The sequence below is a fragment of the Pseudomonas serboccidentalis genome (genome assembly GCF_028830055.1).
Lineage (GTDB): Bacteria > Pseudomonadota > Gammaproteobacteria > Pseudomonadales > Pseudomonadaceae > Aquipseudomonas > Aquipseudomonas serboccidentalis.
Map to the genome: position 1 here is coordinate 3346571 of NZ_CP101655.1, position 57671 is coordinate 3404241.

Below are 57671 nucleotides of genomic sequence, written 5' to 3' on the forward strand. Positions count from 1 at the left end.
ACAAAGAGGGCCATGCCAGTACACAACTCTGTATGTCAGCCGATATTGCTGACTTTCAGAGATAACGCCGTCGTCCATTGTGAGTAAGCTGCACCCATGTACACCCTTGCGACCATTGAAAAACTTCCCAGCGGCATGGCATCGGTCACAACCTCCCAGTGCCCTTGTCCATCAACAACGCCGCTGCCCCACACTCGGCTGGAATTACCCGATTTGTATAGCCGGACTTCACCTCCCGGCAATGCCGTACCGCGAATCACCGCATGAGGCGAAACATCCGAATTCTGCGGCGGGTAGGTGAACACCGGTTTGTCCAGTTTCTCTTCTACGTTGAAACTGACGACAGACGACAGGACCGATTCTCGACCGTCCATGAACTGCCGGGCCGAGACCTGATGGGCGGCCGTTTGCACCGAAAGTTCAACCTCACAGCGCACCGACCAATTGCCTTGCGCATCCACTCTCGTCGAGGCCAGAACCTGTGAGCTGCCATGTCGGTACACTTTGAGTTCTGCCCCGGGCACACCCTGACCGGCGAACAAAGGCAACCGTTCGAGTGACTGCGAGGCATCGTTCACGGGCTTGAGGATGGTCGGACTTTCAAATGCCTCAGCCACCTGTTTCACGATAAAACCGGGGTGGGGCAACAACCACGCCGAGATAGCGCCATCACGCGACTGCCGTACCGAATAGCGGTAGGTAGTGTTCGCCACCGGTAACTCGATCTGCGAACGCAACGCCCATCGTCCATCACGATCCACCCGCGTCCTGCCCAACTCGGTAGACATCGAATTTTCTTTGACTATGAGCACCTCGGCGCCCGGTTCCCCCGTACCGGAAAACATCGGCCACCGCCCGACCTCCTGGCCCACATGCGGGAAATGTACAACGGGCGCATCAAATCCGGCGGTCTTGCGTTCCACCATGAAGCGCCCGCTCTCAAACCACTCCGAAGGCGTACCGTCCACCGTTTGACGCGCCATCACCCGCATGGCGCCTTCCGGCAAATCCTTGTTGCCCGTCACCGTCCAACGACCAGAGTCATCGGCTATTGTCGCAGGGGCCAGCACGTCGTCGGCGTTGACCCCTGAGGCAACGGTGATGCTCGCCCCGGGCGTGGCCAGGCCACTGAACAGCGGCCGGATCCCGACCCAATCGCCCGCCTGGGGTTCGGTGATTTTCGGGGCGAGTTTGAGCAACAGGAAACTGATGGTGGGCGAATGGCTCGAATCCAGGCCTACACCGGCTGAAGCATGCACACTGATTCCGTCACCGGCCATCATGGCGTGAGTAACTCTCTTCGACCATGTACCTTCGGCCGATACAGTGGTGTTACCCAAATGCAGATAACGATTACGTCTAAAGATACGGATAGTGTCCCCCGGATACCCGAATCCGGAAATGCTCAACAAGGTGCCCAACGCGTCTCCGTTTCGCGGTGTATCGAGCACGGGTATAGCCGGCACCACGGTGATGACTCGTTCGACAGGATCACTGAGGTAGGTCATTTGCCGCGACCTCGCCTCCAGGGTGAAGCCGCCCACCGCCAATGTCACCTTCACCGCCCAGGTGCCATCCTGTTTCACTTCAATGTCTTTTAGAATGGGCTGGCTTTGCCCCTTGATCGACAACTCGACAGTACCGGGATACTTCGCCGAGCCGGAGAACATCGACTCACGCGCCGGCTTGCCGTTTTGTGCAGGCACCGTGATTACAGGTTTGGGGACACGTACCTTCACCGTCCGCTCAATGGTTCGGTCGGATACATTGCTACTGGTTTGAGATTCCTGCTGGATGGCGTAGAGAGTCAAATTGCCCGGTATCTGTTCAACCAGTGTCACCGCCCATTGATTGTCCTGCCCTACCGGTCCGGCCCCTATTGGCTGGTTAGTAACGTTTGAATAAATGACCACCCAGCAGTTCTTGAAGCCTGTGCCTCTGATGACCGGAGAAAGATCTACTTCGGCATTGGCCGCGGTGGTGATCACAGGCTTCGGTGCCTTGACCACGAACGTCCGGCTCGCGGCCGTAGAGGTCTGCCCCCCGAACGCCGCCGTAGCCCTCAGGGTGTACGTGGCCGGCGCCCAGTCTTCGCTGGCGTTGAGGACAAACGAACCGTTTGTTGCCGTCAACGGCACGTCGGGTTTGCCCGGGATCTGCAAGAGGATTGCGGAACCGGGCCACGCGGTGCCGGAAATCTGCGGACGTTGTCCAGTGGGAGTATCCGATGGAGGTTCGGTGAAAACCGGAGCAGGCGAACCGACGCTCATTGACATTACGGCACTGTCGCCGGACCACTGATCGTTCACCCATTGCCGAGCCGTCAGCGCCGTGTAGTTACCCGGCGCAAGGTTGGCATTTGCCGTGGTCTCCCAGTTGAGATTTGACTGCACATTCGCCTGTGGTACCCCTACCAACGCAACACCGTTGTTGTAAATGGTGATTCTGACCGTGCTCGTGCCCCACTGACGTCCCCGACCTTTGAAGGTTGCGCGTTGTCCATTGACCGTAACGCCGACCCCGGTCGGGACAGGTGTCGGGACGTTGACCGACACTTCAACAGCCCAGCCATCGTTATAAATACGCCCGTTACCGCCGTCGGAAACACTTTGTCGACCGCCGAATCGCCGCCCGCCCGGTAACAAATCTGGCGGAAGAACCTTGCTCCAGCGCCCCGAAGAAACTGCCGCGTCAAGATAAGGTGAACTGACACCGCCGAAATGGATGTCCATTCGGGCACCGTCATACCCAGTACCCGACAGGGTGACAGTTTCCCCATTAAGTGCGGAGGTAATCGTGGGTTTGGGTGGCCGCACCAGCAATCGAAGGGGGGCGCGGCGTGATGACGTCACCGACTGATAGACATGACTGGCCGTCACCGTATAGGGCCCCGGAGTCAACGTAATAGAAGCCTCCCATCCCCCTGTAGCAAGAACAATCCCGCTCCCCAACAGCGTGGTTGTGCCGTCCCGGTAGACATTGATCGTCCCGCTCTTGAATGGGCCGGTCACCACCCCGCCAACGGTGATCCGCTGCTCCACTTCCTGGTTGGCAGAATGGGTGGTGAGGGGCGGTGGGCCGAGGAGGCGGAGTTTATGGGGCGGAGACGAATGCAACGTCGTTTTTCCACCGTACACCTGCTGAGAAACAAAGTAGAGTTCCCTGTCCTGCTGCACACCCTCGACAGTGGTCGTCCAATTGCCGTAGTCGTCTACTGGAATATCAATTTTGAACTCCTCGCCCCCCGGATGGTGAAGATGAACACGTGCACCTGGAAACCCACTTCCGCTTATAGTAATTTTTTGTTCAACCACGACCGCATTTTGCGTCGGAGCCGTTATCTGCGGCTCACGCAACACAATAAACCTAAACGTTGATCCATGATATTCAACTTGCCAGTAATCCCCAGTTCCCGCCAAGTAAACTTCGTAACGACCGGTAGCAAGCGAGTTCAATGTCATATTCCACCGATTATTGCTTGGAACAGTTACCCAGCCACTTAATGCAACTCCATCAGAGGCTCGTCGAAGCTGTACCCGAGCGGAATATGCCGCATCCCCAGTCCCCGAAAATACAGGATTACCGGTTGTATAAACGGTGTTATCAGCGGATGGGGACGTCAAAGTCGGTGGATCGGCCACATGAAACCAGCCAGTATCCATCCACCCACTCCACCCATTACTGCTCAAAAAACGATAGTGGATAGCACTTCTGCCCCTGGGCGTTGTACTCGGAGGCGGGATATTAATTTGATTGATATTTCCAAAAAAAGTCGCGTGCTCATACAAATGATTGTTCGCATCGTAAAACTTCAATTCGACTGCGCTCGGCCCGCCCCCGAATGTTTTGGACAGGTACCGAGTACCATAACCAACAACATATCCTTCACCGGGAACAAGGAAGGGCACTTTTGTTAAATTTAACTCCCCTCCCTCTTCAAGTTGATCTGAAGCATCCGAAGACTCAGTCAGCGAGATTGAATACGTGTCTTCGTCCATGATCGGTCGCTCTCTGTGATGGGTTGACGAAAACGATTCAAACTCTAATCAAAACCACTGCCTACCTGTAAAATCTGACAGTCCCGACGAACGGCGTTCCTCCCTCATCGCTTCCCCATGCTTTGAATACCTCAGTCAGCGGTTACACCTCCTCGCTCCTTTGCCTACAGATCCCTCAGAGTCCGCCGGCTTTTGCACTTTGCAAAAGCCCCATAACCTGATCCGCGTCGCTGCCAATCGGCGATCGGGTTTAGTCGTCCGGGCGGGTAGTCCCTATCCCCGCACTCGACGGTGGCTGTGCGCAGGGCGCCCTCGGGCGCGCCGGTAATTCGGATGAGGGAGATAGCCTTGTTGCTGGCGGAGAAGAGGCTGAGCAGTGAACGGGCGATTGCTGCTGCCTAGGCATTAGTGATGGGTTTACTGTACTGCTCGCGAAAGCAATAGCGAGTGCGCCGCAGAGGTCAGGCCGAGGCTGGCAGGGGCTGAAAACTGAAGTACTGACGCAACGCCTCGACCAGTTGCCCGTATTCCGGGGGTGGGCGTTGCAGGCTGAAACCGGCGTCGTAATGCAGCGGGGTTGCGTCTTCATGGCACCACAGGCAGGACGCGGTCAGGTCGATGACCTGCTGGCAGCCGTCGCCAAAGGGGAGTTTGAGACGCAGACTGAAATCCACACCGGTCATCATCGGCAACTGGCTGATCAGCATCAGCCCGTCTTCGGACACATTGCCCAGAAAACCGATGGGTTTGTCGGTGACGCTGTTGAACACCCTGAGGAAGTACGGCAACTGGTGCCGTTCGATTCGTCGGTCGGTAAACATGCGCAGTACGCCATGCAAGGCTCCATCACAGAGCCGCACCTTTGCTTCGGAACACGCCTGTGTCGCAGACGCGCTCTCCCCGCTTCCGGTGGGATGGTCGCCAATCCGCCATCACCTCAACAACGACCAGTCGCAGGTGTTGCCCCGGTCTGAAGTCAGGCTCCAAACCGGATCACTGGACTATAGCTCACCTTGTACAGTCAGCCAGCGTTTGTATGACACCCGGCATCAGAGGCGTTGCGGGCCTGGCACCGCTGCCGCACTGCGCGTCGGGTAATGGCCCAGGCTCTGCAGGGTTTCCAGGCGCGCACGGGCGCGGAAGGCGTATTCGCTATTGGGGTACGAGGCGATGATGAACTGATAGGTCTGCGCCGCGTCGATGTACATCTTTTGCCGTTCCAGGCACTGGCCGCGCATCATCGACACTTCCGGCCACACATACGGCCGGGCCCGGCTGGCGCGTTCGACCTTGGACAGTTCAAGCATCACCTGCTCACAATTGCCGCGATCATAGGCGCTGTAGGCATTGTTCAAATGATGGTTCATCGACCAACGGGTGCAGCCCGTGACGGCAAGGACGCTGAGGGCAAGGGCGGCAATGGGCAACAATCGCATGGGGGTTCTCCTGTCTTGAGCAGTGTATCGACCCATCGTCGGAAATCTTCAGGCGCGTTTGTCCCAAAGTTGCCGCTTTCAATAAAGAAAAGAATAAGTAGTGCAAACGAACAATGACTACACCCCAAGAGCATAGTAGCCTCTGCTAGCGCTTGAACTCAGGAGTCTTTGCATGTCCGTCCGTCGTACCAAAATCGTCGCTACCCTTGGCCCGGCCAGTAACTCGCCGGAAGTTCTCGAACAGCTGATTCTGGCTGGTCTGGACGTCGCCCGTCTGAACTTCTCCCACGGCACCCCCGACGAGCACAAGGCTCGCGCGAAGCTGGTGCGTGACCTGGCGGCCAAGCACGGTCGCTTCGTCGCCCTGCTGGGTGACCTGCAAGGCCCGAAAATCCGTATCGCCAAATTCGCCAACAAGCGCATTGAGCTGAAGATCGGTGACAAGTTCACCTTCTCCACCAGCCATCCGCTGACCGAAGGCAACCAGCAAGTGGTCGGCATCGACTACCCGGATCTGGTCAAGGACTGCGGCGTGGGCGACGAGCTGCTGCTCGACGACGGTCGCGTGGTGATGCGCGTCGAAACCGCCACCGCTACCGAACTGCACTGCGTGGTGACCATCGGCGGCCCGCTGTCCGATCACAAAGGCATCAACCGTCGCGGTGGCGGCCTGACCGCTCCGGCCCTGACTGAAAAAGACAAGGCCGACATCAAGCTCGCTGCGGAAATGGAAGTCGACTACCTCGCCGTGTCCTTCCCGCGTGACGCTGCCGACATGAACTACGCCCGTCAACTGCGTGACGAAGCCGGCGGCACAGCCTGGCTGGTGGCGAAGATCGAACGCGCCGAAGCCGTGGCCGATGACGAAACCCTAGACGGCCTGATCAAGGCGTCCGACGCGGTGATGGTTGCCCGTGGTGACCTCGGTGTGGAAATCGGCGACGCCGAGCTGGTGGGCATTCAGAAGAAAATCATTCTGCACGCACGCCGCCACAACAAGGCTGTGATCGTGGCGACCCAGATGATGGAGTCGATGATCCAGAACCCGATGCCGACCCGCGCCGAAGTGTCCGACGTGGCCAACGCCGTGCTCGACTACACCGACGCCGTGATGCTCTCGGCCGAATCCGCTGCCGGTCTATACCCGCTGGAAGCCGTTCAGGCGATGGCGCGCATCTGCGTCGGCGCTGAAAAGCACCCGACCAGCAAGACCTCCAGCCACCGTATCGGCAAGGAATTCGAGCGCTGCGACGAAAGCATCGCCCTGGCGACCATGTACACCGCCAACCACTTCCCAGGCGTGAAAGCGATCATCGCGCTGACTGAAAGCGGCTACACCCCGCTGATCATGTCGCGTATCCGTTCTTCGGTGCCGATCTATGCCTTCACCCCGCACCGCGAAGCCCAGGCCCGCGCGGCGATGTTCCGTGGCGTGTACACCGTTCCGTTCGACCCGGCGTCGCTGGCACCGAACGAAGTCAGCCAGAAAGCGATCGACGAGCTGGTCAAGCGCGGCGTCGTGGAAAAAGGCGACTGGGTCATCCTGACCAAGGGCGACAGCTACCACACCACCGGTGGCACCAACGGCATGAAAATCCTGCACGTTGGCGATCCACAGGTCTGAGTGATTCGCTGAAAAACAAAAGCCCCGGCATGTGAGTGCCGGGGCTTTTTGCATTCTGATGCCAAGCAAAATCCGAGGAAATCAACTGTCAGACCTGACAGTTGCGCGATCGCCCCAAACACCCTCAACTGGGTTCGCCCAATTCTCATCGACTCAGGCCTGAGCGCTGTGACCTGCCTTTATGGATTTGGAACGGTTGCCCCTCCCATCACTGACTGAGTACGAACAATGAGCACCCCAAAAAACCCGACAGCAGGAACACTTGATCCGACCTTCGGAACTAAAGGCATTATGACCATTGATTACGCCGGTGACGAAGGTGGTGCCATTTACCTGCGGAGCATCACCACAACAGGTTCTGGCCCCGATGAAAAAATCTACTTTTGCGGCGAACGTAGCGATTTCTTTGAGGGAACCCGTTACTTTTCCGGTCGATTGAACCTCGACGGCACACCTGACAAGGCCTTTGGCAGCGACGGCGTGGTCCAGGGATTTTTCCCCGATGCCCGACGCGTTTCAGTGTCATCTCTGGCCATTCAACCCGATGGCAAGCTGGTCATTAGTGCCCACAGCGCAACGCTCGACGACATAGCCTATTTCGCTCGTTTCGATCAATCAGGAAACCTCGACACCCAGTTCGGCAATAACGGATTCACCGTCGTCAAACTGGGGCAACGCTCCAGCCCCCAAAATGCGGAGGCAACGAAACCTGATCGCAGGCCCTTGGCGGAACGTAATAGCGGGAGCCACATGAGCGTGGAGATCCTGCCGGACGGGCGCATTCTGGCAAGCATTTTGGAAGGCTACATCGTTCGGTTGACCTGCCAGGGGCAGTTGGACACTTCGTTCAACCAGACCGGTTATGTCAGGGTTGTACATCCCCAACACCCAAAAGTCCGCCTGCTTTTGCAGGACTTGCTAGTGCAAGACAATAATCACTGCGTCGCCTGCGGCAGTCTGGTGACCGAACCGGTTCAAGCGTTACTCGTACGCTATGACAGTACAGGCAAACCTGACCAGTCGTACGGTTCAAGCGGAAATGGTTTCATCCTCATCAAGGGGCCGACCGACAGTCGCGGACTACGCCTTGAACGCTTGGCCAGACAACCCAATGAACGGCTGCTGGGCATGGGCAACACTCAAGAGTATCCCAACGAAAGCGGGATGTTGACCAGCCGTGAACCGGACGGCAAACCCAGTATCCAGTTCAACGGGGGCGAGCCGCTCTATACGACTCTGGAGGCTGCCAAACGCACCATATGGATGGGCACCGCGATTCAGAAAGACGGAAAAATAGTGGTGGCCGGGGCCTTGGGTGACCGGCCCCGTGATTTCTACGAGCTGGTCATTGCACGCTTTATCAGCGGCAAACCGGATAGCTCCTTTGGTGGCGAACAAGGCTGGATACGTACCAGCTTTTCAGCCAAGGTCGGCGGCTATGCAACCGCCATGACATTGCAAGAAGATGGAAAAATTCTGGCCGCTGCGACGATCATCGACGACGACCATCCGCAAATCCTGCGCTATCTCCCCTGATCTGAAGAGAGGGTGGCTGATCCTGCCTCTTCGTGAGCAGGCTCGCTCCCATAATTGGAATGCATTTCCCTGTAGGAGTGAGCCTGCTCGCGATGAGACCAACCCGGTCAGCGAAGATCTCAATGCCGCTTGATAAACCCGGTCAACGCCGCCAACGCTTCCGGCGAGCGCAACCGCTGGGTGAACAATGCGCCTTCCTCCTCGATCACTTTACGGATCAGCTCGCGGTCCGGCGCCTTCATCAGTTGTTTGCTGATGCGCACCGCTTCCGGCGGCAGCTCATCGAAGCGCAACGCCATTTCCCGCGCCTTGCTCAAGGCGGCTTCGCCACTGCCCAGCGCCTCGCTGGCAATGCCCCACTGCGCCGCCTGTTCACCGGTAAACCCTTCGCCGAGCAACAACAGCTCAGCCGCCTTGGCCTGACCGAGCAAGCGCGGCAGGATCAGGCTGGAGCCGAACTCCGGGCACAGCCCCAGATTGACGAACGGCATGCGCAGCCGGGCATCGCGGGCGACATAAACCAGATCGCAATGCAGCAACAACGTGGTGCCGATGCCCACCGCTGCGCCGGCCACGGCGGCGACTATCGGTTTTCGGCATTCGAGCAGATTGAGCATGAAGTGGAACACCGGGCTGTCGAGGCCGCTCGGCGGTTGCTGGATGAAGTCGGCGATGTCGTTGCCAGCGGTGAAGCATTCGGCGCTGCCGGTGATCAGCACGGCGTTGATCTCAGGATCGTTGTCGGCCTGCTTCAGGGCTTCGGCCAGGTGGCTGTACATCGCACGGGTCAGGGCGTTTTTCTTGTCCGGGCGATTCAGGCGCAGGGTCAACAGGCCGCGTTCGCGTTCCAGCAGGATGGCTTCGGTCATCAGCGTTACTCAGCATTACAGGCCGACAAAGTTCAATTGTGGCGAGCGAGCTTGCTCGCGCTTGAGTGCGCAGCGCTCACACGCTTTTCGGGGCCGCTGCGCAGCCCGGCGGGAGCAAGCTCCCTCGCCACAAAAATAGTTTCAGCGCTCAACCACGGCTCAGAAAGACGTCCGCCAGCAGTTGATTGCGCGGCAATCCGGCCAGGTACAGACGCCGGGCAAAGGCATCGACGCGGGTCGGTGAGCCGCAGACTAAGGCCAGGGTTTGCCGGGAAACAAGGCGCAGTTGCGCCAAAGCGGCGGCTGACTCGGCCGCCGTCCACAGCTCGACGCTGAGGTTTTCGCGCTGCGCGGCAAGCGCCGCAAGGGGTTTGGCCAGATAGTGCTCGCGCGCGTCATGGGCCAGGTGAATGACGCGGATGGCGCCCTGATGATCCTGGCGCAAGGCTTCGCGCAGCACGCCGAACAATGGTCCCAGCCCGGTGCCGGCCGCCAGCAGCCACAGCGGTCGCGTGTGCCAGTCCGGGTCGTAATGCAGCGCGCCGCCACGCAGTTCGCCAAGGCGGATCGGGTCGCCGATCTGCAAGCGCCGTGCTGCATCGCTGAATTCGCCGGGCTGGCGACAGTCGAGGTGGAATTCGAGAAAGCGGTCTTCCTCCGGCAGGCTCGCCAGCGAATACGGCCTGGCGATGTGATTGATCCACAGCACCAGATGTTGCCCGGCACTGTAGCGCAGCGGTCGTTGCGGGGTCAGGCGCAGGCGCAGCACGTTGTCGCTGAGCCAGTCCAGCGCTTCGACCAGCGCCGGCCGACCGTCCGAGACCGGGTCGAAGGTGTGCACCTGCAAGTCTTCAGTCACCTGACACTGACACGCCAGGCGCCAGCCCTGCTGACGCTGCTCGGCACTCAGGGCATCTGGCCGATTGTCCGCAGGCAGGCCGCTCACGCACTGCACCAGACACGCATGGCAACTGCCCGCGCGACAGCTGTAAGGCACCGCGACGCCGTGTTGATTCAGGGCATCGAGCAGGTTGCTGCCCGCTGCCACTGACCATTGTTGTTCACCGACCCGAAGTTCAGGCATCCACATTCTCCCACGCGGCCGCACAGCGATTGCGCCCGTCGCGCTTGGCCCGGTACAGCGCCTGATCGGCACGCTGCAACGCATCGTCCAGATCGTCGTCCAGTTCCAGCAAGGTCATGCCCGCCGAAAGGCTGAGGTCACGCACATTCAGGCCCACCAGTTCGACGTCGGTAAAAGCGATGCGCAAGCGCTCACAACAGGCCGTCAGGCGTTCGGCATCGCAGTCGGGCAGCAACACCACGAATTCCTCGCCACCGTAACGCGCCAGCACGTCGCCGTCACGCAGACAGGCGCCCGCCACCCCGGCGAAGGCCTGCAACACCTGATCGCCGGCAGCATGGCCGTGCAAATCGTTGATGCGTTTGAAGTGATCAAGGTCGATCAGCGCCAGACCATGGACCACGCCGGGGTCCATCGCTTCGAGTTCGCGGGAAGCCAGGCGCAAAAAATGTCGACGGTTGAACAGCCCGGTCAGCTCATCGGTGGCCACCAGGTCTTCGAGCTGGCGCATCATGCCGCGCAGGGTGTCCTGATGCGCCTGCAGGGCGAACCGGCGCTGACGCTGACGCTGTCGCGACACCTGGACAAAACGGGCGTAGATCACCAGCCACGCCAGCACCATCGCCAGAATGCACACCTGCAAGGCGGCCAGCGCCGGATCCGGCAGACGGAAGTAGTAGCCATCCCAGAGGGTGATCGCACAAAAACTGAAGAACACCAGCAGCGCGCAACGAATGAACGCACGCCGGGATAAATGAAACAGGCCGAACAGCAGAATCAGCACGTAGAACACCAGAAACGCGCCGCGGGCCTCCTCCAGATGGGCGACCAGCCAGGTCTGCCAGCCGAGCCCCAGCAGCACTTGCACCTCGGTCAGGCTGGGGTCGGCAAAACGCAGGTTGCGCCCGGACAAGAACAGCGCGAACAACGTGGCCTGACTGATGACCACCAGCGCGCTGCCGATGGCCACACTGTTCAATGATTGCGGGTAATGACCAGTAAAAAACGCCAGCCACAGCAGCAGCAAAGCCAATCCGTAGGTGGCTGCAGCGAGGGCAAAGCGCTTGAGCAGAAGGCGTTGAATGGCGTTATGGGTCAATCGTTGACTCACCGTGCGATAGGAGGCTGACCGAGTGTCCTACTCTACAGACCGGATGCCACTTTAGAGGCGCGGTCGAGAAATGACCACCGATTTTCGGAGCCAAAAATTGACGTCAAATGCATGACCCAATTGCAGGATTGATACCGTCCTCCTGTGGCGAGGGAGCTTGCTCCCGCTCGGCTGTGCAGCAGCCGTAAACCGGTATACGTGGTGGAACTGAAATATTGAGTTGGCTGGATTTGGGCCTGCTGTGCAGGCCTGCGGGAGCAAGCTCCCTCGCCACAGGGGGCCGGCAGTGTTCGGTATGCGACCAACGAATGACTGTCGGCGCGTGTATGCCCTGAAGAGGCGCGGTATACTGCCGCGCCTTTTTAGCGTCGCGCCACAGAGGGACAGCTACGAGCCGCAAGCTTCAAGCGGCAAGCTCAAGCTCAAGCTGTCCGCGTACTGCTTTAACTTGCCGCTCGAAGCTAGAAGCTTGTAGCTGCCCCACCGTTTTTTAGAGGAGCGCGACTCATGACCGTGATCAAGCAAGATGACCTGATTCAGAGCGTTGCCGACGCCCTGCAATTCATTTCCTACTACCACCCCGTGGACTTCATCCAGGCGATGCACGAAGCCTACCTGCGCGAAGAGTCGCCAGCGGCCCGTGACTCGATCGCTCAGATCCTGATCAACTCGCGCATGTGCGCCACCGGCCACCGGCCGATCTGCCAGGACACCGGCATCGTGACCGTGTTCGTGCGCGTGGGCATGGACGTGCGTTGGGATGGCGCGACCATGAGCCTGGACGACATGATCAACGAAGGCGTGCGCCGCGCCTACAACCTGCCGGAAAACGTCCTGCGTGCCTCGATCCTCGCCGACCCGGCGGGCGCTCGTAAAAACACCAAGGACAACACCCCGGCGGTCATCCACTACTCCATCGTCCCGGGCAACACCGTGGAAGTGGACGTGGCGGCCAAGGGCGGCGGCTCCGAGAACAAGTCGAAAATGGCCATGCTCAACCCGTCCGACTCGATCGTTGACTGGGTGCTCAAGACCGTTCCGACCATGGGCGCCGGCTGGTGCCCACCGGGCATGCTGGGCATCGGCATCGGCGGCACCGCCGAGAAAGCCGCAGTGATGGCCAAGGAAGTGTTGATGGAATCCATCGACATCCATGAGCTCAAAGCCCGTGGCCCGCAGAACCGCATCGAAGAGATCCGTCTGGAGCTGTTCGAGAAGGTCAACCAGCTGGGCATCGGCGCCCAGGGCCTCGGTGGCCTGACCACCGTGCTCGACGTGAAGATCATGGACTACCCGACCCACGCCGCCTCCTTGCCGGTGTGCATGATCCCGAACTGCGCCGCCACCCGTCACGCACACTTCGTGCTCGACGGTTCCGGCCCTGCTTCGCTGGAAGCGCCATCGCTGGACGCCTACCCGGAAATCGTCTGGGAAGCCGGCCCGTCGGCCCGTCGCGTCAACCTCGACACCCTGACTCCGGAAGACGTGCAGAGCTGGAAGCCGGGCGAAACCGTCCTGCTCAACGGCAAGATGCTCACCGGTCGCGACGCTGCGCACAAGCGCATGGTCGAGATGCTGAACAGGGGCGAAACCCTGCCGGTGGACCTCAAGGGTCGCTTCATCTACTACGTCGGCCCGGTCGATCCGGTCGGTGACGAAGTGGTAGGTCCGGCTGGCCCGACCACCGCCACGCGGATGGACAAGTTCACCCGTCAGATCCTTGAGCAGACCGGCCTGCTGGGTATGATCGGCAAGTCCGAGCGTGGCCCGACCGCAATCGAAGCGATCAAGGACAACAAGGCCGTGTACCTGATGGCCGTGGGCGGCGCCGCTTACCTGGTGGCCCAGGCCATCAAGAAGTCCAAGGTGTTGGCCTTCGCCGAGCTGGGCATGGAAGCGATCTACGAGTTCGAGGTCAAGGACATGCCGGTCACCGTCGCGGTGGACAGCAACGGTGAGTCGGTACACATCACCGGCCCTGCGATCTGGCAACAGAAGATCGCCGAAAGCCTGGCGGTAGAAGTGCAGTAAGCGTTTCACAGCCGAAAAAAATCAGGCCGGCCCGTCACATGACGGGCCGGCCTTTTTTTTGCCTGAGAGAAAAACTCACACCTTTGGCCTGATCGCACCTGTCAGATCTGACAGGTGTGCGCCGCCGCGATTCTTGCTAGCGTCAATCCACCCACGCCTTCACCTGTGCAATGGATATGACCCATGGCTGATCAAGACCTCAGCATCACCCCACCGTCCATCGCCAAGAGTTCGACGATTGCCACCATCGGCAAAAGCTGGGGAGCGGTGGGAACGACGGGCGCTGCGTCGATTGAGGTGTCATTGCCCCTGTCCGCCGGTCGCGGCTGGGATCCGCAACTGTCGCTGACTTACAGCAGCCAGGCCGGTAACGGACCGTTCGGCGACGGCTGGAGCCTGGGTGTCAGCCTCATCAGCCGTCGCACTAACAAAGGCGTGCCGCACTACACCGCCCATGACGAGATCATCGGCCACGACGGTCAGGTGTGGACGCCGGAGCTTGACGATAACGGCCAGATCCAGTCCCGCCAAGAGAACAGATACAACGGGGTGGAGATCGGCCCGCATGACGTGGTGCGTTACGGGGCGCGGATGGAAAGCGATTTTTCCCTGCGCGAATACTGGCAGCCGCAGACCGGCGAGCAACCCGGGTTCTGGCTGATTCACGGCGCCGACGGCTCTTTGCACCTGTATGGCAAAACCGCCGCTGCACGCCAGGCCGATCCCGATGACCCGCTACGAGTCTTCAGTTGGCTGCTGTGCGAAAGCATGAATACCCACGGCGAACACATCGGGTTCGATTACAAGGCAGACGACCATGACCTCGACCCGGATCGCGACTCGCGCGCGCAGCGCTACTTGCGTGCGGTTTTCTATGGCAATGCCAGCGCCAGTCAGGACCTGTATGGCTGGACCCAGGAAAGTCCAGCCGAGGGCGACTGGCACTTTCATCTGCTGTTCGACTACGGCGAGCGCACCACCTCGCTGACCGAGATGCCCGAGTACGCAGAGAACCCTCTGCACCCCTGGCCAGTACGCCCCGATCCCTTTTCGACTTTCATCCAGGGCTTTGAACTGGGCACCCGACGCCTGTGCCGACAGGTGTTGTTGTTCCATCATTTTGCCGAACAAACCGGCGCCACGCCGGTGCTGGTTCGCCGACTGCTGCTTGAATATTCGCAGGTCACGCCACTATCGCCATTCAGTCAACTCACCGCTGCGCACAAACAGACCCGGGATGCCGACGGTTTCGTGGAAGACCAGCCGCCGACCGAGTTCGAGTACTCCTCCTTCACCCTTGACCCGACACCGCGTCGCTTGCTTGAACTGGAGACACAACCGGGTATCGATGAGCAGCCCTATCACCTGGTCGATCTGTTCGGCGAAGGCTTGCCGGGGTTTCTCTGCCGCTATGACCAGTGCTGGTATTACCGCGAACCTGTGCGCGCCAGCACCGGCCCGGAGGCCATAACCTACGCTGCCTGGACCTCCCTGGAGCAGGTGCCGGTGGCCAACCGCAATCAGGCCGTGCAGCAGTTGTTGACCGACCTGACCGGTGACGGGCGCCTGGACTGGGTCAGCGCGATGCCGGGCATGAGCGGATTTCGCACGCTGAACGCAGATCGCAGCTGGGGACCGTTCATTACCTTTAAAGGGTTTCCCGCAGAGTTTTTCCACGGTCTTTCGCAACTGGGCGACTTCTGCGGCGATGGCCTCGACTCCCTGGCGATGATCGGCCCCCAGGCCGTGCGTCTGTATGCCAACCGCCGTGAAGCTGGATTCGGCCCGGCCACCGAGGTCGAACACCCACTGGACGACCGCTTGCCGCTGTTGAGCAATGCCCGCAACGAACTGGTTTTTCTCGGCAACCTGCTGGGCAGCGACATGACCGAGCTGTGCCGCATCCGGCACGACGAAATCCGCTGCTGGCCGAACCTGGGGCACGGCCGGTTCGGCAAGGGGCGCCGAATCAGCGGCCCGGTGTTTCCTTATGAGCAATTCGATGCCGCACGGGTGCGGATCGCCGACCTCAACGGATCCGGGGCACCGGCGCTGATCTATCTGAATTCGGACGGCTTCGACATTTACCTGAACCGGGGCGGCAACGGCCTGGAGAGCGAGGCCGTGCACGTCCCATGGCCCCCGGGCGTGCGCTACGACCGGTTGTGCCAGGTCACCCTCGCCGACCTGCAGGGATTGGGGTGCGCCAGCCTGATTCTGACGGTGCCACACATGACGCCGCAGCACTGGCGCTACGATTTCGTATCAGCCAAGCCCTATCTGATGACGGCCAGCAACAACAACATGGGCTGCAGCACGCAGGTGTTCTATCGCAGCTCCGCCCAGACATGGCTCGACGAAAAAAGCGAGCAGCTCGCGCATTACCCGGACCGGGTCCCGGCGTGTCATTTGCCGTTCCCCGTGCAGCTTGTCAGTCAGCAGGTGCAACTGGACGAAGTGACCGGCAACCGTCTGACGCAGAGTTTCGAGTATCGCGAAGGCACCTACGATGGCCGGGAGCGTGAGTTTCGCGGCTTCGGCCGACTGCAGCAGATCGACAGTGAATCAGCCACCGGTGACGACGATAGCGGTTTCACCGAGCCCGTGCGGGTATGCACCTGGTTCCACACCGGGCAGGCCATGGACCGCTCGCCCGAGCGCTATTTCAACCGCGATCCAGACGCGGTCCCCTTGGGCAACACGCTGTTCAGCCGTTATCACGCGGGTGACGAATGCGATGAAACGATAACGCCGCCCGATACCACCACCGAGTACGAAATCGCCCGGGCGCTGGCAGGATCCGTCGCCCGCATCGAAACCTGGGCCGCCGCTGACGACCTCGCCACGGGCTATCCCTATGCCGTAGCAGAGCACCGTTATCGGGTACGCGAAGTACGACCGCGCGGCCTTTACCCGGACTCGGTGCTATTGCTCCTGCCACTGGAGCAAATCAGCTACGCCTACGAACGCCTGGCCGACGATCCGATGTGCGCCCACGACGTCGTGTTGTGCACCAATCATTACGGCATGCCTACCCACACGATGACCATCAACTACCCGCGTCGCCGCAAGGTTTCGGAAACACCGCCCTACAGCGATCCGGACGAACAACAATGGTGGCGCGACGCCCACGATGAAGCTCAGCAGTCATGGTATGTAAGCGAGACCCGAAGCCGCTACATTGATCTGGACAATGACCCACAACAATGGCGACTGGGGCTGCCCTGGCAGCAACGCAGCAATGCCCTGAACCTTCCCACGGGTACGTTGCCGAACGGCCTCACCCCCAAGCAGGTGTGCTACGAGCAACTGATGCAGCATCAGGATTCATCCGCGTGGAACACCCTGCGCGTGTTGACCCTGCAATCGGTGCAGCGTTACCTCAAGACTACCGACCAGTCCCCGTTGCCGGATGGCGAGGCCGCTTTCGAAGCGCTGGCCGGGCCGGTGGAAGTGGCGCAACTGGACAAGACCGCGTTGGCGGCCTACGACACCGTGCCGCCACCGTTCGACATCCGCGCAGAGCTGAAAAACATCGGTTATGCACCGATGCCCTTTCTGTTCGAAACCGCGCTCACCGCCGACGATGAACAAAACCTCTGGTCTTCCCGTTACAGCTTTGCCGGATACGCTGGCCCCGACCGTTTCTACAAGGTGCTCAAGTACCAAGAGACGCCCAGTCATGGCGTGACAGAAGCGCAATACGACCCTTACAGCCTGGCGCTGATATGCATCAAACTGCCGGACGGCTGCACGACCCGCTTCGAATACGACTATCACGCCGTGCAACCGCTGTGCATCATCGATGCCAACGACAATGTCCAGGAGGCGATGTACGAACCCTCCGGACAACCACTGACCATCACGTTTCATGGCACTGAAAACGGTCAAATTGCAGGTTTCAGACCGCTGAGCGAATACCAGCGACCGGAGAATCATCACCCGGATGCGGCAATTGCCAACCCGGCGCTGGCTGTGCAAAAAGCCGCCAGCACGCTGCGCAAGGATCTGTTCAGCTGGATGGGGCAACTGCCTCTCGTGCTGCGCGAGACCCCTGAACTTTTTAGCGTGTGGGTCAACGCCGGCCTGGTCCTGCCCAGCGGCCATATTCGCGCCAGCGCCCGTCGGTGCCTGGCGCAAACTGTCGCACCGAGCCCGATGCAACAGGCACTGATTACGGCGATCGCCAGCATCGCGCGCGAGCCGGTGCACAGCGTCATGCTCAGTGCCGACCGCTATCACGATGACCCGATCGCCGCACAGTTTCAAATCGTCAAAAACTGCTTCGATGGCTTCGGGCGGTCATTGCAAACCCAGCAATTGGTCGAGTCCGGAGACGCTTATGTGGTTGATGAAAACGGCGCACTGCTCATCGAGGACGGCAAGCTGGTGATACGCCACGCCGACTCGCGCTGGCGCATCAGCGAACGGGTCGAATACAACAACAAGGGACTGGCGGTGCGGCAGTTCCGACCGTTCTTTGCCGACACTCACCGCTACGTCAACGATGTCTCCCTGCGCGAGCAGGGTTATTTCGATCAACTGTTTTACGACGCACTCGGGCGCCCGATCAAACTGATCAATGCCAAAGGCTATTTTTCTCTCGAGACGCATCACCCTTGGTACAGCACCAGTCAGGACTTCAACGACACCGATGAATCGGAACCACAACCATGAACGTCCATCGGCGCACACCCGCACTCACGGTGCATGACAGCCGCGGCTTGCCGGTGCGCCAGGTCGTTTACCTGCGCACTGTCGCCGAGGACACCCCGGTGCCACTGCTGACCCGCCAACAACATGACGTAGCCGGGCGCAGGGTTGCGCAGTGGGATCCGCGCCTGTCGGTCGCCAGTCGGGTGACGGTGTATGGTCTGGGTGGCGAACCGTTGAAAAGCGACAGTGTCGACGCCGGCATGCGCCTGACCTTGCCGGGCCTTGCCGGCGAAGCGCTCGAGCGTTGGGACGCGCGTGGCAACCATTGGCGCAGCAGCTTCGATGAACAGTTGCGCGTGCTGTCCGTTGACAACAGCCTGCAGCCGGACCGCGAGACCTTCACCTACGCTGACGCCTCGGCCAGCGCCGCCTTCAACCTTCGCGGGCAACTGATCGCCGTGCACGACACGTCGGGGACGTTGCAGTTCAACAGCTTCGGCCTGTACGGCGAGGCACTGCAGGAGACTCGCCGGTTCGACGATGAGCAGGCCTTTGTCACCCGTCGCACTTACAGTCCTTTGGGTGCCCTGCTGGAGCAGATTGATGCCGGCGGACACCATCAGCAGTTGCGCTATGACGCCGCCGGGCAACTGCGATTCAGCCAGCTTCGGCTGAGCCTCAACCCCGACTGGCAACCGGTGTTGCAGGACGCGCAGTACAACGCTGCCGGACAGATCATTGAACAGCGGACCGACAATGGTGTGGTCAGTCGCTGGTACTACGATCCAGCCGATGGTCGTTTGAACCGGCAATCCTCGAACAAGGGGACACAATCTGTTCTTCAAGACTTCGAGTATGTCTTTGACCCCAGCGGCAACATCACGCGCATCATCGACCATGCGTTCAGCGTCAGCCATTTCGCCAACCAGCGGGTCGACGGTGAACGCCGTTTCAGCTACGACTCGCTGTACCGACTGCACAGTGCCAGCGGCTACGACGACGGCCCGCTGACGGACATCCCCGGCTTGCCGCAGCTCACCGACCCGCGCAACCGGCTCAACTACACCCAGACCTATGCCTATGACCGTGGCAATAATCTGATCAGGCTCAGCCATGTGCGTGACGGCGCCAGCCATACCCGCCAGATGTTCATCGACCCGCAGAGCAATCGCGGTGTTCGCTGGCAGGAGGGTGACCCTGCTCCGGACTTCACCAGCCTGTTCGATCGCCACGGCAACCTCCTCGCCCTGCAACCTGGCCAACCCCTGCAATGGAATGCCCGGGACCAATTGGCACAGGTGACACTGGTACAACGCGATGACGGCCTCCATGACCGCGAATATTACCGTTACAGCCAGGGGGGCCGGATCTACAAACGCCATGAGCGATACACCACGAACGTCAGCCATTTCGAGGAAGTGCGCTACCTGTCGGGCCTGGAAATCCGCCGACGCGACAATGGCGAAGAACTGCACATCATCTCCATCAGCGCCGGATCAGGCAGTGTCCGCTGCCTGCACTGGGTCGCCGGCCAGCCAACAGGCGTCGATGCCGATCAACTGCGCTACACCCTCGGCGATCACCTGGGCTCCTGCGTGATGGAACTCGATCAACAGGCGCGCCTGGTCAGTCACGAGGGCTATTACCCGTTCGGCGCAACCGCGTGGATGGTTGGTCGGTCGGCACAGGAAGTCAGTTACAAGACCGTGCGCTATTCGGGCAAGGAAATGGATGTCAGCGGCCTTTACGCCTATGGCGCGCGCTATTACGCGCCATGGTTGCAGCGCTGGGTCAGTACCGATCCGGCGGGGGATGCCGATGGCCTCAACCCGTATGGTTTTGTCGCAAACAACCCGCTGCGCTATGTCGACCCTGACGGCAACACCCGGGCAGAAAGTGTGATCATGCTGTACTCGGCGTTTATCTCAACCGTCCAGGAACACTCCACGCAGGTGGTCGGGCAAATCCACAGCATTCTCCATGATGAAGGTGTCGCGGGGGGGCTGGCCCTGAACATGGCAGGCGAAGTCGTCAGGGGCGTCATCGGCTATGAAGGCGGTGTCATCGGCGCTGGGCTGGTGGACCTGGTGGCGCCCAATGTGCCTTTCACTACGCCGTTCACAACCAGTGGCGGCGTGGTCGGCGGCAATATCGGCGGCGATGCCGCCACCGCCATGGTCGAGCCGCTGGCAAACAGCGCAAGGCTCAGGGTAGGCCCGTTGATTCCGCAGACCTCGCAGATATCCGTCAGTGCGATTGACCAGGGCCTGGGTATCGAGGAGACCGTCAAGGAAATCAAATCCTGGCGAGACATGAAGGATGAGTTGATTCACCCGGGCCTGAATGCGGTGTTCAACCCGTCATTCGTGATGGGCAGGCTCATGGCCTCGTGGATATCGATTCTTCCCGGGGCAATCAACATGTTTGCCAGGGCCATCGAAGCCGAGGACATCAAAAATCGCCTTGATCCGATGAAGGTGCAGAAAATTGAAACCCTGCTCGGCGACTGGAAAACAGCCATCGAGCAACGTGCCGCCTGGGCCGAAAATGCCTTTGATGCATTGGGTACCGACACGGTTTACCCGGCCAACTCGCTGCCCAACGTCAACCACATGACACCCGCAGAGGCCCTGGCGCCCATCAACCGCGCGGACCTGCAACGCCAGACCCGCTTCACCCTGTCCAACATCAAGCGCGCTCAGGACATGATGACGTTGTACAAGGAGATGGGCACTACCGACAATCAGTTCCTGCTGGCGCAGCGGCGAGTGCGGAAAAATGCGGCCTGAAATGAACCGTTGTGCGGGCATGAAACGTTCCGTGCATTGGCGAACGCCTGCCGTGTCGGCTCATGATCCCAGGGGCTTGCCCGCCAGGAAAGTGGCTTACCTGCGTGCGGTGGCGGGCGCCGACGTCGAATGCCAGATCACTCGCCAACACCACGACACGAGCGGACACCTGACCGAACAATGGGACCCGCGCCTCCACGTGCCTTGCCTGACTACGGTTTACCGGCTGGATGGCGAGCCATTGAAAATCGACAGCGTCGACGCCGGCTGGCGCCTGAGCCTGCCAGGCCCTGGCAGTCAATCACTGCAGCGCTGGGATGCCCGCGGTAACCACTGGCGCATGAGCTATGACCAGCAGTTGCGCTTGATGACGGTCGAGGAAAACGAGTTCGATGTCGAGGTACTGACTTACGCTGAAGCCTCGGCCGATGCCGCGCATAATCTGCGCGGCCAGTTGCTCGAACACGAAGACCACGCCGGTACACTGCGTATCGACAGCTATGCCCTGTCCGGTCAGCCTCGGACTGAAACACGTACCTTTCACGACGGCGAAGCATTCACCAGCCAGCGTGTTTTCAGTCCGCTGGGCGCGGTGCTGGAACAGATTGATGCGGGTCAACATCGACAGCAGTCACAGTACGGTCTGGCCGGGCAACTCAAGCAGGTTCGACTGCAGCTCAACGGACACACCGACTGGCACTCGGTATTGATCGAGGCGCAATACAACGCTGCCAGTCAGATCATCGAACAGGTGGCCGGCAACCGGGTGCGCAGCCGCTGGACGTATGACCCGGCCGATGGTCGATTGCACACCCATGTCTGCCACAAGAACGCTGGCCCTGTGTTGCAGGACTTCGAATATTTCCACGACCGGGTCGGTAACATCGTGCGCATCGATGACCATGGCTTTCAGCCGGTTTACTTCGCCAACCAGTTGATCGACGGCCACCGCACCTTCGGCTATGACTCGTTATACCGGTTGATCCGCGCGACCGGTCATGACGAAGGCCCACTCTCCGACATCCCGGGACTGCCACAGCCGAGCGACCCGAATAACCGCCTCAACTACACCCAGACCTACGAGTACAACGCCGGCGGCAGCCTGATCAAGCTGCAGCATGTACGGGCCGGTGCCAGCCACACCCGCCAGATGCGTATCGATCCACAGAGCAACCGCGGGGTGCGCTGGACGCCTGGCGATGCCGAACCGATATTCGACCGGTTGTTCGACCGTCACGGCAACCTGCAAGCGCTGCAACCGGGGCAAACATTGCACTGGAACACTCGTGACGAGCTGGCCAGCGTCATCCTGATCCACCGCGAGGACGGTCGACACGATGCCGAGCACTACCGTTACAGCCAGGGCGAGCGGGTGTTCAAGCGCCACGAGACCTTCACCGCACAAGGTGCTCATTTCCAGCAGGTGCGCTACTTGCCCGGGCTGGAAATCCGCTCGAAGGACAACGGTGAAGTACTGCACGTCATTCAACTGGACATCGGTATCGGCCATGTCCGGTGCCTGCATTGGGCACAGGAAAAACCCGACGAGCTCCGCTACAGCCTCAACGATCATCTGGACTCCTGTGAGCTGGAACTCGATCAACAGGCGCAAGTGATCAGCCAGGAAGGTTATTACCCGTTTGGCGCCACTGCGTGGATGGCCGCGCGTTCGGTGATCGAAGTCAGTTACCGGTTCATCCGTTATTCAGGCAAGGAAATGGATGTCAGCGGCCTGTATTACTACGGCGCCCGTTACTACGCCGCGTGGCTGCAGCGCTGGATCAGCGCCGACCCGGCAGGCGATGTTGACGGGCTGAACCTGTACGCGATGGTCAGCAACAACCCGTTGTGCTTCGTCGATAACGGCGGGACCGAACAGACGCCCAGCGAAGCACAGCAAAAAGTCAGCGAGTTTTCCAATGTGCTGACACACATGACCAGCGAATTGCAGAAGCTCAACTATCAGCTCTACAACCTCACGCGTACTCGCGACATCTACAAGACCGCCGCAAAAAAACTCGCGTTCAGCGTGGCAACGTTTGCCGTGGCGATCAAGGCCGGTGCCGTAGGGAGCACCGTCGGTGCCGGTGTCGGTAGCCTGAGCGGTCCCGCCGCGCCAATTGTGATGCCGGTGACATCAACGGTAGGGGCCATTTTCGCCGCAGAGGCGTCAGTCAAGCTCATGGCCAAGATCGGCGAAGAAACCACGCTCGGCTATTCGATCATGCCGGATCAGGCCGCGCTTTCGGTGAAAAGCCTGCAAAGCAAAGCCAAGGCTTCGCCGAACTCAGTGAGGGGGACCCTGGAAAGCTTCAATCCGCAGACCTCAGGGGGCCTGGTAAAGATCGGTCTGGAAACCACCGCCCGGTCATTGGGCAAACACCTCAAGATTCCTTACCTGAAACAGTCATTGAACATCGCCCGCCAAATGGCCCAACTCACAGAAGCGCTCAACGACTCATGGGGGCAGGGAGACCTGAACCGCATCAGCGCGCGGCTGGATGAATTGACCGGTTACCTCGACAGCCAGCAGGCCGGCCTCCAGCAACACCTCGACACGCTGGCCGGTGCAGCGCCTGCACCGGTAAAACTGATTGGCATCGCCCAGATGCCGGAGCGTGCCGACAGCGACCTGGCACACCTGCAACAACAAATGACGGTGGCTCGCGGCACCATCAAGCACGCCAGGGATTTGCTGGGTCGGGTATCGGCCTATCTGGCGCTGAAACAGCAAGCGGCATAGCGCCGGATTCGCAGAGCAACCGAGAGTGAACAATGGCGACGTCGCTGTTTCACCACACCCCAACCCTGCGTAGCCACGACCCTCGGCACTTGCCGGTGCGTCAGGTGGAATACTTGCGTCAGGTCGCAGGTGAAGCAGCGCAGGCCCTCGTCAGCCGTCATCTGCATGACCCTGCCGGCCGCTTGGTGACACAGCGCGATCCGCGCCTTTTCGACGGTGCGTCGCCGCCCAATCTGCAAACGATCTATACGCTGGATGCTCGTCCGTTGTGTGTCGACAGCGTGGACGCCGGCTGGCGACTGATGTTGCCGGGGCTCGGCGGTGAAGAACGGCAACGCTGGGACCAGCGCGGCAACCACTGGCAGTATGAGCACGACTTATTGCTCCGCGTGATCGCCGTCACTGAAAACGCGCAGGCCGGGACCGAGTGCTACAGCTACGCGGACCACAACGCGAATGCCGGGTTTAACCTGCGCGGCGCATTGACCACGCAAACAGATCCGTCCGGCAACGTAGTGTTCAGCAGCTATAGCCTGCTCGGCCAGGGAATGAGTGAAACGCGCACCCTCGTCGACGCAACCGGCACCTTCACCACCCAGAGGCATTACGATCCGCTGGGCAATATATTGCAGCTCACCGACGCCGGCGGCCACCGGCAACAGTCGCAATACGACGTCGCCGGGCAGTTGCAGCAACTGTCGCTACAGCTGGCGGGCTCCGACACGGCGCAACCGGTGGTCAGCGAAACACGCTACAACGCTGACGGCCAGCTGATCGAGCAACTGGCCGGCAACGGCGTTCGCCGCAGCCAGCATTACGATCCGGCCGACGCTCGTCTGCTCCGCTTGCTGGCGTACAAGGACCCGGCCGCTCCACTGCAGGACCTGCATTATGTCTACGACCCGGCAGGCAACATCCTGAGCATCGAGGACCACACTCTGGCCACGGTGTACTTTGCCAACCAGCGCGTCGATGGCAATCGACACTTTGTCTACGACTCGTTGTATCGCCTGATCGAAAGCCGCGGCTTCGAGGGCGAAACACCCCCACAATCGCCGGGGCTGCCGCAGCCGATTCAGCCCATCGATCCCGGGCAACGCTTCAACTACCGCGAATATTACCGGTATGACGAGGGCAACAACCTTGTCGAGTTACAGCATGTGCGTGAAGGCCACAACTTCACTCAGCAGATGATCATCGATCCACACAGCAACCGAGGGGTACGCTGGAAAACCGGTGATCCCGAACCGGTCTTCGCTGAACACTTCGACCTGCACGGTAATCAACTGCGTCTGCAACCCGGCACCCAGCCACTGCTGTGGGACAACCGCGATCAACTGGCCCGTGCGACATTGCTGCAGCACAGCAATGGTCTGCCCGACGATGAGGAAATCTATCGCTACAGCCAGGGTGAGCGCGTCTACAAGTGCTCACTGAGCCATACCCCGTCAGTCACGCACCGCCGCGAGGTACGTTATCTGCCGGGGCTGGAAATCCACGCCCGCAGCGACGGCCAGCACCTGCACGTCATCATCCTGCCCGGCGTCCGCTGCCTGCACTGGCTCAGTGGTCGGCCACCTGGACTGGAAGACGATCAACTGCGTTACAGCCTCGACGATCACCTCGGTTCCTGCGCACTGGAACTGGACCACCGCGCCGCCGTCATCAGCCTGGAGCATTACTACCCGTTCGGTGGCACAGCGTGGTGGGCTGCCCGCTCAGCGCTTGAAGCCAGCTACAAAACCATCCGCTACTCGGGTCAGGAGATGGACGCCAGCGGTCTCTATTATTACGGCGCCCGCTATTACGCACCGTGGCTGCAACGCTGGATCAGTGCCGACCCGGCCGGGGATGTCGATGGACTGAATCTGTATGCCTTTGTCGGTAACAATCCGGCAGGTTTCATCGACACCGATGGCCGGGCCCTGAGCGATTTTCTTCAGCCCGAAACCCGCGAGGAACGTGACCTGAGAAAGGCACGAGGCGCCGAGCAGAATCGACGACGCCGAGCACGGGTGGAATTGTCATCTCAGGTCGAACGGCATTTGAACATTCTGGCCCTGTCATTGCGCCGTGGTCTGGATGCTCAACAGCAGATTCTCAATCACCGCACGACATCTGACTTCGCCGGCTCGACCCTGCGCCGCAGTGCGACGCATATCGCTGGACAGGTGGTCGCCTATGGTGGCGGAATCGCAGTGGGCATCGGTGCCCAGGCGCTGGGCGTTGCAGCCCCGGGCGTAGGCAACGTGGCAGGGGTTGTGATCGGATTCGCGGCGAAAAAAACCATCAGCCTGCTGTGGGACTATGCAGCCGAACGCACAGGCGCCAGCGCCTCGATCAAATTCAAGGCCAGCCGGGTATCGGCCGAAAAAATCATCAAGAAGGCCGAGTACAAGACTATGTCGCCCTTGAGCTACATGGAGCAGAAGTACGCAAAAATGCTTCCTGACACGCAAAAAGGCGCGTTCAAGGGCTTGAAGGAAAGCACCAGCACCGCCATCAGTCTGGGGGCCAAACAGATCACCCCGAGCATGGCAGCCGAGGTCAGTGCTACCGCCAGCGCCCTGCTGGGTGCTGTGGAAATCGGCCATGAAATCGCCGGTGCTGTCGGCGGTCTGACAGCGGAAAAAATTGCCCAGGGCGAGCGCAACCTGACGGGTCTGATCGATACCCTGCAAGGCAATCTGTCCGAAGTTGCCAATTATTTCGAAATAGCCGGTGTCGATGCCATTCACACCTTCGGCCTGTTCAAGGATAGCCCCGGCGACAGCGTCGAAAGCCTGACACAGACAACCCAGGCAGTGATCACCGAACTGGCCTACGCCAGAACCATGCTGCTCTCACATTCACACAAATTCAGCCATGTCTGATCAGGTAACGCGTCAGGCGAACAGGACGGGCAGGCGCATGCTATCGTGCCCGCCCGTCCCTTTATCCATTAGCCCAGCATGCTGCCGACTTCCCGTACCCTGCGTCTGTCGCTGTACACCCTGCTGATCATCGCCGGTGCGGCCATCGCCGCCACCCTTGCCATCCGCCACGCCGAACGTCAGGCGCTGGAGGAAGACGCCACCCGCGCCAGCCAGCAATTGGCGCTGTATGCCAACTCCCTGCACACCCTGATCGACCGCTATCGCGCCCTGCCCGCCGTGCTGGCGCTGGACCCGCAATTGCGCGGGGCGCTGGCCGGGCCGGTCGATGCCGAACAGCAGAACGCGCTGAATCTGAAACTGGAAAAGATCAACGGCGCGGCGCAGTCCTCGACCCTCGAACTGCTCGATCGTACCGGCCTCGCGGTGGCGGCGAGCAACTGGCGTCTGCCCAGCAGTTATGTCGGCCACAATTACGGTTTTCGCCCGTACTTCAGTCAGACCCGCACCCAGGGCACCGGACGTTTTTATGCGGTGGGCGTGACCAGTGGCATCCCCGGTTATTTTCTGTCCAGTGCCGTGCTGGGCGACAACGATGAGTTCCTCGGGGCGATGGTGGTCAAGCTGGAGTTCCCGGAGCTGGAGCGCGAATGGAGCCAGGGCAGCGACACGCTATTGGTCAGCGATGCGCGCGGGATCATTTTCATCGCCAATCAGCCCGGCTGGCGCTATCGCTCGTTGCGGCCGCTGGACAGCCGCGATATGGCCGAGATCAAGCGCACGCGCCAGTACGACAAGCAATCGCTGAGCCCGCTGACGCACTTGTCACTGCGCCACTTCGACGACAACAGCGACCTGCGCCGGGTCGAAGGCCCGCAGGGCACGGCGGATTATCTGTGGGAGTCGCTGCCACTCACTGCCGAAGGCTGGACCTTGCATCTGTTGCGGCGCCCGCAAGTGGCCTTCGAAGATTTACGCAACGCCGGGTTGGCCGCTGCCGGGGTGTGGCTGGCACTGGTGTTTCTGCTGTTGTTCCTCAACCAGCGCTGGCGCCTGGCGAAAGTCCGCCAGCGCAACCGCGCAGAACTCGAACAACTGGTCGAAGAACGCACCCGCGACCTGCGCACCGCTCAGGACGGTCTGGTGCAATCGGCCAAGCTCGCGGCGCTGGGGCAGATGTCCGCAGCACTGGCCCACGAAATCAATCAGCCGCTGACCGCGCAACGCATGCAGCTCGCGACGCTGCGCCTGCTGCTCGACCATGGCCGCGTCGATGACGCGTACAAGGCGCTCAAACCGGTGGACGACATGCTCACGCGCATGGCGTCGCTCACCGGCCACCTGAAAACCTTCGCCCGCAAGAGCCCCAGCGGCCTGCGCGAACGGCTGGATCTGGCGACGGTGGTCGACCAGTCGCTGCAACTGCTCGACGCTCGTCTGCGCGACGAACAGATCAGCCTGGTGCTGCACCTGACGCGTCCGGCGTGGGTGCGTGGCGATGCGATACGCCTCGAACAGGTGCTGATCAATCTGTTGCGCAACGCCCTCGACGCGATGCAGGGCAAACCGTGCAAACGCCTGGAAATTCGCCTGGAAGTTGACGAACAACTGTGGCGCCTGAGCGTAATCGACAATGGCGGCGGGATTGCACAAGAGCACCTGAATCAGGTGTTCGACCCGTTCTTCACCACTAAACCCGTGGGTGACGGCCTCGGTCTGGGGCTGGCGGTATCCTTCGCTATCGTGCATGAATCCGGCGGCCGTTTGAGCGCCGAAAATGGCGAGTCCGGTGCGGTGTTCACCCTGACCCTGCCGATCGATCTGGAGGCGCACATCTGATGCTCAATTCGGTGATGGTGGTCGATGACGAAAGCAGTATTCGCAGCGCTGTCGAACAGTGGCTGAGCCTGTCGGGATTCGAGGTGCAGTTGTTCAGCCGCGCCGAAGATTGCCTGGCGGTACTGCCCGCGCACTTCCCCGGGGTGATTCTCAGCGATGTGCGCATGCCCGGGCTCAGTGGCCTGCAGTTGTTGGCCGAAGTGCAGCGCCGTGACGCCGACCTGCCGGTGATTCTGCTGACCGGCCACGGCGATGTGCCGATGGCGGTCGAAGCCATGCGCGACGGTGCCTACGACTTTCTGGAAAAACCGTTCAGCCCGGAAACCCTGCTCGGCAGCCTGCGCCGGGCGCTCGACAAGCGTCGGCTGGTAATGGAAAACCGCGCCCTGCACGAACAGGCCGACCACCGCGCCAGGCTCGATGCCACGCTGCTCGGCGTGTCCCGTGGCATGCAGACCTTGCGCCGGCAGGTGCTGGATCTGGCGGCGCTGCCGGTCAACGTGTTGATCCGTGGCGAAACCGGCAGCGGCAAGGAACTGATCGCCCGCTGCCTGCACGACTTCGGCCCGCGCGCGGACAAACCGTTTGTGGCGCTCAACTGTGCGGCGATCCCCGAGCAACTGTTCGAGGCTGAATTGTTCGGCCACGAGAGCGGCGCCTTCACCGGCGCCTCTGGCAAGCGCATCGGCAAGCTGGAGTACGCCGACGGCGGCACACTGTTTCTCGATGAAATCGAAAGCATGCCGCTGGCCCAGCAGGTGAAACTGCTGCGAGTGTTGCAGGAACAGAAGCTGGAGCGCCTGGGCTCGAACCAGAGCATTCGCGTCGACCTGCGGATCGTCGCCGCGACCAAACCCGACTTGCTCGATGAAGCCCGGGCCGGACGCTTTCGTGAGGACCTGGCCTATCGCCTGAACGTCGCCGAGCTGCGCCTGCCGCCACTGCGCGATCGCCGCGAAGACATTCCGCTGCTGTTCGAGTCGTTTGCCTTCAGCGCCGCTCAGCGCCTGGGCCGCACCTTCCCGCCGTTGAGCGGAGCGCAATTGAGCCACCTGCTCAGCCACGACTGGCCGGGCAATGTGCGTGAACTGGCGAACGTCGCCGAGCGTCAGGTGCTGGGGCTGGACGAGCCGGTGCAGGGCATCGACCCGGGCCAGTCCCTCGCCGCGCAGCAGGAAGCCTTCGAAGCCCAATGCCTGCGCGCCGCGCTGACCCGGCACAAGGGTGACGTGAAAGCGGTGCTGGAGGAGTTGCAGCTGCCGCGCCGCACGTTCAATGAGAAGCTGCAGCGGCATGGGTTGAGTCGGGAGATGTTTGTCAGCTCCTAAGATCAAAAGATCGCAGCCTTCGGCAGCTCCTACCGTTTCACCGTCGTCCACAGATTTCCTGTAGGCGCTGCCGCAGGCTGCGATCTTTTAAGCGATTTTCCGCTCAATCAAATCAAACAATAAGCGGATTTCCGCTCATTCAATCTTGCCACCCCCTCTAAACCGGCCCTCTCCCCGTTGGCACAGCTCCTGCTATAGCCCCAGCAGGCTGCGTTTTAACGCGCTCCACAAAAACAATTAAACGAAGGATCCTTCAATGGATAACTCCAACGCCCTGCCCCTTGGGTCGGCTGCCGCGCCCGCCAAAGCAAGAACCACCGCCAGCCGGATCAAATCGATTTTCAGCGGTTCTGTCGGCAACATGGTCGAGTGGTACGACTGGTACGTCTACGCCGCCTTCTCGCTGTACTTCGCCAAGACCTTCTTCCCCGCCGGTTCCACCACCGCCCAACTGATGAACACCGCCGCGATCTTCGCCGTAGGTTTCCTGATGCGCCCGATCGGTGGCTGGCTGATGGGTCTGTACGCGGACAAGGTCGGTCGCAAGAAAGCCTTGATGGCCTCGGTTTATTTGATGTGCTTCGGCTCGCTGCTGATCGCTCTGAGCCCGAACTACGAAACCATCGGCATCGGCGCGCCGATCCTGCTGGTGTTCGCGCGACTGCTGCAAGGCCTGTCAGTCGGCGGCGAGTACGGCACCTCGGCCACCTACCTCTCGGAGATGGCGACCAAGGAACGTCGCGGCTTCTTCTCCAGCTTCCAGTACGTGACCCTGATCTCCGGCCAGCTCATCGCGCTGGGCGTACTGATCGTGCTGCAGAACATGCTGACCACTGAGCAGCTGTACGCGTGGGGCTGGCGTATTCCGTTCGCCATCGGCGCACTGTGCGCCATCGTCGCGCTGTACCTGCGTCGCGGCATGGAAGAAACCGAGTCGTTCACCAAGAAAGAGAAGTCCAAGGAAAGCGCGATGCGCACCTTGATGCGCCACCCGAAAGAACTGCTGACCGTGGTCGGCCTGACCATGGGCGGTACGCTGGCGTTCTACACCTACACCACCTACATGCAGAAATACCTGGTGAACACCGTCGGCATGAGCATCTCCGACTCGACCACCATTTCTGCCGCCACGCTGTTCCTGTTCATGTGCCTGCAACCGATCATCGGTGGCCTGTCCGATAAAATCGGTCGTCGCCCGATCCTGATCGCCTTCGGCGTGCTCGGGACGATCTTCACCGTGCCGATCCTGATGACCCTGCACACCATCCAGAGCTGGTGGGGCGCGTTCTTCCTGATCATGGCGGCACTGATCATCGTCAGCGGCTACACCTCGATCAACGCCGTGGTGAAGGCCGAGCTGTTCCCGACCGAAATCCGCGCGCTGGGCGTCGGCCTGCCGTACGCACTGACCGTGTCGATCTTCGGCGGTACCGCCGAATACATCGCGCTGTGGTTCAAGAGCATCGGCATGGAAACCGGTTACTACTGGTACGTGACCGCGTGCATCGCGGTGTCGCTGCTGGTGTACATCACCATGAAAGACACGCAGAAACACTCGCGGATCGTGACTGACTGATCGTGTTCATGCAGCCACTGCAACGGTGGCTGTGATGGCCCCTTCGCGAGCAAGCTCGCTCCCACATTGGAACTGTGATCAACACAAATCCCCTGTGGGAGCGAGCTTGCTCGCGAATACGGGCAACGCGGTATCAGGTCAAACGGCAATCTGCGGCTTGCCATAGCGTTTCTGCACATACGACGCACCGACAATCATCACCAGCAGAATCCCCGCCAGCACTGCCGACGAGCCGATGGTGCCGAAGTCCAGACCACCCTTCTCATGAGTTTTGGTCATCAAGTCGCCCAGGGTCGCACCGAACGGCCGGGTCAGCACGAACGCTACCCAGAACAGCAGCACAGTCGAAATCTTCGTGAAGTATTTGAGCGCCACGACCACGGCAATGGTCGAGCCGATCAGCAGTGCGCCACCGGCAAAGCCCAGGCCCGAATCATCGGCCAGGTAGTCGCCCAGCGCGGTGCCCAGGGTGTTGGAAAACAGAATCGCCATCCAGTAGAACATCTCGCCCCGCAAGGTCTGCACCTTGTTGACGTTCAGCGAATCGCCGCTCAGGCGCCAGGCCGCGAAGATCGCCAGCAGAATCGCAATCAGGATCATCGACCCGGTGGCGTAACCCAGTTCGAGGGTGCGGTCCATGAAGTCGGACATGGTGGTGCCGGCGGTGCTGGTGGACAGAATCACGATCCAGTACAGCAGCGGCTTGTAGGTCCTGGCCATCAATTGGGTGATCAGCGTCAGCACGAATACGCTGATCAGGATCAGCGAGCTGAGGGCGTACCCGACGTTGAGGGTCATCGACAGCAAATCCCCCGCGGTTTCCCCCAGGGTCGTCGCGCAGATTTTCATGACCCAGAACGCCAGGGTGATTTGAGGCAGTTTATTCATCGCAAGCAAAGCTCCAGTGTGAGACGGCCGTTTCTTGGTTTTCTGGCCGTGGGCAGACTGGCGTTGCGCCGGTGAAAAACCGGTCGGCAACAGATGAAAAATCTGTCATGTCGCCAAAACAGCGATTAATCCCCTATTAATGCTGCCCTTGCATCCTGCCAATACCTGATCGATTACCTGCGCGGCGTTCGCTCCCGACAGTGGAAGCCCATCAGTGCGCTGCCCTTAATATCAAGTTAATCGATTGCTTTTAGCATTATTTTGCACTTTTTAATCAATTTAGTTGGCGTAGCATTAAACCCAAGCAAGACACATCGCCAACCCATCTGGAGTCACCCACATGAAAACCAAACTGATCCTCGCCCTGACCCTGTCTGTACTGGCTGCCAACACCTTCGCTGCCGATGGCTCGGACAAAACCAAATCGGCCGACTTCATTTCCGGCGCCAGCGCCGCCATCGAAACCAGCCACTCGGGCACTTACGCCGCTGACGGTTTCGATAAAACCAACATCGGCAAAACCGTTGCTGCCGATGGCTTCGACAAAACCGGTACCGCCAACGCCATCGCGGCTGATGGCTTCGACAAAACCGGTACTGCTGCAGCCATCAGCTGAATCTCAGCGGTTCTTCCACAGCCCGGCTTCGGCCGGGCTTAGTCATTTCTGGGGCATCACAAACATTCCCTGTAGGAGTGAGCCTGCTCGCGATAGGGTCATACCAGTCAATGCATTGGGTGACTGTTACACCGCTATCGCGAGCAGGCTCACTCCTACAGGGGATCAGCGTTTGACTGGAAATACGCGGTGCGCTCTTACACTATGGCGTCTTTCAAAACGCCCTCTTCAGGAACCCCAGCCATGTCCGATGACATCCATTTCTACGAACCCGCCAACGGCCACGGCCTGCCCCACGATCCGTTCAACGCCATCGTCGGCCCGCGCCCCATCGGCTGGATCTCTTCGCAGGATGCTCACGGCCGGCTTAATCTTGCGCCTTACAGCTTCTTCAACGCGTTCAACTACATTCCGCCGATCATTGGTTTTTCCAGCGTCGGGCGCAAAGACAGCCTGAACAACATCGAGCAGACCGGCGAATTTGTCTGGAACCTCGCCACCCGGCCGCTGGCTGAGCAGATGAACCAGAGCTGCGCCATGGTCGCGCCTGAGGTCAACGAGTTTGAATTGGCCGGACTGACGCCCGTGGCGTCGAAGGTGATTGCAGTGCCACGGGTGGCCGAAAGCCCGGTGTCCTTCGAGTGCAAGGTCACGCAGATCATTCAGTTGCAGCGCGCCGATGGCGAAACCGTGCCGAGCTGGCTGATTCTCGGCGAAGTGGTCGCCGTGCACATCGCCAAGTGGCTGTTGAAGGACGGCATCTACGACACCGCCGCGGCAGAACCGATTCTGCGCGGCGGCGGGCCGGCGGATTATTTCCAGTTGGGGCCAGAGGCCTTGTTCAAGATGTGGCGCCCGGGCGCCGGCAAATAAGCGCAGTTACCAGATCAGCTCGGCGTCATCAGTGACGCCCTGCAGACGGTCCAGCTCTTGGGTAGCCGCGTCATCGGCAGCGATGGCGCCGGGGAAAACCTGATCACCCAGCAGTTTGTGAAAGCGCGGCGCACCGCCATCGACCAGGGCCTTGACCGCGATTGCCGCGTGATAACCCTTGTTGCCGCCCAACTCGACGGGGACGATTGCGGAGACTGCTTCGAAGTGTTCGAACTCTTTACGTGCCATGGCACACATCCTGGCTCAGACGAATAAGCCGGACATTAAACCCTCAACCGGCGAGTTTGTGTATCGGTGCCGGGCATTGACCGAGGGCCTGTGCCGCCGACACCTCTTTGAAAGTGTGAAAATCCAGGCTGTTGACCACCAGGTCCTGGACCAATTCGGAAAAAATCTGCATCGACGAACTGTTGAAATACGCGGTCATCGCCTGCTGATGGCTCCAGAAACCGGAGACCAGCCACAAGTCCGGATCACACTGCGAATGCTGCAGGGCAAAGTTCAGGCAACCGGGGGCGCTGCGCGACGGTTCGATCAAGGCACTGAGGCGTACACCCAGTTCGGCGGAGCGTCCGGCGCGCGCTCGAACGAAGGCCATATGACTGACGGGAATCTGCTTGGACATGTTCAACCCTCCCAGGGAGTCGCGTGGCAGCCGGGGGACGGGCTGCGACAGGATCAAAGGTTAAGGGCCGGGCGCAAGGTGCCGTTAGTCGATTCCTGTCGCTGCGTTGCACAATCCTGCGAGAGTTGTCTGAACGCCTGTAACAACCTGCAAACTTGCGTAACACGGCTGTCATATGCGTTTTGTGTAGGAGCTGCCGAAGGCTGCGATCTTTTGATTTTGCCTTGAAGATCAATAGATCGCAGCCTTCGGCCGCTCCTACAAGGTTGAGTGGCGGCAGGTGCGAAATCATCCCGATGCAGAATCAGGCAAGCATTTGACAGAATGTGTCTACCGCTTGCGCTTGCACAAACTTAAGCTCTGCTCCATTCCAGATCCCTTGCCGAGGATGCCGTGCATGACGTCATTCGATCGTTTCCAAGCCCCGCCCGATGCCGACATGGAAAAACAGCGCGCAGAACTGGCGGCGATCATTCGCCGTAACACCACGGACGACGGCAGTTATCAGACCGCCGTCGGCTCGCTGTTCATGTCGCGCCACACTAAATCCCACGACTTCGCCCCGGTGCTGGCGCAACCGGCGCTGTGCATCATGGCGCAGGGACGCAAAGAGGTGCGGCTGGCGGATGAGTACTTCAACTATGACCCGTTGAATTACCTGGTGGTCTCAGTCTCGATGCCGCTCAGCGGACGCGTTGTGAATGTCTCGCCGCAGGATCCGATCCTCGCTGTGCGCCTGGACATCGACCCGGCCGAAATCACCGCATTGATCGCCGACGCCGGCCCCATGGGCGTGCCGACCCGGCCGACCGGGCGAGGCCTGTATGTCGAGCAGATCGACAGCGCGATGCTCGATGCGGTACTGCGCCTGGCGCGGCTGCTCGACACGCCGAAAGACATCGCCATGCTCGCGCCGCTGATCCGCCGGGAAATTCTCTATCGCCTGCTGCGCAGTCCGCAGGGCCATCGTTTGTATGAGATTGCGATTGCCAACAGCCAGAGCCACCGCATCAGCCAGGCGATCAAATGGCTCAACGGCAACTTCGAACAGCCGTTGCGCATCGATGATCTGGCCAAGGAAGTGAACCTCAGCGTCTCGACCCTGCATCACCGCTTCAAGGCGATGACCGCGATGAGTCCTCTGCAATATCAGAAGCAATTGCGCCTGCAGGAAGCGCGACGCCTGATGCTGGCCGAAGGGCTGGAAGCGTCGGCGGCGGGGTATCGGGTGGGGTATGAAAGCCCATCGCAGTTCAGCCGCGAGTACAGCCGCTTGTTTGGGGCGCCGCCGTTAAGGGATCTGGCGCGGTTGCGGCAGTCGGTCTGATCCGAAATCTGCGGTGAGGCTTATGGCCCTATCGCGAGCAGGCTCACTCCTACAGTTGGAATGCGTTCCCCTGTAGGAGTGAGCCTGCTCGCGATAGCGTCGGCAAGGCCAACATCAAATCCGGATCAAACCCCCAACACCCGACACGCCTCCACCGGCAACGTCACCGACACCGGATGCCCGATCCCCAAACCAATCCCCTGACACGGCGTACTCAACGCGGTGAACGTCACCCCGGAACACTCCACCGTGGTCTCGATGGTCGCGCCGATATCGCGCACGAACGTCACCTTGCCGAGCAAGCGATTGCCCGCCGTCGCCTGCGGCGCGGACAGTTGCAAGTCTTCCGGACGAATCAGCATTTTTACCTTCTGCCCCACCACAATGCTGCTGCAGATCGGCACTTGCAGCGCATCGCCGCCCGGCAGACTGACCTTGCCGTCGCCCAGCACCGTGGCCGGGAAAATGTTGCCCGAGCCGATGAAGTCGGCGACGAACTCGTTGGCCGGGTGCCGGTAGATTTCAATTGGCGTACCGACCTGTTGCACCTTGTGTTCGCCCAACACCACGACGATGTCGGCCATGGTCATGGCTTCGCGCTGGTCGTGGGTGACCATGATCGTGGTGATGTTCAAGCGCTGTTGCAGTTGGCGAATCTCCACCTGCATCGACTCGCGCAGCTTGGCGTCGAGCGCCGACAGCGGTTCGTCGAGCAAAAGAATTTTCGGCCGCGAGGCAATGGCCCGGGCAATCGCCACCCGCTGCCGCTGCCCACCGGAAAGCTTCGCCACCGGCCGATTGATCATCGCTTGCAGCTGGATCAACTCCAGCAATTCCACCACCCGCGCCTGCTGCTCGGTTTTGCTCACGCCGCGCAGTTTCAGCGGATAGGCGATGTTCTCGCCGACGGTCATGTGTGGGAACAGCGCCAGCGACTGGAACACCATGCCAAAGTTGCGCAGGTGCGCCGGGGTGTGGCCGATGTCCTCGCCGTCCAGGCGAATCTCGCCGCCGGTGAGGGTTTCCAGCCCGGCGATCATCCGCAGCAAAGTGGTTTTGCCGCAGCCCGACGGGCCGAGAAAACACACCAGTTTGCCTTCCGGCAAATGCAGGTTGACGTCTTGTACCGCGCACGCCGAGCCGTAGAATTTCTCGACGTTTTCCAGAATCAGACCAGTCATGTTGCACCTCAAATCAAAAGGAAACGCCGCCCTCGCCCACCAGCTTCTCCAGCGCCCAGATCAGGACGAAGTCGATCAGCACGATCAGCACGGCAAACGAGAACACGGTAGGGTCGAGCGATGACACGGTGCGGCTGTACATCCAGATCGGCACGGTCATGACGTCGATGGTGTAGAGGAAATAGGTCACGGTGAATTCGTTGAACGAGACGATGAACGCCAGCAGCATCCCCGCCAGAATCCCCGACTTCATCAACGGCACCACCACGTCGACAATCGCCCGCAGCGGCGAGGCACCGAGCATTCGCGCCGCTTCTTCGACTTCGCTGCCGATGGAGAGCATCGCCGCGGTGCAGTTTTTCACCACGAACGGCAGCGCCAGAATCACGTGGGCAATCACCAGCCGCGAGGTGGTCAGGTGAAACGGCAAGCTGTCGAACACCAGCAGCAATGCCAGGCCCAGCACCACCATCGGAAACACCAGCGGCAGCGACATCAGTTGCAACGCCACCGCTTTGCCACGGAACTCGCAGCGGGTCAGAGCATAGGCGGCGGGCACCGCGATCAGCGTGGCGAAGACCATGGTCAGACACGACACCAGCAAGCTGGTGGCCATGGCCTGGCCGAGGCTCAACACATCACTGGCGTCCGGCGAAACGAAAGTGTGCCAGGCCGCCTTGTACCATTGCAGGCTGTAGCTGCTCGGCGGGAAGTCGAGGTTCGACGCACCGCTGAACGACATCACGATCATGGTCAGGATCGGCAACACCGCCAGCAGCAGAATGACCCCGGAGAGGATCCCGGCAAACTTGCCGGTGTCGCCGGGCAGCAGCGCCATGCGCTTCTTGGTCAGGGTACTCATTGCGAAGCCTCCAGCAGGCGCCGACGACGGCCAGTGATGTATTCGGACAGGGTCATGATCGCCAGCGTGGTGACGATCAGCACCACCCCGGCCGCCGACGCGGCGGGCCAGTTCATCAGCGGCGCGATCTGGTCATGCACCATCACCGCGAGCATCGGCACACGGCGGCCACCGAGCAGCAACGGCACGACGAAACTGCTGGCGTTGTAGGCGAACACCAGCGTCGCCCCGGTGATGATCCCCGGCAGACTCATCGGCAACACCACCTGACGGAACACCTGAAAACGACTGGCGCCCAGCGTTGCTGCCGCCTCTTCGTAGGTGCGCGCGACGCCGCGCATGGCGCTGGCAATCGGCAACACGGCCAGCGGAAACGCGGTCTGCACCAGGCCCATCAGCACACCGTTCTGGTTGTACAGCAACATGATCGGGCGCTTGATCAGGCCCAGGCCCATCAGCGTCTGGTTGAGCATCCCGCCCGGACCGAGGATCACCAGCCAGCCGTAGCTTTGCAGCAGCAGGTTGACCAGCAGCGGCAACAGCACCGCCGCAAGGAAAATCCGCCGCACGAACGGCGAGGTCAGCCGCGACATGGTGTACGCCACCGGGATCGCCAGCAGCACGGCGATCACTGCGCTGATCAACGCCAGACGCAGGGTCAGCAGCAGGGATTTCAGGTAATAGGGTTCGAGCAATTGCGCGTAACTGGCGAGGCTGAACCCGCTCCACTCCGCGCCTTTGGTGCCGACGCTCATGCGCAGCACCAGCAGGCTGGCGGCGATCAGCACACCGAGAAACAGCATCGACGGCGTGAGGAAAAACCACGCCCGGGCGGTCGGCGAAATACCGCGCGCCGGGCGCACGTCACTGGCGCCGACCGGTTGGGTCAGGGATTGATGTTCCATAGCAATGATCTCGTCAATGGAAAGCCAAACAACACATCCCTGTAGGAGCTGCCGAAGGCTGCAATCTTTTGATCTTGCTGTTGATCCTCATCTGCTCAGAGAAGATCAAAGGCAAAAGATCGCAGCCTTCGGCAGCTCCTGCAGGGGGAGTTCGGGTCAGGAAGAAAAGATTTCCGTATAACGACGAATCCATTGGTCATGCACGGTCGCCAGGAAGGCGTTGTCGTGCATGATCGCCTTCTCGGCAATCTGCTCCGGCGTGAGGATGTACGGGCTCTTGCGCGCCTCGGCGGAGATGATCGCCTTGGCGTTGACCGGGCCGTTGAAGATGTCTTCGGCCATCTTGCCCTGCACCAGCGGGTCGAGGGAGTGGTCGATGAAGGCGTAGGCCAGATCGGTGTCGCCCGGACGGTTCTTCGGCATCACCGAAAGCATCAGGTCGGTGTAGAAACCTTCCTTCATGCCGAACGTGGCACCGAGGCCGTAGTTCGGATCGCGGATCTGCTTGGGGAAAAATGCCGGGGCGTATAAGCCGCCCATGTCCAGCGAACCGGTGCGGAACAGCTCGGCGATCTGGTTCGGGTTTTCACCCAGAGTGACCACGCGATCCTTCAGCTCGGCGAGTTTCTTGAAGCCCGGCTCGATGTTGTGTTCATCACCGCCGGCGAGTTTGGCGGCGATGATGATCAGGTCCATGGCCTCGGTCCAGTTCGGCGGCGGCAGGAAAATGTTCGGTGCCAGATCGGCGTCCCACAGCGCGGCGTAACTGTCCGGTGCTTGTTTGAGCGTGCGGGTGCTGTAGACCAGACTGTTGCACCACAGCAGGTAACCAATGCCGTGACCGTTGGCGCCTGTGCGGTATTTTTCCGGTACGTCGATCAGGTTGGGAATGCGGTTGAGGTCGGGTTTCTCCAGCAGTCCGGCGGCGGCCAGACCTTCGGCGCCGACCCCGGCCAGAGTGATGATGTCGTACTGCGGACGGTCACCGCCGGCCTTGAGTTTGGCGACCATTTCCGAGGTGCTACCGGTGCGGTCAGCGATGACTTTGGCGCCGGTCTTGGCCTCGAACGTGGCGGCGATGTTGCGCAATGCAGCGAGGCCGGTGTCATCCGACCAGGTCAGCAGGCGCAGGGTCTTGCCGGCAAAGCGCGTGTCGCTGGCACTGGCCCGGATGAAGGGCATGCTCAGGGCCGCCGCCGCTACCGAGGCGACGCCGACGGTTTTAATGAATTGACGCCTGTTCAGATCATGCTCGCCCATGACGGACTCCCTTTGTTCTTTTAAGTATGAGGTTGGTCGCAACCGTTGCATCCGCGCGGCCGGATCCGCTGAAGGCCTTGTTTTCAAAGGCCTGCAGCGCTGCCGACGGGTTCATCCTGAGGTCGTGCAATACACCTGACTATCGATAAAAACTCATCGAAGCCATGACACCGGCGCATGCCTCGTTGCGAGGCATGCGTTCACCGTTTTCGGGCGTTCAGAGCGCCCGGATCACGTGTTTGATTTCCTGAAACGCGGCCAGGCCCCACGGCCCCAATTCGCGGCCGATGCTGCTCTGCTTGTAGCCGCCCCACGCCGTCTGCGGGAAGATCACTTGCGGCGCGTTGAGCCACACAAGCCCCGCGTGCAGGGCGTTGGCGACCCGGTCGGCAGCCTCGGCGTTACGCGTCACCACACTGGCGACCAGCCCGAACTGACTGTCGTTGGCCAGGGCAATCGCCTCGGCCTCGCTGCTGAAACGGCGCACGCACAGCACCGGGCCGAAAATCTCTTCGCACCACAGCGCACTGTCGAGGGGCACGTCGGTGAACACGGTGGGCTGCAAAAAATAGCCGCGCGGCAGATCCGCCGGACGATTGCCACCACACACCAGCTTCGCTCCGGCACTCAAACCCCGGTCGATGTGGCCGAGCACCCGCTGGTATTGCGCCTGGTTGACCAGTGCGCCCATCTCCACGTCCGGGTCGAACGGGTCAGCCACGCGAATCGCTTGCGCGCGTTTTTGCAGACGCTCAAGAAATTCATCGGCCAGCTCATCGGCGACCAGCACCCGACTGGTGGCCGAGCACATCTGCCCGGCGTTGAAGAAGCCGCCGCCGCAGGCCAGCTCGACCGCCAGTTCCAGATCGGCATCGTCGAGCACCAGCAGCGAGGATTTGCCGCCCAGTTCCAGGCTCACGCCTTTCACGGTTTCCGCGGCGCGTTGCATCACCTGCACGCCGACAGCGTTGCTGCCGGTGAAGGAAATCTTGGCGATGCGCGGGTCAGCCGAGAGTGGCGCACCGACCGCCAGACCGGTGCCGCAGACCAGGTTGAACACACCTTTGGGCAGGCCGGACTCGGCGATGATCGCCGCCAGTTCCAGCTCCGGCAGTGGCGTGACTTCCGACGGTTTGAGCACCACACAGCAGCCGGTGGCCAGCGCCGGGGCGAGTTTCCACGCGGTGGTGACCATCGGGAAATTCCACGGCACGATCAGCCCGACCACACCGCACGGTTCGCGGCGCAGACGTGCGCTGAAATCGTCGCTGGGCAGCGCTACGTTGCTGTCGAGTTGTGCGTCGAGGCCTTCGGCCAATTCGGCGTAATACTCGAACGTGGCGATCACATCATCGACGTCGATGGCCGCTTCGAATTGCGGTTTGCCGTTGTTGCTCGACTGCAGCTTCATCAGGTGATCGCGACCATTGCGCACGCCGTTGGCGATGTTGCGCAGAATCGCGCCGCGCGCAGCGCCAGTGGTTTTCGACCAGTCCTTGAACGCTTCAGTGGCAGCACTCACAGCCAGGTTGACCGCGTGTTCATCTCCGCCATTGACCGTGGTCAGCAGCGCTTCGGTGGCCGGGTTGATCACCCGCAGGTGTTCGCGGCCGGCCGACCATTGGCCGTTTATGTACAGGCCGTCGAGTGTGGTTGGAAAACTCATCATTGGGCCACCGCCTGCATCCATTGGGTCTGGTCGATTTCGATCAGGGTCGGGCCCTGACGATCGGTGGCGGCACGTAGCGCGCTGCGCAGTTGCTCAACCGAGCTGATCGCTTCGGCGGCGCAACCCAGAGCCTTGGCAACGCCGATGAAGTCCGGGGTGTAGATGTCGACGCCGACCGGCTCGATGGCGCGGTTGACCATGTACTTCTTGATCTCTTCGTAACCCTGGTTATTCCACAGCAGGATGATCACCGGGGTACGCGCTTCGACGGCGCTGGCCAGCTCCGGCAGGGTGAACTGCAAGCCGCCGTCGCCGATCAGGCACACCACCGGCGGACGAGCGCCACGCTCGAGGCTGCCGCCGAGCCACGCGCCAATGGCCGCCGGCAAGGCGTAACCGAGGGTGCCGTAACCGGTGGACGAGTTGAACCAGCGGCGCGGACGTTCCGGGTTGAAGGTGAGGTTGCCGGTGTATACCGGTTGCGTGGAGTCGCCGACGAACACCGCCTCCGGCAACTCGTGCAGGACGGTTTCGAGGAAACGCGTCTGGGCCAGAGTCGGTGCGTCCCAGGATGCGGCCAGATCTTCACGCAAACGCGCAGCGCGCACCTGGCCCCAATCGTTGCGGCGCGCGGTCAGCGGTTTGTGCGACAAAGCACTGAGCAGTGCTTGTGCAGCGTTGCGCGAGTCGGCGACCAATGCCAGGTGCGGCGGATAATTGCGCACGGTCTGATCGGCGTCGATGTCGATGCGCAGCAGCTTGCCGGGGATCTCGAAACCGCCGGCGAAGGTCACGTCGTAATCGGTTTCAGCCAGTTCGGTGCCGATCGCCAGCACCACGTCGGCATCGGCCACCAGTGCGCGGGTCGCGACCAGGCTTTGCGTCGAACCGATCAGCAGTGGATGACTGGACGGCAGCATACCTTTGGCGTTGATGGTCAGCGCCACCGGGGCGTCGAGCAGTTCGGCCAGTTCGGTGAGTTCGGCGGCGGCATCGATGGCCCCGCCACCGGCGAGGATCAGCGGACGTTGGGCGCCGGCCAACAGTTCAGTCATGCGGCTCACAGCCGTCGGCGCCGCCCCGGCGCGGTCGATGTTGACCGGGATGCTGGCGAGCAGGTCATCGGCTTCCTCGACCAGCACGTCCAGCGGAATTTCGATGTGCACCGGACGCGGACGCCCGGCCTGGAACAGCGCGAAGGCCCGGGCCAGCACGCCCGGCAATTGCGCCGCCGACATCAGGGTGTGAGAGAACGCAGCGACGCCGCCGACCAGCGCGCTCTGGTTCGGCAGCTCGTGGAGCTTGCCGCGACCACCGCCCAACTGGCTGCGCGTCTGCACGCTGGAGATCACCAGCATCGGAATCGAATCGGCGTAGGCCTGGCCCATCGCGGTGGTGATGTTGGTCATGCCAGGGCCAGTGATGATGAAGCACACACCCGGTTTGCCGCTGGTGCGCGCATAGCCGTCGGCCATGAACCCAGCGCCCTGTTCATGCCGTGGGGTGACATGGTTGATGCTCGAACGGGCCAGTCCGCGATACAGCTCCACGGTATGCACCCCGGGAATGCCGAACACCTGCTCGACCCCATAATCCTCGAGTAACTTGACCAGTACTTCGCCACACGTCGCCATGTCGATTGCCCTTGTTGTTCATTTGAGACACAAGGCCTTTGTGTAGGAGTGAGCCTGCTCGCGATGGCGTCTTCGCATTCAACATTACGGTGACTGACACACCGCTATCGCGAGCAGGCTCACTCCTACAAAGGGCCCTTCAATGGGCTCATTGAACGGGCGGCAGGTAGCGGCAACAATCGATTAAAAGTCATACTAGCCATGTCCTCACGTCATACCTTGGATCCACATGAAACGACTGCCTCCCCTGCCCGCCCTGCACACGTTTCTGATCACCGCGCAGTGCTGCAACTTCACGCGGGCCGCCGAGCAGTTGCACATCACCCAAGGCGCGGTGAGCCGGCAGATCGCCGGGCTGGAGGATCATCTGGGTTATGAGTTGTTCATTCGCCGGGCCCGGGGCCTGGAGCTGACCGCCGAAGGGCGTGAATGGCTGCCACGGGTGGAGAAGGTCTTCGGCCTGATCAGCGAAGCCACCGAGCAGATTGGTCTGAAGCGCGAAACCCTGCAGCTCAAGGCGCCGAGCTGCGTGATGCGCTGGTTGGTGCCGCGCCTGCTGCAATGGCAAAAGGAACGCCCGGACGTGCCGGTCAAACTGACCACCACCCTGGCCCACGGCGTCGACTTTCAGCGCGAGCAGTTCGATGCCGCGGTGATCTACGGCACACCGCCGGACAACTCATCGACCGCCCTGCACCTGTTCGATGAGCAACTGACACCGGTGTGTTCGCCGGCCCTGCTGAAAGGCCCGCCAGCGCTGACCGAACCGGCCGACCTGCAACAGCATCTGCTGCTGCATCCGACCCGCGACACGCAGGACTGGACCGTGTGGCTGACCGCCGCTGAATTGCAGTTGAGCAACGTCAACATGGGCCAGCATTTCGAGACGCTGGATCAGGCGATGTCGATGGCGTCCCATGGGACGGGTGTGGCGATTGGCGACTGGTCGTTGATCGGCGATGACCTGCGCGCCGGGCGGCTGGTGATGCCGTTTGATTTGAAGGTGAAGACGGGGTTGGGGTACTTCGTGGTGATGCCGCAGGGTGGAGAGGCCTCGCCGCAGCTGGAGGAGTTGATGATCTGGCTGGTGGAGCAGGCGCATACCCGCTGAAACACACAAATACCCCGTAGGAGCTGCCGCAGGCTGCGATCTTTTGATCTTGTTTTAAGATCAAAAGATCGCAGCCTGCGGCAGCTCCTACAGGGATTGTGCTTACAGGTCAGTAGCCGACCGTAAACCGCTGCCGTGAATGCTTCGGCGTTTCCACTTCGTCGATCAGCGCAATCGCGTAATCGGCAAAGGTGATCCAACTGCGACCTTCTGCACTGAACAGCAAGTGATCCTTGCCGACACGGAAGGTGCCGGTGCGCTCACCTTCGACGAACTCGGCCGATGGCGACAGGAAGGTCCAGTCCAGCGCCTTCTCTTGACGCAGTGCATCGAGGAACGCCGCGCCAGCGCTGGCCTCGGCTTTGTACTCGGCGGGGAAACCTGCGCTGTCGATCACTCGGGTGTCGTCCGGCAGCAACAGCGAACCGGCGCCGCCGACCACCAACAGACGCTTCACACCTGCCTGCTTCACCGGCCCGACCACGGCGCTGGCGGGTACGGTGGCGAAATGCGCGGCGCTGATCACCACGTCGTGACCGGCCACTGCGGCTTGCAGCGCCGCCGCATCCAGCACATCGACATTCTTGCTGACCACACCGGCACGGCTGCCGATCTTCGAGGTATCGCGAGCGATCGCGGTGACGCTATGGCCGCGACGCAGGGCTTCTTCCAGCAGTTGGCTACCGGCACGGCCGGTGGCACCAATGATTGCGATCTTGCTCATGACATTCTCCAGTTGGCTTGAGAGTTTCAACGACGGCATAAATCTAATCTTGAAGCGGTATTCCCTGTGGCGAGGGAGCTTGCTCCCGTTGGAGGGCGAAGCACTCCCCGCCTGTTTCAGATACAACGCATTTGCAGGTTTTACGCCTGCTGCGCAGGCGGGCGGGAGCAAGCTCCCTCGCCACACATCAGTTTTTCAGCACAGAAATCGGTGTATCTCAAAGGCAGTTGATCACCACTGCATTTCGCCCTTGGCGACTTTGGCGCTCAGCTCCAGCGAACTTTCTTCGCCCAGTTTCGGGTAGCGCTTTTTCATCGCCGCGATCAGTGCGGCAGAATCCTTGGCCTTGGCGGTTTCGGCGTCGAAAGCCTTAATGTAGTCGGCGGTGAATTTCACGCTGGCCAACGAACGGCTGCTCTCGCCCAGGTAGTGACCCGGCACCACGGTTTTCGGTTTCAGGGTTTCGATCGAATGCAGGGTTTGCAGCCAGTCGGCGTGGGATTGCGCGGTCTGGGTGTCGGCCATCCACACATGGATGTTCTCGGCCACCACGACGCCACCGACCACGGCCTTGAGCGACGGAATCCATACGAAGCTGCGATCCGGCTGCTTGCCTTCAAGGCCGACCACCTGCAGTTTCTGCCCTTCGAGCATCAGGCTGTCGCCCTTGAGCACGCCCGGCACGATGGTTCTGGCCGGTACGTCGGCGCCCATTTTCGGCCCCCAGAAGGCGAGTTTGCCGGCGACGGTTTTGTTGATGTGATCCACGGTCGGCTGCGAAGCCAGCACCTCGGCGTCGGGGAAGGCCTTGGTCAGGGTGTCGAGGCCGAAGTAGTAATCCGGGTCACCGTGGCTGATGTAAATGGTGGTCAGGTGCTTGCCGCTGGCGCGGATCTTTTCCACCACCTGCTCGGCCTGGGCCTTGCCGAATTGTGCGTCGACCAGAATGGCGTCTTTTTCGCCGCTGACCAGCACCGAGGTCACCGGGAAGATGGCCTGGGTGCCAGGGTTGTAGACATCCAAGGTCAGGTTGGCGGCCGCGGCGTGGGCCGCGAAACCGAAGGTGGCGGTGGCCAGCAAAACGCGCTTGAGGGTAGTGAAGCCGATCATCTGTTGCTCCGTAGTCCGAATGCCGTGTTTGGCGATGGGACAGAGCTTAGTTGCCTGACTCGGTACAAAAAATGCGATGCTTGAACATAGTTTGTTTCTGAAAGCGGGCAAATCATGGATCGTCTTCAAGCAATGCGGGTGTTTGTCACAGTGGTGGACCTCGGCAGCCAGTCGGCGGCGGCCGATCATCTGGACCTGTCGCGGCCGGTGGTGTCGCGCTATCTGGCGGAGCTGGAGGACTGGGTCGGCGCGCGCCTGATGCACCGCACCACGCGCAAGTTGAGCCTGACCGCCGCCGGCAGTGAGATCCTGCCGCGCTGCCGGCAGATGCTCGAACTCTCGACCGACATGCAGGCCGCCGTCAGCGAACCCGACGAGGCACCGCGCGGACTGCTGCGCATCAGCGTCAGCACCTCGTTCGGCCAGGCGCAACTGGCTGACGCGATGGCGGCGTACGTCAAGCGCTACCCCGGCGTCAGCATCGATATGCAGATGCTCGATCGCACGGTGAACCTGGTGGATGAGCGCATCGATCTGGCGATCCGCACCAGCAATGACCTGGACCCGAACCTGATCGCCCGACGTCTGACGGTGTGCCGTTCGGTGGTCTGCGCCGCGCCCGCCTATCTGCGGGACAACCCGCCACCGCAGCGGGTCGAGGACCTGAGCCGGCACAACTGCCTGACCCACTCCTACTTCGGCAAAAGCCTGTGGCATTTCGAGGAACACGGTGAACCGGTGTCGGTGCCGGTACAGGGCAACATCAGCGCCAACGAGGCCAGCACCCTGTTGCGCGCCACCCTGGCCGGTGCGGGCGTGGCAATGTTGCCGACCTATCAGGCCGGGGTGCATGTGCATGCCGGTGAACTGGTGCGCCTGCTGCCCGATGCCGAGCCACGGCAGATGAACATCTACGCGGTGTACGCCTCACGCAAGCACATGCCGGCGGCGTTGCGCAGCATGCTGGATTTTCTGGTGCAGCGGTTTCCCGAGAATCCGGCGTGGGATGAAGCAGTTTCCAGCGCAAAGCCACAAGCTACAAGCTAGCTGCGCCGCCATTCATCTTGGCGCTTGCCGCTCGATGCTTGCAGCTGCTTCTACCTGACCTATGCTGAAAGTAATACCGCAGGGTATGCGTTCAGAGGTCAACGCCATGAACATCAGAACAAGAAGGTACTTCGCAATTTTCATCACCTGCGCCGCCACGCTGGCGCTGTACGGCACCGCGGCCTGGCGGGTCGAGCAGCTGCGACAACTGCCCCGCGAATACGCCAGCTGCAATTTCGAGCGCTGCATTCCGCATAACGCGACGCTCAATGCGCTGCGCTGATCGAGCGGTCACTGATTTCCCTTTGTAGGAGTGAGCCTGCTCGCGATAGCGGTGGATCATTCAACCTGGTGATGTCTGACCCGGCGTTATCGCGAGCAGGCTCACGCCTACAGGGGGTGTGTCTGACTTATTGCTCGGCCTTCAACCGGTCGCGAAACGCCTTTGGTGAAATCCCCACCCGGCGCCGGAACAGGCGCGTGAAGTTGGTCGGATCGGAAAACCCCAACAGCTCCGACATCTCGTAAATGGTCATGCTGGTGTACGTCAGCAAACGTTTGGCTTCCAGTAACTGACGTTCGTGCATGATCTGCAGCGCCGGCTGCCCTGCCAGTTCCCGGCAAGTGCCGTTGAGGTGCGATACCGAGATGCCCAGGCGATGGGCCAGGTCCTCGACCTTCACATGCTGGCGGTACGTCTCCTCCACCAATTGAATGAAACCGTTGAGGTACTCGCGCTGGCGTTGCGGCCGCTGGCTGGCGTTATGACGCACGATCGCCTGACGGCTGACCCAGACCATGATCACGCTGACCAGCGAATGCATGAGCATTTCCCGCGCAGGTTGATGGCCGTTGTACTCGGCCTGCAACGCGCAAAACAGACTGTGCAGGTACTCCGCATCCTTGCCCGCCGGGTAGTGCCCGACCTGGGCCAGGGCGTGGACTGAATTGCCCAGTTGCGCCTGCAGGTGGTTGATCAACGGATTGGCGAGGGTGACGACAAAGCCTTCGACGTCCTCGGAAAAACGAAAGCCATGCACCGACAACGGTGGCAGGACCTGGATGGCGGGTTCGTTGAGCTGCGTGCGTTGACCTTCGATTTCAAGCTCTGCCTGACCTTTGAAGACGAAGAGCAACTGGCACAAATCGGCGTGGCGGTGGGGTTTGATTTCCCATTGATGTTCGCGGCTGCGTTTGGAAATGGTTTCACAGTGCAGCAAGTCAGGGGTCGGCCAGTCCAGGCTTTCACCGTAGAGCTTGAACACCGGAATCGAAGGCAGGTCAGGCTTGTTCATCACTTCAATCCAGGCCTCGAGGTTGCGGGCGATAATCGCACCGATTGGCAGAATGTACAGGTATCGGCTCAGTTTTCACCTTCAATTGACAGACCCGCGAGGGAAAAATGCAAGCACTCGATCCATAAAAATCATTCACCGGTTGATCCCGCGTGAAGCTTGCGAGTCATAAAAACAATGAAAACGCTGAAAACGCTGAAAACCCAAGTCGCCATCATTGGCGCCGGTCCCTCCGGATTGCTCCTCGGCCAGTTGCTGCATAACGCTGGCATCGACACCCTGATTCTTGAACGCCAGACACCCGAATACGTGCTTGGGCGAATTCGCGCCGGCGTGCTTGAACAAGGCATGGTAGAGCTGTTGCGCCAGGCCGGCGTGGGCGCGCGGATGGACGCCGAAGGGTTGGTGCACAGCGGCTTCGATCTGGCATTGGACGGGCGTCTGGCCCACATCGATCTGCAGGGTTTGACCGGCGGAAAAACCGTCATGGTTTACGGCCAGACCGAAGTCACTCGTGACCTGATGGCCGCTCGTCGGGAGGCCGGTGCGCCGACGATTTACGCGGCGAGCCATGTCGTTCCGCACGGCATGAAAAGCGACGAGGCGTTTGTCACCTTCGAAAAGGACGGTGAAACCTGGCGCCTCGATTGCGACTACATCGCCGGTTGCGACGGTTTTCACGGCGTGGCCCGGCAGTCGATTCCCGAGGACTGCCTGAAGATTTTCGAACGGGTCTATCCGTTCGGCTGGCTGGGGATTCTCGCCGACACCCCGCCGGTGCACGAGGAACTGGTCTACGCCCGCCATGAACGCGGCTTTGCCCTGTGCAGCATGCGTTCGGCCACGCGTACCCGTTACTACCTGCAGGTGCCGGCCGAAGAAAACGTCGCAGACTGGTCTGATCAGCGCTTTTGGGATGAACTCAAAACACGCTTGCCCGCCGCGCTTGCCAAGAAACTGGTCACCGGCCCGTCGATTGAAAAAAGCATCGCGCCGCTGCGCAGTTTCGTCGTCGAACCGATGCAGTACGGGCGGATGTTTCTGCTCGGTGATGCCGCGCACATTGTTCCGCCCACCGGCGCCAAGGGCCTGAACCTGGCCGCCAGCGATGTCAGTACGCTGTTCAATATTCTGTTGAAGGTCTATCGCGAGGGCCGCACCGATCTGCTGGAGAAGTACTCGGAAATCTGCCTGCGTCGCGTATGGAAAGCCGAACGGTTTTCCTGGTGGATGACCTCGATGCTGCACCGTTTCGAGGAGCATGATGACTTCAGCCAACGGATAAGCGCCTCGGAGCTGGACTATTTCGTCAGCTCCGAAGCCGGCAGAAAAACCATTGCAGAAAATTACGTCGGACTTCCGTATGAGGCTATCGAATAGCCTGCTATCGACTTACACTGGCGAGCATCCCCGCTCGCCTGACGACTTGCGGGACTCTCACTGCCCGCAGGTTCCGCCCGTGACCAACCTCAATCACCCTGAAACGCCCAAACCGGCCATTCGCAGCGTGCTGGTCGCGCTGATGCTGGCGATCTTTCTCGGCGCGCTGGACCAGACCATCGTCGCCGTGTCGATGCCCGCCATCTCCGCACAATTCAAGGACGTCAGCCTGCTGGCCTGGGTGATTTCCGGCTACATGGTGGCAATGACCGTGGCGGTGCCGATCTACGGCAAGCTCGGGGATCTGTACGGGCGACGCAAACTGATGTTGTTCGGCATGGGCCTGTTCACCCTCGCCTCGCTGTTCTGCGGCATGGCGCAGAGCATGGAACAACTGGTGCTGGCGCGGATTCTCCAGGGCATCGGCGCCGGCGGGATGATTTCGGTCAGCCAGGCGATCATCGGCGACATCGTCCCGCCCCGCGAACGTGGGCGTTATCAGGGTTACTTCAGCAGCATGTACGCAGTCGCCAGTGTCGCCGGGCCGGTGCTCGGCGGCTACATGACCGAATACCTGTCGTGGCGCTGGGTGTTTCTGATCAACCTGCCGCTGGGGCTTGGCGCGTATTGGGTGGCGCGACGCAACCTGCGCGGGCTGCCGATTCCGCAGCGCAAACCGATCATCGACTACCTTGGCACCCTGCTGATGATCATCGGCCTGACCGCATTGCTGCTGGGCATCACCCAGGTCGGTCAGGGCCATTCGTGGCGCAGCAGCGAAGTGCTGGGACTGTTCGCCTGTGCAGTGCTGGTGCTGGCGGTGTTCGTCTGGCATGAACGCCGGGCGCGCGAGCCTTTGCTACCGATGCACTTGTTCACCAACCGCAATGCACTGCTGTGCTGGTGCACGATTTTCTTCACCAGTTTCCAGGCGATCTCGCTGATCGTGCTGATGCCGCTGCGCTTCCAGAGCGTCACCGGCGCCGGGGCCGACAGTGCCGCGTTACACCTGTTGCCGTTGGCCATGGGCTTGCCGATCGGTGCCTATTTCGCCGGCCGGCGCACCTCAATCACCGGGCGCTACAAGCCGCAGATCCTGACCGGGGCGACCTTGATGCCGATCTCGATTCTCGGCATGGCGTTCAGTCCACCCGAGGCGACGTTGCTCAGTGGTTTGTTCATGTTGCTCAGCGGCATCGCTGGCGGCATGCAGTTCCCGACGTCGCTGGTCGGTACACAAAACTCGGTGGAACAACGCGACATCGGCGTGGCCACCAGCACCACCAATCTGTTCCGCTCACTGGGCGGCGCGGTGGGTGTGGCGTTGATGTCGGCGCTGTTGCTGGCCTTGTTGCAGGATTCGAGTTTCGCCCATCTGGCGAGCAGTTCGCTGATCAGCGAGGGCCATTCGGGCAACGTGCTGCTGGACGGTTTGAACGCGGCCCCCGGGGATGCACAGAACGCCTTGCGCGCCGAGCTTTCGGTGACGTTCCGGCATCTGCTGTGGGTGAGTACCGCGGTGTCGCTGCTGGGGCTGGCGGCGGCGATCGCGATGCCGAACAACCTGCTGCGCGGGCGGGAGCACGGCGCCAAATAAAAGCAACACCGCGATCCCCTGTAGGAGTGAGCCTGCTCGCGATGAGGGTGTGTCATCGAACAGTGGTGTCGACTGACACACCCTCATCGCGAGCAGGCTCACTCCTGCAAAGGCCGTTCACTCAAGGGCTGTAGTAACCCGCCGCCACCAGAAAATGCCCGACCTTCTTCAGGTAGGCATGCTTGTCTTCGACCTTGCCGGTCACCGGGTTTTTCCAGCGGTATTCGTATTCGCCGTCATCCTGTTTGGCGACCAGCGCCAGAATCGGCTCGCCCACCGGTTTACCCTCCGGGTCCTTGATCTTGCTGAAATCGGTGTTGATCAGCCGCAGGTTGGTGCCGTGGGCAACATAGCGCTGGGTGTCCAGATCGACCACGAACACGTACAGGTCATCCTGCAGATAACCGCCCTTGAGCGAGTTGATTGCCGTCAGCGTGCCTTTCTCGTTTTTGCCCAAGTCAGTCGCAGCCTTGTCGAGCAAGGTTTTGGCCTGCTCCGCCGAAGCCCGTGGCAAGTAATACCCGACCGCGAGGATCCGCTGGCCGATGCGCTGATAGTAGACATGCTTGCGCTCGACCTTGCCGTCCGCCCAATTCTGCCAACGGTATTCGGCTTGCTGGATGCCATTGCCTTCGGGCACCAGCAACGCGTCCTTGAAGGCCTTTTGCAGATCCGGCCCGAGCACTTCGCTGACATCGCGACCGATCAAGGCAGAGGATGGCCCGCCACTGGCGAGCATCACGCCCTTGGTGTCGACCACGAACACGTAGCGATCCTTGTCGACGAACTCACCCTGACGGCTGAACGCAGCGAAGGCCTTGTCGCCGTTGTCGTGGTAATAGGCCAGGGCCTTTTCCAGCAAGGCGATGGCAGCCTTGCTGTCGTCCTTTTGTGTGGTGGCGGCATTGACCTGCCCTGCCCCCACAAGCAGCATCACACCGAGCCACGCCACTTTATGCAGAAACCCCATAACGCATCCCTCGTTCTTGTTGGTGTTTCAAGAGCGTAGACGGCTTGGGGGGATGTATGGATATTCAGCGCGTTTGGAAAGATTGCACCAGATGTCTGTGGCGAGGGGGCTTGGCCCCGTTGGAGTGCGCAGCACGCCCCGGCATTCTTGAGCCAGACCGTATTTTGCCGAACCGGGTCTGCTTCGCAGCCCAACGGGGGCAAGCCCCCTCACCACAGAATCATCTTCACAACAGAGCTATCTTCACCACAAAGATATTTCCACCACAGGTGTTGCTGACTCGGGTTCTATGGCCGGGCGTTGATCTGTTGCTGCAGGTTCTGGATCTGCGCCTGCAGGGTGTTGAGGTTGCGGGTCATCTGGCCACGGAACGCATCAAACTCGGCGGTATTGCCGCCACCCTGTGGCGTTGCCGGACGGTTGTCCTGCTCGCTTTTGAGGACCACGATTTCCTGCTCCAGACGCTCGATCGCCGCGCTCGGGTTGCCCTGCTTTTTCAGCGCGGTGATATCAGCACCGAGGCTTTTCAGCTGGGCGTCATAACTCTTGAGCTGGGCGTCGACCTTGCCGGTGTCGGCCGGGGCGCTTTTGAGGGTCGCCAGTTCGGCGCTCAAGGCTTTGACCTGAGCCTGCAACTGGCTGTTGGCGTTCTGCTGTTCAGTGGTCTGTGCGGTCATCTGCGCCAGGCGCTTGTCCAGATCGCTGGCCTGACCGACCACGCCCTGTTGCTGCTTGCTCTGATCCACCAGCTTGTCTTCCAGCTGTTTGATCTGCAGCTTCAACGCTTCGCTGTCGCTGGTGACGTTGCTCTGACTGGCCACCACCTTGCCGGAAATGTCCTGCAAGCGCCCCGCCGCTTCCTCGCTGATGCGCGCAAAGCTTTCCTGGGTCGCGACCAACTGCTGCTCCATCAGCGAAATCTGCTGGAAACTCCACCAGGCCAGACCGATGAAGGCAAAGAACAACGCGCCGACCAGTGCCCACAGCGGCCCGGTACTCGCGGCCTTGACCTTGACCACTGGCGGCGTGCGCGAATGCACGGAGGTGCGGGCGCTGGGCGGAATGTCATCGTCGTCAAAGGTGTCGGCCCGCAGGCTCGGTACATCGTCGAAATCGTCGTTGGCATCGTTACGCATGGACATTGAGGCAACCTTTGTGGAACGCGGTGATGGCTAAATGCTGCGAAGTATAACCGCCGCAGCCGCAGGGATTGACCCTCAAGCGGCAGTGCGGTTCATTGCCGGCCGACCGACTTGTATCAACGGATGTCCTGAGCTTTCCACCAACCGCAGAACTCATCGAGGGCCGACCACAGGCTGACTTTCGGATCGTAGTCCAGATAATGCCGGGCGCGGCTGATGTCGAGGGTGAAATTTTTCTTCATGACCTGCATGCCCAGCCGCGACAGCGTCGGCTCCGGACGCCCCGGCCAGAGTTTGCACGCGCCTTCGTTGAGTGCCGCAACGCTGTAGGCCAGACCATACGAGCGATATCGGGTGATCTGCGGCACTTCCATTTTGCGCATCACGTAATTGACCACATCCCACAACGGCACCGGCGCGCCATTGCTGATGTTGTAGGCCTTGCCCAGCGCCGAACCGGCCGCCAGCAGACTGCTGAGCAGCGCTTCGTTGAGGTTCTGCACGCTGGTGAAATCGACCTTGTTCAAGCCGTCGCCGATGATCGCCAGACGACCCTTGCGCTGCATGTTCAGCAGACGCGGGAAGATGCTCATGTCGCCAGCGCCGGTGACAAAACGCGGGCGCAGGGCAATGGTTTCCAGACCAAATTCCTGCGCGCCGAAGACCTTTTGCTCGGCCAGGTACTTGGTCGCGGCGTACTGATGTTTAAAACGCTTGGGCACTTGTTCTTCGGTCAGGCCGAGGTGATCGCGGCCATCGAAGTAGATCGACGGTGACGACAGATGCACCAGTCGCCGCACGCGCTGCTTGAGGCAGGCTTCAACGACGTTTTCGGTGACCTGCACGTTGCCCTGATGAAAGTCCTGATAACGCCCCCACAAGCCGACGGCACCGGCACAGTGGACCACCGCTTCGACGTCGGTGCAGAGGTCGCGCACCAGATCCGCATCGGTGAGGTCGCCCGGAACGAACTCGGCACCACGGCGCACCAGATGCTCGACGCTTTCGGCCCGGCGACCGTTGACCCGCACGTCCAGGCCCTGCTCAAGGGCAAAACGCGCAAAGCGTCCGCCAATGAAGCCGCTTGCGCCGGTGACCAGAATTTTCATGCAAAACTCCAACAAAAAAGCAGCTGCGAGCGTCAAGCCTCTAGCTGCAAGTTTAAAACGGTGCGCAGCGCTTTACTTGCCGCTTGCAGCTTGACGCTTATGGCTGCTTCCAGGGCACCAGCCATCGTGGTGATGAACGTACCAGTTGCTCGGTCAGCAACCCCAGCAGCTGACCGCCATTGCGCCAATGATGCCAGTACAACGGCACATCGATCGGTTTATCTGGCAACAGTTCGCGCAACACGCCGCGCTGCAACTGATCGCGCACTTGCAGTTCCGGCACCAGTCCCCAGCCGAACCCGGCTTCGGTCAGGCGCACAAAACCTTCGGAGGACGGGCACAAATGGTGCTCGAATCCGCCATCGACGCCGAGGGATGCGAGGTAACGATGCTGGAGAAAATCATCCGGCCCGAACACCAGCGCCGGGGTGCGCGGCAACTGCTCGGCGCGTACGCCATCAGGGAAATGCCGCGCGATGAACGCCGGGCTGGCCAGCGCCCGGTAGCGCATCGCCCCGAGCAACACGCTGCGCGCGCCGGCCACCGGGCGTTCGCTGGCACAGACACACGCCGCCACTTCCCCGGCACGCATGCGCTTGAGGCCGACGGTTTGATCCTCCACCACCAGATCCAGCAATAAATGCTGCTCGGCGCAAAAAGCGCCCACGGCTTCGGCCCACCAGGTGGCGAGGCTGTCGGCATTGAGCGCAATGCGCAGGCGTTCCGGCAGGCCTTCTTCGTCGAGCGCCGGCACCAGAGTCTGCAAGTCGCGTTCGAGCAGGCGCACCTGCTGCACATGGTTGAGCAGGCGCCGGCCAATCTCAGTCGGCGACGGCGGCGTGCCGCGTACCAGCACCGGTTGGCCGACCCGCGCTTCCAGCAGTTTGATCCGCTGGGAAATCGCCGATTGCGAAAGGCCCAGAACCTGCGCAGCGCGTTCGAATCCAGCTTGTTCGACCACGGCGGCCAGAGCGGAAAGCAATTTGTAGTCGAACATCAGTTTTCCTAATGAGCGATCAGGACTATTCGTTTTCCTTATACAGCTTCCGACCGGAGAATAGCCAGCAAGCACTCTTTATCAAGGACTACCCAATGGCTGGCGAAACCTCTCTCACGACGTTGCTGCGCAGCATGAGCCCGCAGCTCAACGCCGGCGAATACGTGTTCTGCACCCTGCGCGACAGCCAGTTGCCGAGCGGTCTGGAGATTGTCGGCAGCTTCCGTGAACAGGAAGGCCTGACCGTGATCCTTGAACGCGCCCACGCCGAACAGGCCGGTTTGAGCTTCGACTATGTAGCGGCGTGGATCACCCTGAACGTGCATTCGGCCCTGGAAGCAGTCGGCCTCACCGCCGCGTTCGCCACGGCACTGGGCAAGGCCGGAATCAGTTGCAACGTGATCGCCGGCTACTACCACGATCATTTGTTTGTCGGTCAGGCCGACGCCGAACGCGCCATGCATGTGCTGCGCGAACTCGCAGCCAACGCGGAGTAACGCTTTATGTGGCAAAGCTATGTGAACGGGCTGCTGGTGGCCTTGGGGCTGATCATGGCGATCGGCACGCAGAACGCCTTTGTATTGGCCCAGAGCCTGCGTCGCGAACATCACCTGCCGGTCGCCGCGCTGTGCGTGGCCTGCGATGCGCTGCTGGTAGCCGCCGGAGTGTTTGGTCTGGCCACCGTGCTGGCGCAGAACCCGACATTGCTGGCAGTGGCGCGCTGGGGCGGTGCAGTCTTTCTGATCTGGTATGGCAGCCAGGCACTGCGCCGGGCATTCTCGAAACAGAGTCTGGATCAGGGCGAGAATCAGACCGTGCGCTCGCTGCGGGCGGTAATGCTCAGTGCGTTGGCAGTGACGTTGCTCAATCCGCACGTGTATCTCGACACGGTATTGCTGATCGGCTCCCTCGGTGCGCAACAGTCGGTGCCGGGGGCCTACGTGGTAGGCGCGGCGAGTGCTTCGCTGCTGTGGTTCTTCACCCTCGCCCTCGGTGCGGCATGGCTTGCGCCGTGGCTGGCTCGGCCGAGTACCTGGCGGATTCTTGATCTGGTGGTGGCGTTGATGATGTTCACGGTGGCGGGCCAATTGATTATCGCCAACTGATTTATTCCAAAAGGCTCTGGAACCTCTATCCCACACAGTTGTTGCGTGGTTAAGCCGTAACCCCGGTGCTATGATCCGAACCCTGCGCCGCAAAGAGTAAAAACTCGTCGGTGCATTTCTGGCCGCCCGTGATCGGCCTTGCGCTCACCGCAACAGACCTGATTAGGAGAATCATCATGGCTTTCGAATTGCCGCCGCTGCCTTACGCACACGATGCCCTGCAGCCGCACATTTCCAAGGAAACCCTGGAATTTCACCACGACAAGCACCACAACACCTATGTCGTGAACCTGAACAACCTGGTGCCAGGCACCGAGTTCGAAGGCAAGACCCTGGAAGAGATCGTCAAGACTTCCTCGGGCGGCATCTTCAACAACGCCGCTCAGGTCTGGAACCACACTTTCTACTGGAACTGCCTGGCGCCAAACGCCGGCGGTCAACCAACCGGCGCACTGGCTGAAGCCATCAACGCTGCTTTCGGTTCGTTCGACAAGTTCAAGGAAGAGTTCAGCAAAACCTCGATCGGCACCTTCGGTTCCGGCTGGGGCTGGCTGGTGAAAAAGGCTGACGGTTCCCTGGCTCTGGCCAGCACCATCGGCGCCGGCAACCCGCTGACCAGCGGCGACACCCCGCTGCTGACCTGCGACGTCTGGGAACACGCTTACTACATCGACTACCGCAACCTGCGTCCGAAGTACGTTGAAGCGTTCTGGAACCTGGTCAACTGGA

Annotated in this window: 43 protein-coding genes (1 of these 43 cut by a window edge); 21 read left to right on the forward strand and 22 right to left on the reverse strand. The window is 60.9% G+C overall.

Annotated elements, in window-relative coordinates:
• Positions 1-35: 35 nt before the first annotated feature.
• From NN484_RS15240 to NN484_RS15250, 3 genes are all read right to left on the reverse strand, one after another.
• Positions 36-3662 (reverse strand): hypothetical protein, encoded by a 3627-nt coding sequence (locus NN484_RS15240; RefSeq protein WP_274657423.1) that lies wholly within the window; start codon positions 3660-3662, stop codon positions 36-38.
• Between the two features lie 797 nt (positions 3663-4459).
• Positions 4460-4819 (reverse strand): PilZ domain-containing protein, encoded by a 360-nt coding sequence (locus NN484_RS15245; protein ID WP_127648346.1) that lies wholly within the window; start codon positions 4817-4819, stop codon positions 4460-4462.
• A gap of 228 nt (positions 4820-5047) precedes the next feature.
• Positions 5048-5434 (reverse strand): tetratricopeptide repeat protein, encoded by a 387-nt coding sequence (locus tag NN484_RS15250; RefSeq protein WP_215502722.1) that lies wholly within the window; start codon positions 5432-5434, stop codon positions 5048-5050.
• Between the two features lie 172 nt (positions 5435-5606).
• Here NN484_RS15250 and pyk point away from each other — a divergent pair, with 172 nt between their 5' ends.
• Both pyk and NN484_RS15260 read left to right on the forward strand, forming a co-directional pair.
• Positions 5607-7058: a pyruvate kinase gene (gene pyk, locus NN484_RS15255; protein WP_003227610.1), complete on the forward strand. Its 1452-nt coding sequence runs from the start codon at positions 5607-5609 to the stop codon at positions 7056-7058.
• A 228-nt stretch (positions 7059-7286) separates the two neighbouring features.
• A complete protein-coding gene (locus NN484_RS15260; protein ID WP_274657424.1) occupies positions 7287-8594 on the forward strand; it encodes an NHL repeat-containing protein in 1308 nt (435 codons plus the stop codon).
• Positions 8595-8713: 119 nt separating this feature from the next.
• Here NN484_RS15260 and NN484_RS15265 read toward each other — a convergent pair whose 3' ends face one another.
• The 3 genes from NN484_RS15265 to NN484_RS15275 all read right to left on the reverse strand — a co-directional run bounded on the left by NN484_RS15265 (position 8714) and on the right by NN484_RS15275 (position 11646).
• Positions 8714-9463 (reverse strand): enoyl-CoA hydratase-related protein, encoded by a 750-nt coding sequence (locus tag NN484_RS15265; protein WP_215502929.1) that lies wholly within the window; start codon positions 9461-9463, stop codon positions 8714-8716.
• 148 nt (positions 9464-9611) lie between these two features.
• Positions 9612-10547 (reverse strand): iron-sulfur-binding ferredoxin reductase, encoded by a 936-nt coding sequence (locus NN484_RS15270; protein WP_274657425.1) that lies wholly within the window; start codon positions 10545-10547, stop codon positions 9612-9614.
• On the reverse strand, positions 10540-11646 hold the full coding sequence (locus NN484_RS15275) for a GGDEF domain-containing protein (protein ID WP_274657426.1): 1107 nt from the start codon (positions 11644-11646) through the stop codon (positions 10540-10542). Before NN484_RS15275 ends, NN484_RS15270 begins: the two co-directional genes overlap by 8 nt.
• Positions 11647-12165: 519 nt before the next feature.
• On the opposite strand from NN484_RS15275, the gene NN484_RS15280 reads away from it, so the two are divergent.
• The 8 genes from NN484_RS15280 (at position 12166) to NN484_RS15315 (ending at position 31493) form a co-directional block, all read left to right on the forward strand.
• Positions 12166-13689, forward strand: a complete 1524-nt coding sequence (locus NN484_RS15280) for a fumarate hydratase (protein ID WP_215502931.1) — start codon at positions 12166-12168, stop codon at positions 13687-13689.
• Positions 13690-13872: 183 nt separating this feature from the next.
• A complete protein-coding gene (locus NN484_RS15285) occupies positions 13873-18366 on the forward strand; it encodes a SpvB/TcaC N-terminal domain-containing protein (RefSeq protein WP_274657427.1) in 4494 nt (1497 codons plus the stop codon).
• Positions 18363-21134: an RHS repeat domain-containing protein gene (locus NN484_RS15290; RefSeq protein ID WP_274657428.1), complete on the forward strand. Its 2772-nt coding sequence runs from the start codon at positions 18363-18365 to the stop codon at positions 21132-21134. The genes NN484_RS15285 and NN484_RS15290 overlap by 4 nt, the downstream gene beginning before the upstream one ends.
• A gap of 76 nt (positions 21135-21210) precedes the next feature.
• On the forward strand, positions 21211-23877 hold the full coding sequence (locus tag NN484_RS15295) for an RHS repeat domain-containing protein (RefSeq protein ID WP_274657429.1): 2667 nt from the start codon (positions 21211-21213) through the stop codon (positions 23875-23877).
• Between the two features lie 32 nt (positions 23878-23909).
• Complete coding sequence (locus NN484_RS15300) at positions 23910-26750, forward strand: RHS repeat-associated core domain-containing protein (protein WP_274657430.1); 2841 nt, start codon at positions 23910-23912, stop codon at positions 26748-26750.
• A gap of 78 nt (positions 26751-26828) precedes the next feature.
• Positions 26829-28589, forward strand: a complete 1761-nt coding sequence (locus NN484_RS15305; RefSeq protein ID WP_274657431.1) for an ATP-binding protein — start codon at positions 26829-26831, stop codon at positions 28587-28589.
• Entirely contained in the window at positions 28589-29917 is a 1329-nt protein-coding gene (locus NN484_RS15310) for a sigma-54-dependent transcriptional regulator (protein WP_274657432.1), read from the forward strand. The genes NN484_RS15305 and NN484_RS15310 overlap by 1 nt, the downstream gene beginning before the upstream one ends.
• Positions 29918-30173: 256 nt before the next feature.
• Positions 30174-31493: an MFS transporter gene (locus NN484_RS15315; RefSeq protein WP_127648335.1), complete on the forward strand. Its 1320-nt coding sequence runs from the start codon at positions 30174-30176 to the stop codon at positions 31491-31493.
• Positions 31494-31631: 138 nt separating this feature from the next.
• On the opposite strand, the gene NN484_RS15320 is transcribed toward NN484_RS15315, so the two are convergent.
• Positions 31632-32381, reverse strand: coding sequence for a COG4705 family protein (locus tag NN484_RS15320; RefSeq protein WP_127648334.1), 750 nt, complete (start codon positions 32379-32381; stop codon positions 31632-31634).
• Positions 32382-32721: 340 nt separating this feature from the next.
• Here NN484_RS15320 and NN484_RS15325 point away from each other — a divergent pair, with 340 nt between their 5' ends.
• Both NN484_RS15325 and NN484_RS15330 read left to right on the forward strand, forming a co-directional pair.
• Positions 32722-32997, forward strand: coding sequence for a hypothetical protein (locus NN484_RS15325; RefSeq protein WP_086791830.1), 276 nt, complete (start codon positions 32722-32724; stop codon positions 32995-32997).
• A 243-nt stretch (positions 32998-33240) separates the two neighbouring features.
• Entirely contained in the window at positions 33241-33870 is a 630-nt protein-coding gene (locus tag NN484_RS15330; protein ID WP_095136994.1) for a flavin reductase family protein, read from the forward strand.
• 6 nt (positions 33871-33876) lie between these two features.
• Here NN484_RS15330 and NN484_RS15335 read toward each other — a convergent pair whose 3' ends face one another.
• Together NN484_RS15335 and NN484_RS15340 are read right to left on the reverse strand one after the other, a co-directional pair.
• Positions 33877-34119, reverse strand: coding sequence for a hypothetical protein (locus NN484_RS15335; RefSeq protein ID WP_127648332.1), 243 nt, complete (start codon positions 34117-34119; stop codon positions 33877-33879).
• 43 nt (positions 34120-34162) lie between these two features.
• Positions 34163-34516 carry an antibiotic biosynthesis monooxygenase family protein gene (locus tag NN484_RS15340; protein WP_274657433.1) on the reverse strand — a complete coding sequence of 118 codons (354 nt, stop codon included), beginning with the start codon at positions 34514-34516 and terminating at the stop codon, positions 34163-34165.
• 397 nt (positions 34517-34913) lie between these two features.
• Between NN484_RS15340 and NN484_RS15345 the strand changes: the two genes are divergently transcribed.
• Positions 34914-35843, forward strand: coding sequence for an AraC family transcriptional regulator (locus NN484_RS15345; RefSeq protein WP_215502938.1), 930 nt, complete (start codon positions 34914-34916; stop codon positions 35841-35843).
• Positions 35844-35968: 125 nt separating this feature from the next.
• Here NN484_RS15345 and NN484_RS15350 read toward each other — a convergent pair whose 3' ends face one another.
• The 6 genes from NN484_RS15350 to NN484_RS15375 form a co-directional block, all read right to left on the reverse strand.
• Positions 35969-37024, reverse strand: coding sequence for an ABC transporter ATP-binding protein (locus NN484_RS15350; RefSeq protein WP_127648329.1), 1056 nt, complete (start codon positions 37022-37024; stop codon positions 35969-35971).
• A gap of 13 nt (positions 37025-37037) precedes the next feature.
• Positions 37038-37886: an ABC transporter permease gene (locus tag NN484_RS15355; protein WP_127648328.1), complete on the reverse strand. Its 849-nt coding sequence runs from the start codon at positions 37884-37886 to the stop codon at positions 37038-37040.
• Complete coding sequence (locus NN484_RS15360; protein WP_127648327.1) at positions 37883-38791, reverse strand: ABC transporter permease; 909 nt, start codon at positions 38789-38791, stop codon at positions 37883-37885. Before NN484_RS15360 ends, NN484_RS15355 begins: the two co-directional genes overlap by 4 nt.
• Before the next feature lie 156 nt (positions 38792-38947).
• Positions 38948-40051: an ABC transporter substrate-binding protein gene (locus tag NN484_RS15365; RefSeq protein WP_027612490.1), complete on the reverse strand. Its 1104-nt coding sequence runs from the start codon at positions 40049-40051 to the stop codon at positions 38948-38950.
• A gap of 217 nt (positions 40052-40268) precedes the next feature.
• Positions 40269-41717, reverse strand: a complete 1449-nt coding sequence (locus tag NN484_RS15370) for an aldehyde dehydrogenase family protein (RefSeq protein WP_274657434.1) — start codon at positions 41715-41717, stop codon at positions 40269-40271.
• Positions 41717-43354, reverse strand: a complete 1638-nt coding sequence (locus NN484_RS15375; protein ID WP_274657435.1) for a 5-guanidino-2-oxopentanoate decarboxylase — start codon at positions 43352-43354, stop codon at positions 41717-41719. Before NN484_RS15375 ends, NN484_RS15370 begins: the two co-directional genes overlap by 1 nt.
• A gap of 229 nt (positions 43355-43583) precedes the next feature.
• Here NN484_RS15375 and NN484_RS15380 point away from each other — a divergent pair, with 229 nt between their 5' ends.
• On the forward strand, positions 43584-44465 hold the full coding sequence (locus NN484_RS15380; protein WP_127648324.1) for a LysR substrate-binding domain-containing protein: 882 nt from the start codon (positions 43584-43586) through the stop codon (positions 44463-44465).
• A 109-nt stretch (positions 44466-44574) separates the two neighbouring features.
• Here NN484_RS15380 and NN484_RS15385 read toward each other — a convergent pair whose 3' ends face one another.
• A complete protein-coding gene (locus NN484_RS15385; protein WP_127648323.1) occupies positions 44575-45189 on the reverse strand; it encodes an NAD(P)-dependent oxidoreductase in 615 nt (204 codons plus the stop codon).
• A 231-nt stretch (positions 45190-45420) separates the two neighbouring features.
• The gene (locus tag NN484_RS15390) at positions 45421-46299 is read right to left on the reverse strand and encodes an MBL fold metallo-hydrolase (RefSeq protein WP_274657436.1); all 879 of its coding nucleotides are present in this window, start codon (positions 46297-46299) and stop codon (positions 45421-45423) included.
• A 114-nt stretch (positions 46300-46413) separates the two neighbouring features.
• Here NN484_RS15390 and NN484_RS15395 point away from each other — a divergent pair, with 114 nt between their 5' ends.
• Both NN484_RS15395 and NN484_RS15400 read left to right on the forward strand, forming a co-directional pair.
• Positions 46414-47346: a LysR family transcriptional regulator gene (locus NN484_RS15395; RefSeq protein WP_215502942.1), complete on the forward strand. Its 933-nt coding sequence runs from the start codon at positions 46414-46416 to the stop codon at positions 47344-47346.
• Between the two features lie 106 nt (positions 47347-47452).
• Positions 47453-47629 carry a hypothetical protein gene (locus NN484_RS15400; RefSeq protein WP_007964044.1) on the forward strand — a complete coding sequence of 59 codons (177 nt, stop codon included), beginning with the start codon at positions 47453-47455 and terminating at the stop codon, positions 47627-47629.
• Positions 47630-47756: 127 nt separating this feature from the next.
• Here NN484_RS15400 and NN484_RS15405 read toward each other — a convergent pair whose 3' ends face one another.
• The gene (locus NN484_RS15405; protein ID WP_215502943.1) at positions 47757-48641 is read right to left on the reverse strand and encodes a helix-turn-helix domain-containing protein; all 885 of its coding nucleotides are present in this window, start codon (positions 48639-48641) and stop codon (positions 47757-47759) included.
• Between the two features lie 186 nt (positions 48642-48827).
• Between NN484_RS15405 and pobA the strand changes: the two genes are divergently transcribed.
• On the forward strand, positions 48828-50021 hold the full coding sequence (gene pobA, locus NN484_RS15410; RefSeq protein ID WP_274659298.1) for a 4-hydroxybenzoate 3-monooxygenase: 1194 nt from the start codon (positions 48828-48830) through the stop codon (positions 50019-50021).
• Between the two features lie 79 nt (positions 50022-50100).
• The gene (locus tag NN484_RS15415) at positions 50101-51618 is read left to right on the forward strand and encodes an MDR family MFS transporter (RefSeq protein ID WP_127648319.1); all 1518 of its coding nucleotides are present in this window, start codon (positions 50101-50103) and stop codon (positions 51616-51618) included.
• A 121-nt stretch (positions 51619-51739) separates the two neighbouring features.
• Here the strand turns inward: NN484_RS15415 and NN484_RS15420 are convergent, their stop codons facing one another.
• The 4 genes from NN484_RS15420 to NN484_RS15435 form a co-directional block, all read right to left on the reverse strand.
• Entirely contained in the window at positions 51740-52588 is an 849-nt protein-coding gene (locus tag NN484_RS15420) for a cache domain-containing protein (protein WP_215502945.1), read from the reverse strand.
• A gap of 287 nt (positions 52589-52875) precedes the next feature.
• Positions 52876-53730, reverse strand: coding sequence for an ATPase (locus NN484_RS15425; protein ID WP_127648317.1), 855 nt, complete (start codon positions 53728-53730; stop codon positions 52876-52878).
• Positions 53731-53846: 116 nt separating this feature from the next.
• On the reverse strand, positions 53847-54839 hold the full coding sequence (locus NN484_RS15430; protein ID WP_274657437.1) for an NAD-dependent epimerase/dehydratase family protein: 993 nt from the start codon (positions 54837-54839) through the stop codon (positions 53847-53849).
• A gap of 97 nt (positions 54840-54936) precedes the next feature.
• The gene (locus NN484_RS15435) at positions 54937-55836 is read right to left on the reverse strand and encodes a LysR family transcriptional regulator ArgP (RefSeq protein ID WP_127648315.1); all 900 of its coding nucleotides are present in this window, start codon (positions 55834-55836) and stop codon (positions 54937-54939) included.
• Positions 55837-55931: 95 nt separating this feature from the next.
• Here NN484_RS15435 and NN484_RS15440 point away from each other — a divergent pair, with 95 nt between their 5' ends.
• The 3 genes from NN484_RS15440 to NN484_RS15450 all read left to right on the forward strand — a co-directional run.
• On the forward strand, positions 55932-56333 hold the full coding sequence (locus NN484_RS15440; protein ID WP_127648314.1) for an ACT domain-containing protein: 402 nt from the start codon (positions 55932-55934) through the stop codon (positions 56331-56333).
• 6 nt (positions 56334-56339) lie between these two features.
• Positions 56340-56942: a LysE/ArgO family amino acid transporter gene (locus tag NN484_RS15445; protein WP_127648313.1), complete on the forward strand. Its 603-nt coding sequence runs from the start codon at positions 56340-56342 to the stop codon at positions 56940-56942.
• Positions 56943-57118: 176 nt separating this feature from the next.
• A protein-coding gene (locus tag NN484_RS15450) for a superoxide dismutase (RefSeq protein ID WP_003227660.1) crosses the window boundary here: on the forward strand, positions 57119-57671 show its 5' portion. Its footprint extends 44 nt past the window's final position; the window shows 553 of its 597 coding nt (coding positions 1-553); the start codon lies at positions 57119-57121; its stop codon lies beyond the right edge, outside the window.

Coding starts and splice junctions, on each gene's coding strand:
- NN484_RS15335 (WP_127648332.1), bottom strand. CDS start 34,119: ATGGCACGTAAAGAGTTCGAACACTTCGAAGCAGTCTCCGCAATCGTC.
- NN484_RS15300 (WP_274657430.1), top strand. CDS start 23,910: ATGGCGACGTCGCTGTTTCACCACACCCCAACCCTGCGTAGCCACGAC.
- NN484_RS15405 (WP_215502943.1), bottom strand. CDS start 48,641: ATGAACAAGCCTGACCTGCCTTCGATTCCGGTGTTCAAGCTCTACGGT.
- NN484_RS15435 (WP_127648315.1), bottom strand. CDS start 55,836: ATGTTCGACTACAAATTGCTTTCCGCTCTGGCCGCCGTGGTCGAACAA.
- NN484_RS15350 (WP_127648329.1), bottom strand. CDS start 37,024: ATGACTGGTCTGATTCTGGAAAACGTCGAGAAATTCTACGGCTCGGCG.
- NN484_RS15280 (WP_215502931.1), top strand. CDS start 12,166: ATGACCGTGATCAAGCAAGATGACCTGATTCAGAGCGTTGCCGACGCC.
- NN484_RS15285 (WP_274657427.1), top strand. CDS start 13,873: ATGGCTGATCAAGACCTCAGCATCACCCCACCGTCCATCGCCAAGAGT.
- NN484_RS15320 (WP_127648334.1), bottom strand. CDS start 32,381: ATGAATAAACTGCCTCAAATCACCCTGGCGTTCTGGGTCATGAAAATC.
- NN484_RS15440 (WP_127648314.1), top strand. CDS start 55,932: ATGGCTGGCGAAACCTCTCTCACGACGTTGCTGCGCAGCATGAGCCCG.
- NN484_RS15390 (WP_274657436.1), bottom strand. CDS start 46,299: ATGATCGGCTTCACTACCCTCAAGCGCGTTTTGCTGGCCACCGCCACC.
- NN484_RS15375 (WP_274657435.1), bottom strand. CDS start 43,354: ATGGCGACGTGTGGCGAAGTACTGGTCAAGTTACTCGAGGATTATGGG.
- NN484_RS15265 (WP_215502929.1), bottom strand. CDS start 9,463: ATGACCGAAGCCATCCTGCTGGAACGCGAACGCGGCCTGTTGACCCTG.
- NN484_RS15345 (WP_215502938.1), top strand. CDS start 34,914: ATGACGTCATTCGATCGTTTCCAAGCCCCGCCCGATGCCGACATGGAA.
- NN484_RS15445 (WP_127648313.1), top strand. CDS start 56,340: ATGTGGCAAAGCTATGTGAACGGGCTGCTGGTGGCCTTGGGGCTGATC.
- NN484_RS15260 (WP_274657424.1), top strand. CDS start 7,287: ATGAGCACCCCAAAAAACCCGACAGCAGGAACACTTGATCCGACCTTC.
- NN484_RS15430 (WP_274657437.1), bottom strand. CDS start 54,839: ATGAAAATTCTGGTCACCGGCGCAAGCGGCTTCATTGGCGGACGCTTT.
- NN484_RS15385 (WP_127648323.1), bottom strand. CDS start 45,189: ATGAGCAAGATCGCAATCATTGGTGCCACCGGCCGTGCCGGTAGCCAA.
- NN484_RS15395 (WP_215502942.1), top strand. CDS start 46,414: ATGGATCGTCTTCAAGCAATGCGGGTGTTTGTCACAGTGGTGGACCTC.
- NN484_RS15360 (WP_127648327.1), bottom strand. CDS start 38,791: ATGGAACATCAATCCCTGACCCAACCGGTCGGCGCCAGTGACGTGCGC.
- NN484_RS15355 (WP_127648328.1), bottom strand. CDS start 37,886: ATGAGTACCCTGACCAAGAAGCGCATGGCGCTGCTGCCCGGCGACACC.
- NN484_RS15315 (WP_127648335.1), top strand. CDS start 30,174: ATGGATAACTCCAACGCCCTGCCCCTTGGGTCGGCTGCCGCGCCCGCC.
- NN484_RS15270 (WP_274657425.1), bottom strand. CDS start 10,547: ATGCCTGAACTTCGGGTCGGTGAACAACAATGGTCAGTGGCAGCGGGC.
- NN484_RS15330 (WP_095136994.1), top strand. CDS start 33,241: ATGTCCGATGACATCCATTTCTACGAACCCGCCAACGGCCACGGCCTG.
- NN484_RS15365 (WP_027612490.1), bottom strand. CDS start 40,051: ATGGGCGAGCATGATCTGAACAGGCGTCAATTCATTAAAACCGTCGGC.
- NN484_RS15400 (WP_007964044.1), top strand. CDS start 47,453: ATGAACATCAGAACAAGAAGGTACTTCGCAATTTTCATCACCTGCGCC.
- NN484_RS15305 (WP_274657431.1), top strand. CDS start 26,829: ATGCTGCCGACTTCCCGTACCCTGCGTCTGTCGCTGTACACCCTGCTG.
- NN484_RS15240 (WP_274657423.1), bottom strand. CDS start 3,662: ATGGATACTGGCTGGTTTCATGTGGCCGATCCACCGACTTTGACGTCC.
- pyk (WP_003227610.1), top strand. CDS start 5,607: ATGTCCGTCCGTCGTACCAAAATCGTCGCTACCCTTGGCCCGGCCAGT.
- NN484_RS15310 (WP_274657432.1), top strand. CDS start 28,589: ATGCTCAATTCGGTGATGGTGGTCGATGACGAAAGCAGTATTCGCAGC.
- NN484_RS15325 (WP_086791830.1), top strand. CDS start 32,722: ATGAAAACCAAACTGATCCTCGCCCTGACCCTGTCTGTACTGGCTGCC.
- NN484_RS15370 (WP_274657434.1), bottom strand. CDS start 41,717: ATGAGTTTTCCAACCACACTCGACGGCCTGTACATAAACGGCCAATGG.
- NN484_RS15245 (WP_127648346.1), bottom strand. CDS start 4,819: ATGTTTACCGACCGACGAATCGAACGGCACCAGTTGCCGTACTTCCTC.
- NN484_RS15380 (WP_127648324.1), top strand. CDS start 43,584: ATGAAACGACTGCCTCCCCTGCCCGCCCTGCACACGTTTCTGATCACC.
- NN484_RS15250 (WP_215502722.1), bottom strand. CDS start 5,434: ATGCGATTGTTGCCCATTGCCGCCCTTGCCCTCAGCGTCCTTGCCGTC.
- NN484_RS15425 (WP_127648317.1), bottom strand. CDS start 53,730: ATGTCCATGCGTAACGATGCCAACGACGATTTCGACGATGTACCGAGC.
- NN484_RS15340 (WP_274657433.1), bottom strand. CDS start 34,516: ATGTCCAAGCAGATTCCCGTCAGTCATATGGCCTTCGTTCGAGCGCGC.
- NN484_RS15290 (WP_274657428.1), top strand. CDS start 18,363: ATGAACGTCCATCGGCGCACACCCGCACTCACGGTGCATGACAGCCGC.
- NN484_RS15420 (WP_215502945.1), bottom strand. CDS start 52,588: ATGGGGTTTCTGCATAAAGTGGCGTGGCTCGGTGTGATGCTGCTTGTG.